Source organism: Verrucosispora sp. FIM060022 (assembly GCF_003977705.1).
GTDB lineage: Bacteria > Actinomycetota > Actinomycetes > Mycobacteriales > Micromonosporaceae > Micromonospora > Micromonospora gifhornensis.
This window is the reverse complement of sequence record NZ_RQIV01000005.1, coordinates 402,878-445,424: the sequence shown is the minus strand read 5'-3', so window position 1 is coordinate 445,424 and position 42,547 is coordinate 402,878. Positions and strand designations below refer to the sequence as shown.

Genomic DNA, 42,547 nt, shown 5'->3' with positions numbered 1-42,547 from the left:
CGCGATCAACTGCTCATCCGTGACCGCATCCGCCGGCCTGGCCGCCGGCTCCTGCCCCGAGGTGATCTCGGTCGTCATCTGGCGTCTCTCCCTTGATCGGTCGATCAGCCGTTATTTGTACAGTCCCCCTCTGGTCGCCGATACGTCACTTCTGCGGCTTATGCCCGGGCAGAAAGTGCAAGATCGGCGCGCCGTGGTGAGCGTGGGTGAGGTGCGCGGCGGGCTGGGAGAGAGGGTATGAGGGGGTGTGGGGGGTGGCAATGGATATTGGGGCGTCAGGGGGTTGGGGTTGGGGGGGTGGTGGTGGAGAGGCGGTCGAGGTGGGGGGCCAGCTCGTCGGTGAGGAGCAGGTCGGTGCGGATGTCGTCGTGCGGGTAGGCGGCGCGGCCGACCATGTGGGCGGCTACCGGGGCGGTGGCCAGTTGGAAGACCCCGATCAGCACCAGGGTGGTGATGTCCACGCCGGTGCGCAGCCGCAGGCCACAGCCGAGCAGCACCAGCAGCAACCCGAGGACCTGCGGCTTGGCCGCGGCGTGCATGCGGGCGAGCAGGTCGGGGAAGCGCACCAGGGCCATGCCGGCAGCGAGGCTCAGCAGGGCGCCGCTGATCAGGCAGACGGCGGCGACGATGTCGAGTACGGCGTCCAGGCTCATTTGTCGTTTCTCCGGGCGGCGAAGCGGGCGACGCTGACCGAGCCGACGAACCCGAGGACCGCGAGCACCACCAGCACCGGAAGCGCGGTGGCGTCCTTGCTGTAGGCGGCCTCGGTGGCGATGGCCGCGACGATGATGGCCAGCAGCACGTCGGTGGCCACCGCACGGTCCAGGATCGACGGACCACGGATGATCCGGGTGAGGGTGAGTGCGCCGGCCACGGCGAGCAGCGCGGTGACGGTCACGGCGACGATGGTCATGCCGCTGCCCCTTCCAGGTCTAGCGGTGGCGGTGGACGTTCACGGACGCGACGTTGTTCGTCCGGCGAGCCGATGGCGGCGACGATGCGCTCCTCCAACTTCAGCACCCCGCGCCGGAACTTCTCCACCTCGTCCAGGCTGTCGACGTTGATGACGTGGATGAACAGGGTGCCGGTGGTGCGGTCGGCCTCCAGGATCAGGCTGCCCGGCACCAGCGACAGCGCCTCCGCCGCGAGGGTGAGGTTGAGGTCGGTGTTCACCCGCAGGCGCACCGCGATGATGGCGCTGTGCGGCACGTGCCCGGGACGCAGCGCCATCCAGGCGATCTGCACGGAGGCGACGACGAGGTCGCTCAGGAAGCGCAGCAGGAACCGGGCCGTACCCACGGGGTGGATCCGCCCCGCGAAGGTCACCGGCGGCAACGGGAAGACCGCCAGCAGGACGGCGGCCACCACCAGCCCACTGATCAGGTTGGCCCACGACAGCGTGCCCCAGAGCAACATCCAGACGACCACCAGGAAGATCACCGCAGTGATCCGGTTACGACGCCGGGCAGCCGGGGTCAGTGGTGCGCTGTTCGGCGGCTCGGTCGGCTCCGCCGGGGTCATCGGGTCAGGCCTCACGGCGCACCTCCCGGGAAGACGGCGTCGACGTACGGCGTGCGTTGCAGCAGGTCGTTGGCGGCATCGCTGCTCAGGTCGAACAACGGGCCGGCCACCAGCGTCAGCACCAGGCCGAAGACCACCAGGGCCACCGTCGGCGCGATCATCAGACCGGGGAGCACGGCGCCGGTCTGCGCGGTGGCGAGGGACTGCTGCGGTTGCACCGCCCCCTCGGTGCGGGCCGCCTGCTCGGCGTCGTCGGCCGCCGGCATCTCCGGGTGCGGCGCCCGCCAGAAGGCCAGGTTCCACACCCGGGCCACCGCGTACAGGGTGAGCAGGCTGGTGACCAGGCCGCCGGCGACCAGGATCCAGGCCAGCGCACCACCGTCGTCTATGCCGGCCTGGACCAGGCCGAGCTTGCCGAGGAAGCCGGAGAACGGTGGGATGCCGGCGAGATTCAACGCCGGGACGAAGAACAGCACGGCGAGGATCGGCGACAGCCGGGCCAGGCCGCCGAGGCGGTCCATGGCGGTGGTGCCACCTCTTCGTTCGACAAGTCCGGCGGCGAGGAACAGGGTGGTCTGGATGGTGATGTGGTGCACCACGTAGAAGATCGCCGCGGACAGTCCGAGTGACGAGGTGAGCCCGACACCGAAGAGCATGTAACCGATGTGGCTGATCAGTGTGAAGGACAACAATCGCTTGATGTCGGACTGGGCGACCGCGCCGAGGATGCCGACCACCATGGTCAGCACCGCCGTCACCAGCATCAGGGTCGCGACCCGGCCGCCGGGGAACAGCAGCGTCTCGGTACGGATGATCGCGTACACACCGACTTTGGTCAGCAGGCCGGCGAAGACCGCGGTGACCGGGGCGGGTGCGGTGGGATAGCTGTCCGGCAACCAGGCCGACAGCGGGAACACCGCTGCCTTGATGCCGAAGGCGAGCAGCAGCATGCCCTGCAACAGCAGCCGGATGTCGTCGGGGAGGGCGTCGAGCCGGTCGGCGAGCTGGGCCAGGTTGAGCGTGCCGGTCGAGGCGTACACCAGACCGATGGCGACCAGGAAGATCACCGACGAGAGCAGGCTGACCACGACGTAGGTGGTGCCCGCCCGGATCCGGGTCTCGGTGCTGCCCAGGGTGAGCAGCACGTAGCTGGCCACCAGCAGGATCTCGAAGCCGACGTAGAGGTTGAACAGGTCGCCGGAGAGGAAGGCGTTGCACACGCCGGCGGTCAACACCAGGTAGGTGGGGTGGTAGACCGACAGCGGAGTCTCCTCGTCGCCGTCGGCCATACCCTGCCCGATGGAGTACACCAGCACGCACAGGGTCACTGCGGCGGAGACCACAAGCATCAACGCGGCGAGCTGGTCGGCCACCAGTACGATGCCCAGCGGGGCGACCCAGCCGCCGACCTCCACCACCAGCGGCCCGTGCAGGCTGGACTGGATCAGCAGCATCGCGGCCACCGCGACGGTGGCGGCGAGGACGGTGAGGCTCACCCATCGCTGGGCGCGGGGACGCCCGAGCAGCAGCAGGGTCAGGGCCGCGCCGAGCAGTGGCATCACCACCGGCAGCGGTACGAGGAACGTCATCCGGCCCGCCCTCCCTTCGCCGTGGTGGACAGCTGCCGCTCGTCCGTTGTCGGTAATTCCTCGTCGTCGTCGCCGTCGACGTCGTCGTCGGGTACCTCGTCGCGGTCCGCGAGGTCCATGATCCGGCGGTCCTCGACGTCGTCCTGCACCTCGTCGTGCCCGTTGAGGTGCCAACTGCGGTACGCCAGGGCGAGCAGGAAGGCGGTCATGCCCAGGGTGATCACGATGGCGGTGAGGATCATCGCCTGCGGCAGTGGATCGCTCATCTCCTCATGCGGGGCGCTGCCGACGATCGGCGGGGCACCGGCCCGCCCACCGGTGAGCAGCAGCAGGTTCGCGCCGTTGCCGAGCAGGATGACGCCCATCAGCACCCGGGTGAGGCTGCGTTCCAGCAGCAGCGTCACGCCGGCGGCGACGAGCACGCCGACCACGATGACGTAGGTGAGGTTGGGGCTCACACCAGCTCCTTTTCCCGTACCTCGTCGCCCTCGGTCTCGTGTTGGCGGTCCATCTCCGCGCCGAGGCTGCGCAGGATGTCCAGCACCAGGCCGACGACGATCAGGTAGACACCGACGTCGAAGAAGGCCGACGTGACGAAGTGGATGTGACCCAGCACCGGTAGGTGGAAGTCGAGCAGGGCGCTCTGCAGGAACTCCCCGCCGAGCAACATGGCGGCCACGCCGGTGCCGACGGCCACGAACAGCCCGGCACCGAGCACCACGCCGGCGTCGACGGGTGCGGCGCCGTTGAGCTCGGTACGACCACCGGCCAGGTACCGCACGGCCAGGGCCAGACCGGCGACCAGACCGGCGGCGAAGCCACCACCGGGGGCGTTGTGGCCACTGAACAGCAGGTAGATGGAGAACAGCACGATGGCGTGGAACAGCAGCCGGGTGATCACCTGGAGGATGACCGACTGCGACCGGGCGGTGGCGCCGGTGGTCAACCAGCGGGGCCGGTTGTACTCGGTCGGCCCGTCGCCGGGGATGTCGCCGCGGCGGCCGAGGTCGCGGGCATGGCGGAAGATCAGGCTGGCCACACCGGTCGCGGCCACCACCAGCACCGCGATCTCACCCATGGTGTCCCAGGCCCGGATGTCGACAAGGGTCACGTTGACCACGTTCTTGCCGCCGCCGTAGGAGACCGCCTCGTCGGGGAAGTCGACGGAGATCGGAACGGCCTGGCGGGCACCGGCCGCCACGTAGGCCATGCCAGCGGTGACGGCGCCGACGGCCACCCCGATCGCGACCCGGCCACGCCGGCTGGAACGGATCGGGCGTTCGGAGAACTTCGCCGGCAGCCGACGCAGCACCAGCACGAACATCACGATCGTGACGGTCTCCACCAGGAACTGGGTCAACGCCAGATCGGGTGCGCCGTGCAGGATGAACATCAGCGCGATGCCGTAGCCGGCCACGCCGACCAGGATCATCGCGGTGAGCCGACGCAGGGCGCGGGCGGCCATCACGGCGGCGATCACCACCATGGCGGCGGCGACTCCCTGCAACGGGGTGTCCCACAGATGGAAGCGCTGTGGCCAGGGGCTGCCGGCCAGCAGCGCACCACCCGGCAACACGACCATCACCACCAGGATGACGCCGAGGTAGAACGGCAGCGAACCACGCTGGGTCCGACCGGTCAGCTCGACCGCGAGCCGGTCGATGGCGTTGATGCACTTCTTGTACGCCACGGCACCGTCGAACGGCAGCCGCATGGTGGCCCGGACCCGCTCGCGGCGCATCAGGTCGAACAGGCCGGCACCACCCGCCACGGCCAGCACGGACAGGCCGAGCGCCGGGGTGAGGCCGTGCCACAACGCCAGGTGGTAGCCGGGTTCGGCGGAGCGGTACAGGTCGGCGTACGGGGCCAGCAGGCGGTCCACCGCCGGGGCGAGGACGCCGACGGCGACACCGGCGACGGCCAGTACGGCGGCCGGGGTGAGGATCGCCCAGGACACCGGCCGGACCGTGGTGGGCTCGACGCCGGGCTTGTCGGCGAAGGCGCCCCACAGGTAGCGCAGGGTGTACGCCACGGTCAGCGCTGAGCCGAAGATCACACCGGCGAGCACCGCCAGTTCTGCGGTACCGCCGTGCAACAGCGCCTCGACCGCAGCCTCTTTGGCGACGAACCCGGCCATCGGCGGCAGACCGGCCATCGAGGCCGCGGCGAGCCCCGCCACCACGGCCAGGGCGGGGGCGCGACGCCCGACGCCGCTGAGTTCCCGCAGGTCACGGGTGCCGGTGGCGTGGTCGATGATGCCGACGGTGAGGAACAGGGTGGCTTTGAACAGGGCGTGGGCCAGCACCATCGCCACGCCGGCCAGGGCGGCGTCCCGGGTGCCGGCACCGAGGATCACCATGAGCAGGCCGAGTTGGCTGACCGTGCCGTACGCCAGCAGCAGCTTGAGGTCGACCTGACGCAACGCCGACCAGCCGCCGAGGAACATGGTGATCAGGCCACCGACGAGCAGCACCGGCCGCCACGGGGTGACCTCCGCGACGGCGGGGCCCATCAGGGCGACCAGGAAGACGCCCGCTTTGACCATGGCCGCCGCGTGCAGGTACGCGCTGACCGGTGTCGGCGCGGCCATGGCGCCCGGCAACCAGAAGCTGAACGGGAAGATCGCCGACTTGCTCAACGCGCCCAGCAAGATCAGCACCAGGGCGACCGCCAGGTAGCCGCCGCCGGGCAGGTTCTCGGCGACGACGGACCAGCGGTAGCTGCCGGCGTGCTGGCCGAGCATGACGAACCCGGCGAGCATCGCCAGGCCGCCCAGCGTGGTCACCAGCAAGGCCTGCATGGCGGCGCGGCGACTGGCCCGCTTCGCCGGGTCGTAGCCGATCAGCAGGTAGGAGAAGACGGTGGTCAGCTCCCAGAACACGTACAGCAGCAGCAGGTCGTCGGAGACCACCAGGCCGAGCATCGCACCGGCGAAGGCCACGAACACCGCGACGAAGCGGCCCAGGCCGGGGTCGTCGGAGCGGAAGTAGCGGGCGCTGTAGGCCAGCACCAGGGCACCCACGCCACCGACCAGCACCACCATCAACCAGGACAGCGTGCCCATCCGCAACGCGATTTCCAGATCGAGTTGCGGCACCCAGGTCAGCGTCTCGACCACGGGCTCGCCGGAGCGGACCTCACCGGTGTGTGTCAGCGCCCACGCCAGCGTCGCTCCAGGGACCAACGCGACCACGTAGAGGGCGTGCCGTCCCCAGAGTCGCACCAGCGCCGGGGCGATCACGGCTGTCAGCGCATGGACCGCCACCAGAACCAGCACACACCCTCCTCGGGAGATCATCAGTCGGTGCAACGACCTTATCCGGTAAGGACCGCCATCTGCATCTGCCGTGAATTGGATCAAAGGTGTGTCCGGCGACAGAGCACTCAGAACGACGGCGGAGTTCACCGCCGTTTCACCGTTGGCAGTACGGCGCAAACCCGCTGACGGTCAGCGGGCCCCTTCGATCACGAACATCCCTTCAGTCCTTGGACACCCGGCGTCCCCTTCCGTCGTCGCGGTCGATCCGCAACTCGCGTTCCAACTCGACGATGAGGGTGCGCAGATCGTCGAGGCGTTGACTGATCGCGATGCGGTCCACCTCGTCGGGAACCCCGTCGCCGTCGGAGTCGTAGCCCGGAGCGAGCCCTTCGGTCATCTCCAACCGGCGGGCCTCCTCCATGGAGTTGACGAAGACGGCGATCAGGATGTTCAACAGCAGGTTGACCGTGATCACCACGAAGCTGGCGTAGTAGAGCACCGTCCACGGCGACACCTCCATCCCCTGCTCGATGAGGTCGGGCAGGGTCTCCAGGGACAGCAGCACGAACAGGGTCAACAGGGACCGTCCGATGTCCCCGTACTCCTCGGGGTAGACCTTGCCGAAGATCAGCCAACCGGCCATGCCGTAGACGTAGAGGGTCACCACGGCCAGGGCGAAGAAGCCGCCGATACCGGGCAGACTGCGCCACAGCGCCGCGACTATCGTGCGCAGGCCGGGCGAGAACCGCACCAGACGCACCATGCGCAGCACCCGTACGACGCGCAACAGCGCCGAGTCGCCGTGCAGCACCGGCACGAATATCGCCGCGATCACCAGGAAGTCGAAGACGTTCCAGCCCTGCCGGAAGAAGTCCTGCGGTCGGCGGCCGTAGGCCAGCAGCCGGATGGCGATCTCGATGACAAATATCACCCGGAAGACCCACTCGACGGCATGCAGCGCGGTGCCCGCCGCACCCAGGTCGGGGTAGGTCTCCAGGCCGAGCACCGCGCCGTTGGCCAGGATCACCGCGACGATGGCTAGCTCGAACGGACGGGAGTGGGAAATCCGGGCGCACGTGTCGGCCAGCCTGGTCCGCGACGGATCGACCGGCCCGCTTCGCTGGGCCGGCACCTGCGCATCCCTCACCGGGCCGCTGACCTCGGCACGCGCGCTGGGGCCGGCTGCGCCAGCCACCGTGCGTCACTCAGGTATCGACGTACGGCAGTCATGGCCGACAGCCTACGGGTCGGCGTCGGCCGACATCACCCGCCCAGCCGTCGGATCATGTTCATCACGGTTTCCACCTGGGCGCCGCCCTTGATGGGATAGTTCGTCGCCCCGAGGTAGCCCCACCAGTCCCAGCACCCGTTCGGGTTGGCGGCGGCGGTGACGGCCTGCGGGTAGAGCACGATCATCGCGTTGGTGTCGGCGTACTGGTTGAGGTTGGCCCGGTCCACGAAGGCGGTACCGACTCGGCTGTGGCCCTGGAGGCAGCCGTGCAGGGCGACGAGCAGGCGGCAGGTGGTGCCGGCCGCGCAGGACGTCGGGACGTAGGCGAACCCGTCGGCGTCCATGCTCGCGGCACCGGCCCGCCCGCCGGGGGCGAAGGTGTGCTGGCTGAACCGCACCAGCGTGCCGCCGAGCGGCCCGGTGTTCGGCGGCTGCACCGAGCCGAACAGCTTGCGCAGGAAGGCGTTCTGCGGGTCGGTGCCGCAGTCGTTGAGGTACGGCGCCGCCGTGCCCGAGCAGCCGACCGTCCCGTACGGAGTGGCCCAGCCGTGCCCGGCGGGCGAGGTGTTGTCGTACTGCACGCTGGCGCCGAAGTGCTGCTGGTAGCGGACCAGGTCGTCGGCGACCGACCGCTTGACCGTGGTGTCGGACCGACCGTGGAAGACGTAGACCGGTTCGCCGGACAACCCGCTGACCGGGTCGATCCAGCCGTAGCCGGCCCAGGTCCGGGTGTAGGTCTGCAGGGCGCTCAGGTACGTCGGGTAGAGGTTGTCGCCGCAGCCGTAGAGCGCCTGGGCGACGTTGTTCTGCGCGCAGTAGTACGGGCCGGCCGCGAACAGCGCCGCTCCCCTGATCCGCTGCGAGTAGGCCACCTGCAGTTGTGTCGCCAGATAGGCCCCGGAGGAGACGCCGGCGACGTACACGCCGGAGACGCGGTACGTCGACAGGCTCGCGGAGACGGGGGTCCTGGTGTGCACAGTGGGCGCGGCGGACGCGGGTGCCGTGGGGGCGATCAGCAGTACCGCGAGGGCTCCGGCAAGCAGTCGCAGGGCGGGTTTCAGCATGACGCTCTCCCTGGTACGAGGTGAGCGCCGGCGGTGATGTCGGCGTACGACGACGCTAGCGTGATCCAGGTCACCGGCGACATGAGCGCGGCACACACCCGACGGGTCCGCGTTGTGGTGTCGGTCGATGCCTCGGCTCCGGAATCGTTAGATTGGACCGCTATGGCGCTGATCCGTTGTGACTTCTTCGCCGAGACGCTCGGCCTCAGCACGTCGATGACCGTGATCCTGCCGCAGCGGACCGAGTCGCAGATCGGGCTGACCGGCGCGGACGTCCCCGGCGACCCGCCGGTGCTGTACCTGTTGCACGGGCTCAGCGACGACGACACCATCTGGCTGCGCCGTACCGCCATCGAACGGTACGTCGCACCGCTCGGTCTGGCGGTGGTGATGCCGCAGGTCGGGCGGAGCTTCTACGCCGACGAGGAGCACGGCAACCGGTACTGGACGTTCCTGCGTGAGGAACTGCCGCAGCTGTGCCACGGTTTCTTCCGCCTCTCCGCCCGCCGGGAGGACACCTTCGTGGCCGGGCTGTCGATGGGTGGCTACGGCGCGGTGAAATGGGCGCTTCGCGAACCGGACCGGTTCGCCGCCGTGGCGAGCCTCTCCGGCGCGCTCGACCTCGCCTTCCGCGCCGAGCACCCGACCCGCCCGATCGATCCGCGGGTGTGGCACACCGCCTTCGGTGACCGCCCGGTGCGCGGCACCGACGACGATCTGCTCACCCTGCTGGACTCGGCCGCTGCCGCACCCCCGCTCTACGTCGCCTGCGGCACCGAGGATTTCCTGTACGAGGACAACGTGCGGTTCGTCGAGCGGGCCCGGTCGGTAGGACTGCCGCTGACCGTGGACTTCTCCCCCGGCGAGCACGACTGGGCGTACTGGGATGCGAAGATCGCCGACGTGCTCGCCTGGCTGCCCCTGGCCGACCGGGGCGGTCAGCCGACCGAGGAACGGGCGACCGGCCGGTCGAAGTAGGTGTCCGGCCAGGGTTCGTCGCGGTAGCGGAAGTGCCACCATTCCCGGTCGTAGCCGACGAATCCGCCGTCGGTCATCAACCGGTGCAGCAGCCGCCGGTTCTCCCGGGCGGTCGGGCTGACCCGGGTGGAGTCGGTGTGCGCGAGCGGGTCGAAGCAGTCGAAGCCGGTGCCCATGTCGACGCTGTTGTCACCGAAGCGCTGCGGCTGGGCGGCGGTGCAGGCGACCAGGGGTTGGCCGGGCAGGTATCCGGCCTGCTGGCGGGCGGGCAGGTCGACCAGGGTGAGGTCGACGGTGCTGCCTCGGCTGTGCGCGGTGGGTGCGCCGAGGTAGCCCTGGTCGAACAGGTCCGACTTGGCCACCCGGGGATAGAACTCGGCCTTCATCTGCTCCTCGTCGGGGCGGCGGGCCCAGGCCACGAACTCGTCGGCGGCCGACTGCGGGCGGTAGCAGTCGTACACCTTGAGGGTGTGGCCGGTGGCCAGGGCGGCGTCCTGCACCCGGCGCAGCGCCTCGGCGGCCTGGGTGGTGAGCAGGCAGAGCGGTTCGGGGTAGCCGGTGACGGGCCGGCCGACGAAGTTGTGCGGGCCGGCGTACCGGATGTCGGTCAGGATGCGTGGGTCCACGTCGGAGAGGACGACGAAGCCCGGCAGCGACGGTGGCGGGGCCGTGGACGGTGGCGGGTTGGGCTGGGGTCGGCCGCACCCGGCCACCGTGACCAGGCCCACCGTCAGCCCCACCAGCCCCTTCGACCAGCCCGCCATCTTCTGGTCAGCCGCGCGAGGTCGGGGCGCGGCCCGCGGCACGCAGCCGGCGACGGTGGCCGATCAGCGCGCCCACTCCGACGGTCAGGCCGACCGCGAGGATCGCGTACGAGGCCGACCGGAGCGGATCGGCCAACGGGTGCCGGTCGGTCGCCTCACCGCCGGAGGCCCCACCGGGTAGCGCCTGGGGTGGCATCGTGCTCGGCGGCGCGGAGGCGGTGGTGGCGCCGGGGCGTACCAGCACACCGACCGAGGCGTCGCGGGGCAGGGCGAAGCCCCAGTCGAGCAGCGCCGCGCCCTGTTGCCAGCCGCGCTGGTCGATCACGTCGGCACCGAGCAGGGTGACCACGAGCCGCCGCCCGTTGCGCTCGGCGGCCCCGACGTAGGTGTGCCGGGCCAGGTCGGTGTAGCCGGTCTTGCCGCCCAGTGCCCCCGGGTAGCGGTAGAGCAGCTGGTTGTCGTTGTCGATGGTGAAGCCCTTGGCGCGCTGCTTCGGCTGGGCGGGGATGTCCGCCTCCCGAGTCGCCACGTACCGCCGGAAGTGCTCGTCGTCGAAGCAGGCCCGGGCGATCAGGGCCAGGTCGTACGCGCTGGTGAACTGCCCCGGACCGTCCAACCCGGACGGCGTGGCCGCGTGGGTCTGGTACGCCCCGAGCTGCCGGGCCTGCTCGTTCATCGCGCGCAGCCCACCGGCCATCCCGTCCGCACCGCCACCGAGGCGGGCCAGCGCGTTCGCCACCTCGTTGCCGGAGCGCAGCAGCAGTCCCAACCAGAGCGTCTCGATCCGGTACCGGCCGCCGGCCACCAGCCCCACCGCCGAACTGCCCGGCTCGATGTCGAGGTCACCAGCGGTGATGGTGACGACCTCGGCGGGGTCCAGCCGGGGCAGCATGGTCGCGGCCAGCAGCAACTTCTGCACGCTGGCCGGGGTGGCGTACTCGTGCGGCCCACAACCGCCCAGCACCTCCCCGGTGTCCAGATCGGCCACCACCCACGAGGTCGCGGTCACCTTCGGCGGCGTCGGCACCTGCGGTGGCACGACCAGCCCCGGGGTGGCCAGCCGGGCACCGCCGACCGCCCGCGCGACCGGGTCCGCAGGCGGGGTCGCCGACGGGGTCGGGCCGGGCGCGGGTGGCGCCGGGCGGGGGCACGGCACGGGCGCCGCCGCGCTGGCACCGGCGGCGGGCACCAGCGGTGATGTCAGAAGCGCCGCGATCACCGCCACGGCCAGGCCCGAGACTCTCACAGCCACCGACACTATCGGGTGAATTCCGGCTAGTCCGGCGAATCGACCAGCACGGACGTCCCCGTACCGTCGACCGACCACCCGCCGGCCGCGAACTACCGGCGTCGACGCTGCCCGGAACGGCCGCGCCGCGCGACGACGATGGCCAGCGTGATCGCGACCGCGCCCACCGCCAGCGCCACGTACATGCCCGCACCGGGGGTGTCACCGACCGTGGCCGAGGTGGTCACGTTCACCGGCGGTACGGCGTCCGCCTGCGGAGTCGGTGACGGTGCGGCGTCGAACTCCCCCGGCTCGACCAGGCGGCCCACCGAGACGTCGCGGGGCAGGCCGAATCCCCAGTCGAGCAGCGCGGCCCCCTGCTCCCAGCCGCGCAGCGGCTGTGGTTCGGCACCGAGCAGCGTGACGACCAGACGTCGTCCGTTGCGCTCGGCGACGCCGACGTAGGTGTGGCGGGCGTAATCGGTGAAGCCGGTCTTGCCGCCGAGCGCACCCGGATACCGGTAGATCAGCTGGTTGTTGTTCTGGATCTCGAAGCCCTTGGCGCCCAGCGCCTTCTGCGCCGGGATGCGGGTCCGTTCGGTGCGCACGTACGTGCGGAAGGTGGGGTCGGCGAAGCAGGCCCGAGCGATCAGGGCCAGGTCGTACGCGCTGGTGAACTGCCCCGGAGCGTCCAGTCCGGACGGCGTGACCGCGTGGGTCTGGAGCGCGCCGAGCCGGCGCGCCTGCTCGTTCATGGCCCGCACGCCCCCGGCGACGCCGTCGGGTCCGCCACCGAGGCGGGCCAGCGCGTTGGCCGCCTCGTTGCCGGATTGCAGCAGCAGCCCCAGCCAGAGCGTCTTCACCCGGTACCGACCCCCGGGGAGCAGCCCGACCGCCGAACTACCCGGCGCGATGTCCAGGTCCTCCCGGGTCACCGTGACGACCTCGGCGGGGTCCAGCCGGGGCAGCATGGTCGCGGCCAGCAGCAACTTCTGCACGCTGGCCGGGGTGGCGTACTCGTGCGGCCCACAACCGCCCAGCACCTCCCCGGTGTCCAGATCGGCCACCACCCACGAGGTCGCGGTCACCTTCGGCGGCGTCGGCACCTGCGGTGGCACGACCAGCCCCGGGGTGGCCAGGGCGTCCCCGCCGACGACGCGGTGCTCCGCCACCGGCGGCGGCGGGGTCGGGCGGGGTGACCGGAGCACCTTCGGCGCCTTCGCCTTCGGGCAGGGCGTCGCGACAGGAGCAGCACCCTGGGTGTTCACCGACGCACCCGCAGTCACCGGAACGATGCCCGTCGCGAGTACGGCGACAACGGTGGCCAGCGCCCGGAAATCCATGAACACGCACCCTAACGGCAAGATCCCGACCCTCGCATCCCCGCCCGCGCGCCCCCGAGTCCGCCGGTGCACGGCGAACAGGTTGAACCGTTCATTCGCGCCCCCCGTATCCACGAGCGAACCAGACCCCACGCTCGGACCTGCGGCGGGAGCGCTCCCGCACCGGATCCGGCCACACCCGGAAGGCGTGGCAGGCAGGCGCATCCACCGCCGCGGCCGGCCGCCCTCCGGGCACCCATCGCGCAGCAGCCGGCCGTGTCCGACCCCGTCGACCCGTCCGGCCGGTCAATCATGAGGAGAGATGCATGGTCAGGCGTACGCTAGGACAGCGCAAGCACGCGGCCTGGAAGCTCGGCGGCGTCGGCGTGGTCGCGGTCGCGCTGCTCGGAGCCGGCCTCACGCTGGCCTCAGCCGACGACAGCGCCAGCACCGCGGCGCAGACGGCGAACTGCCCGACGGTACGGGACAAGCTCGGCAACGTGCCCGCCGCCGCCCTCGCCGGTGTCGAGCAGGAACTGGCCAACCTCGACAAGCAGATCGAGGAGGCCAACGCCCGCCTCGCCCAGCAGGCCGCCAACCCCCAGGGCGGCGCGAACTTCATCAACAACGCCATTCTCGGCCCGCTGGCCAGCAAGCGCGTCGCCGCCCTCGACCGCATCGGCATCAACATCAACCGGGTCGGGGGACAACGCCCCGACCTGGCCAGCTTCGCCACCTGCGGCCTCAACCCGCCGGGCACCCGCAGCGCCCTCAACGGCAACGCCGGCAACGCGGGCGGCAACGCCAACGCCGGCGGCAACAACAATGCGGGCGGTGGCAACAACGCAGGTGGTGGCAACAACGCCGGTGGTGGTGTTGCGCAGAGGGTGAGTTGCCCGAGCGTCGCCGACCGGCTGCCGGCCGTACCGGCGCGGGCCGCCGCCGAGGTGCAACGCGAGCTGGCCAACCTGGACAAGCAGATCGCCGAGGCCGACGCCCGGCTGGCGCAGCTGGCGATCCGACCCGAGGGCGGCCCCAACTTCGTCCGCAACGCGGTGATCGGCCCGCTGGAGGACCGGCGCGTCGCCGCCATCAACCGGATCGCCACCGCGATCGGCCGGGTCGACGGCAACCGTCCGGGCAACCTGGTCAACCTGGCCCGCCCCTGCTCGGCGCGCTGACCCCGCAGCAGTGACCGGCCCGGGCCGGATGGACGGTTCTCCGCCCGTCCGTCCCGGGCCGTTTCGACGCCCCCGGGTGCCGTCAGGGCAGCCGGCGTAGCCAGCGGCGCTGCCAGGGGGTTTCCACCGCGCCGGGGCGGTAGGCGGCCCGGACCCAGTCCACGGCCTGCTCGGCGGGAAGCCCGTCGAGGATCGCCAACGCCGCCAGGGCGGTGCCGGTACGCCCGGTGCCGCCCCGGCAGGCGACCTCCACCCGCTGTCCTGCGTACCCGCGGCGCAGCGCCTCCCGCAACGCGTCCAGGGCGTCGGCCCGGTCCGTCGGCACCCAGAAGTCGGGCCACCGCACCCGCCGATGCTCCCAGGCCGGTGTCGGTCCGGGCGCGAGCAGCAGCCCGAAGTCGGCCGGCGAGGCGGGATCGGCGACCCGCCGTCCGCGTACCCGCACGCCGCCCGGTAACTCGACCACCCCGACGTCGTCCTCCCAATCACCCATGACCGCATCCTGCACCACCGACCCACCGCCGACCATCAACCGGGCGGCAGGCCGTGGCAGCAGAGCTGTTCGGCGGTCGGCGTGTCGGGCAGTTCGACTGCCACGATCCGGGACGGGTGGGATCAGTGCGGGCGGTGGTGCTGGTCGGGGTGGTGCCCCTCGGCCCAGGCGCTGCGGTAGATGGTGCCGCGGCCGTGCGGGTCGGGGATGCCGGCCGGTTCGGCGTCGGTCAGCCCGGCCCCGGTGTCGTTGGACCGCAGGCCGCCGGCGCGCCGGGACCGACGCAGCCGGGTCACCACGAACCAGACGAGCCCGAGTACGCAGGCGACGATGACCAGGTTCTGCAGGATGCCGGCGTACGACTCGACCAGGTGCCAGTTGTCCCCGAGCAGGTATCCGGCCAGCACGAATGTGGTGTTCCAGATCAGGCTGCCCAGCGTGGTGTAGACCGCGAAGGTGAGCAACGGCATCCGCTCCACGCCGGCCGGGATGGAGATCATGCTCCGGAAGATCGGGATCATCCGGCCGAAGAAGACAGCCTTCACCCCGTGCCGGAGGAACCATTCCTCGGTCCGGTCGATGTCGCTGAGCTTCACCAACGGCAGCTTGGCGGCGATCGCGCGGACCCGTTCCCGTCCCAGGGTGGCGCCGATCCAGTAGAGCGCCAGGGCACCCAGCAGCGAACCGAGGGTGGTCCAGAAGATCGCGCCGATGACGCTCATCCGGCCCTGGGCCGCGACGAACCCGGCCAGCGGCAGGATCACCTCGCTGGGAATCGGTGGGAACAGGTTCTCCAACGCGACGGCGAGGCCCGCGCCCGGTCCACCGAGCCGCTCCACCAGGTCGGTGACGAGGCCGACCAGCCCGTCCTCGGGTGGCGCGGACTGACTGAGCAGGTCGGCAGCGGAGACGGTACGCGGAAAGTGAATCACCCTTACCACCCTACGAACTACACTCCGATAGCGCTGCGTCGGTATCGACTCCTGGCGACCGGAACTCCTAGGCTGGGTCACAGTGGAGACTGCATTCGACCGGGTCCCGTTGCGGATCGCGGTGGCCCAGCCGATGTGCCGCGCGTACGACGTCGGCGCGAACGTGGCAGCGCACGCGGCGCTGGTCGCTGCGGCGGCGGCCCGGGTGGTGGTCTTCCCGGAGCTGTCCCTGACCGGCTACGAGTTGGACGCCGCACCTGTCGACCCGGCTGATTCTCGGCTGGCCCCGCTGGTCGACGCCTGCGCGGCGGCGGGATCGCTGGCCCTGGTCGGCGCGCCGGTGGCCGGCGACCACATCGCCACCCTGGCGGTCGACGGCACCGGTGTGCGGGTGGCTTACCGCAAGATGTGGCTCGGCGGAAACGAGCCGCGCCACTTCACGCCCGGCCCGGAGCCGGTCGTGCTCGCCGTGAACGGTTGGCGGCTCGGGTTGGCGATCTGCAAGGACACCGGGGTGGCGGAACACGCGGCCCGCACCTGCGCCCTGGGCGTCGACGTCTACCTCGCCTCGGTGGTGGAGTCCGCGGCCGACGTGGCGGTGCCCGACGAGCGGGCCCTGCGGATCGCGACCACGCACCGCGTGCACGTCGCGGTGGCCAGCTTCGCCGGCCCGACCGGTGGCGGTTTCCACGAGACGGCGGGCCGCTCGGCGATCTGGGCACCGGACGGCTCGGTGCTGGCCCGCGCCGGCAGCGACCCCGGCGAGTACGCACCGGCCACGCTGACCTGAGGTCAGTCCTCCTTCGGCAGGGCGGCCTCGACCCGGTCGAGCAGCTCGTCCATCCGCTCGGCGAAATCGGCGGGAACCCGCCCCTGCTCGGTTTCCTTCTCGATGCGCTCGCGCAGGTCCTCGATCCGCTTCTGCCGATCCTTGGCGCGGCCCGCAGCGAGCTTGGCGAGGTCCTTGCGCAGCCGGTCGGCCACCTTGCCGTCGAGGCCGTCGGTCAGCTGCGCCTCGGTGAGCAGCGCGATGAACTCGGTGGCGAACTCCCGCAGGTTCACCGGTGCGGACGGCGTCGGCGAAGGGCTGGGTCGCTTCGCCGTCGGTGTGGCCGATGTGGGCGGGGCGGCCGGAGTGCTGGCGGGCGCGGCGGTGGACTGCCCGTCGTCGCCACCGGGGGCCAGCAGCACACCGAACCCCACGAGCAGCACCAGGACGGCGGCGACCAGTACACCGACCGGGGGGCGCCGGCGTCCGGGTCGGCCCGGGGCAGGGCGGGACGCCGCCGGGGGCAGCAACCCGGGCGGTCCCTCGGGACCGTACGGGCGGTGGGGCGAGCGGACGGTCCGGTGCACGTCGCCGGCCACGGCGGCGGACCAGTCGCCGGTGCGGTCGACAAGGGTCGGCGGATGCCCCGGGGCCGCTGCGGTGACGGTGGTGACCGGCTCGGCAGGCCCGGTCGGGGGCGTGACGATCGGCAGCACCGCGGTGGACGGACCGGCCGGGCCGGTGGCGGCACGGAACCGGGCGGCGAGCTGACCGGCGGTGGGACGCCGCACCGGGTCCGGGTCCAGGCAGGCCAGCACCAGAGCGGCGATGTCGGTGGGCAGCCCACTCACCCGCGGCGGCGGCACCGGCCGGCGGTCGGCGTGCACCACCAGAGCGTCCTCCCAGCTGCCCACGGGCAGCGGCACGTCGCCGGTGAGGGCGCGGTAGAGCAGCACGCCGAGCGCGTACACGTCGCTTGCCGGATTCGGCGCGGCGGCCTGCAACCGCTCGGGAGCGGTGTACGCGGGCGTACCCATCATGGGTTCGACGGCGGCCTGTCCGGCGCCGGCGGCCAGCGGCCCGGCGAGCGCGGCGATGCCGAAGTCCAGCACCTTGGCGCCGGTCTCGGTGAGCATGACGTTGCCGGGCTTGATGTCGCGGTGCACCACGCCGATCCGGTGGGCGGCGGCCAGCGCGGCGGCGACCTGGGCGGCCATCCGCAGCGCCGACGGCCAGGGCAGCGGTCCGTCCGCGAGCCGGTCGGCGAGGTTGCGCCCGTCCACCAGTTCCATCACCAGGTACGGCACGATCGCCCCGTCGAGGCCGGCCTCGCCGTAGTCGTACACCTGGGTGACGTTCGGATGGGTGAGCCGGGCCGCGGCACGGGCCTCGCGGCGGATGGCGGCCCGCAGATCGGGGTCGGCGGCGAAGCCGGCGGCGAGCACCTTCACCGCGACGGACCGCCCGAGCACCTCGTCGTCGGCACGCCACACCTCGGACATGCCGCCGAGGCCGATGCGCTCACGCACCACGTAGCGGTCGTGCAGGCGCAGGTGCGGGATGAACGGCGACATCAGCGCCCAGTCTGCCTGGTCGATCGGCCCGCGCACCACCCGATGGTGCAGGTGATGCGCGACGTGCCCCGGTGCGTGGCGATGGTGCTGCCCGCCGTCACCGGGTGCAGTGCGGCGTGACGGTCCGCGGGGCGGGCTGGATCTGGTCGGCCAGTCGCCGCAGGGTCACGGCGGCGAGATGGCGGGCACCGCTCAGCCGCGGGGTACGCGGCGGCTCCGGACGGACGGGAGCGTCCGGCCGAGCGGAATTGACGTGTCGGGTGACCGCGTCGATGGCGAAGACGAAGCCGGTCGGCTGTTCCATGGTCAACTCCTCGGGGCAGGTCCGGCACTGGTCCGGACGACGAGCGTGGTGGGCAGCAGGATCTGATGTGCGTCGGTGTCCACGGGCGGGTCGAGCAACAGTTCCGCCGCGCGACGCCCCTTCTCCACACCGGGTTGGCGGACGGTGGTCAGGCCGACGGGCGCCGCCTCGGCGATGTCGTCGAAGCCGGTGACCGCGAGGTGTCGGCCGGCCTCGCGCAACGTGTCGAGCGCGCCGAGGGCGAGCACGTCGGCGCAGGCCAGCACGGCGGTGATCGGCTCAGGGAGGGCGTCCGGCGCGCCCACGGCGGCGGCACCGGCGGAACGGCTGTTGTCGGCCGCCGACAGGATCGTCAGCTGCGACCAGTCGACCCCGACCGCCGCGAAGGCGTCGGCGAACCCGGCGAGCCGTTCCCGGGTGGTGGGGTGCGGCACGTCGGCCAGGTCGCCGACCCGCACCGGCCCGGGTGCGGCGTCGGGCAGCACACTGTCGGCGAGCAGGGCGACCCGCCGGTGGCCGAGCCCGGTCAGGTGCTCGGCCACCGAGCGGGCGGCGGCCCGCTCGTCGATGCCGACCCACCGGTCCTCGGCGCGCGGGCGGGCCGAGGTGGTGACGAAGGGCAGTCCACGGCCACGGATCGCGTCGACGATCTCGCCCTCCTCGTCGCCGCCGCAGTAGACGCAGAACCCGTCGACGGCGGCGTTCTCCACGGCCTTGCGGGCACCGGCCGCGTCGGCGGGCAGCGGCACCAGCAGCAGGCTGCTGCCGTGCCGCTCGGCCGCCTGCGCCACGCCGGTGAGGAACTGTGTGGCGAAGGGGTCGGTGAAGGCGTAGGACAGGCGGGAGGTGAACAGCACCCCGATGGCGCCGACGTAGCCACGTCGCAGGGACCGGGCGGTCGGGTCCGGGCCGGGATAACCCATCTCCCGTGCCGCGTCGAGGATGCGTCGGCGCAGCTCGGTGGACAGCTGGTCCGGGCGACTGTAGGCGTTGGAGACGGTGCTGCGGGAGACACCGACCGCCTCGGCCACCGCACGCAGGGTGGGTTTCACCGGCCCCTCCGCTCTCTGGATCGATTCAGACTGGATCGATCCAGAGATTAGCCGCACCGACCGAGGAGTGTCAATCGAATGACCGAAAGTGACGGTGGACGGTCAGTGGCGGATCAGGCGGCGTCGAACTCCGCGATCATGCGCTTCAGGATCTCCGGCGTACGCTCCGGCGGTTCGGCCTCGACGCAGAGGCGCTCCATGGCCACCGCGTAGAAGTCGAGGTCTTCCCGCTTGTCCAGGTAGAGCGCGCTGGTCAACTGTTCGATGTAGACGATGTCGGGCAGATCCTGGTCACCGAAGCGCAGGATCGTGAAGGCACCGCCGGCGGCGGCATGCCCACCGGCGGCGAACGGAATGACCTGCAACCGCACGTTCGGCGTACGGGTGGCCTCGAGCAACGCCTGCAACTGCCCACGCATCACCGTCGGCCCGCCGATCGGCCGACGCAGCGCCGCCTCGTCGACCACCGCCCACAGGCGGGGCGGACGCGGTCGGCGCAACAACTCCTGACGATGCATCCGCAGGTCCACCCGGCGCTCGATCTCGTCCGGGCTGGCCCGACCATGACCGAGCAGCACCACGGCTCGGGCGTACTCGCGGGTCTGCAACAACCCCGGCACGAACTGGACCTCGTAGCTGCGGATCAGCGCCGCCGCGGCCTCCAGGCCGAGGTACGACTGGAACCACGACGGCAGGACGTCGCCGTACCGGTGCCACCACCCTGGATTGTTGGCGTCGCGGGCCAGCTTGAGCAGGGCGGCGCGCTCCTGCTCGGCGGTGACGCCGTAGAGGGTGAGCAGGTCGGCGACGTCGCGCTCCTTGAAGCCGACGCGACCGAGCTCCATCCGGCTGATCTTCGACTCGGACGAGCGGATCTCCCACCCGGCGCTCTCCCGGGTCACCCCGCGCGACTCCCGCAGCCGCCGCAGCTGTGCGCCCAGCAGCATCCGTAGCACGGTCGGGCCTGCCGCCGGGCCCTCCTCGGCGGAAACCATGGTCACCTGCCGTCCTCCGCATGCCATCGTCGGTCGCGCCGGTGGACCGGCCCGACCGACGTGTAAGCATGCCATGAACCTTCAGTGAGGTGAACATCCCCCGCGTGGGGCAAATCCCGCCGATGGGATGAGCGAGTCAGTCGATCAAGTGGTCGAAGTCGCCGTCGCGGGCGCCGAGCACGAACGCCGCGATCTCGTCCACGGTGTAGATCAGCGCCGGCCCCTCGGGGTGTCGGGAGTTGCGCATCGCGATGCCCGCTCCGCCGGGCAACTCCGCCAGCTCGACGCAGTTTCCACTGGGATTGCTGCGGCGGCTCTTCAGCCAGGCGAGGGGAGGCAACTGGTTGGCGGGTACACCGTTGGGCGGCTGCTGCATGGGGGCGTCTGTTCTCTCCGATAGGCGCCGGCGCCGTGGGAGGAGCGGTAGCGGCACGAGGGTGTGGGTTTCTCGTTCACTTGCACGTGCATCTGCTATTGCATCTGCAATGGACAGCGAGCATGATAGCGCATGAGTATGGTGCCCATCCGCTCACAATCAGTTACGCAAACCTGGTTGTTACCAGGGGAAACGAGGCATCTGGCGGCACTCGCCAGCCAGGGGATGGGCGCGCGTTGCGGCGAGGGGAGGACGGGGTGCCGGATCCGCTGACCGTCGCGTCCGGCGTCTGTGCGGTGGGAGCCCTGCTCTCCTCCTGGCAGCTGAGCCGCCGAGCCGTACGCGCCGAGGCCGAGATCGACCGCCTCCAGGCCGAACTCACCGCCGAGCGACACGCCGCCAGTCATGACCCGTTGACCGGTCTGCCCAACCGGCGCGCCTTCTACCGGCTCGCCGCGGCGCTGCTCACCGACAACGCCGGCCGACCGCTCGTCGCCGTGGTGCTCGACCTGGACAACTTCAAGCAGATCAACGACCGGTACGGCCACTCCGCCGGTGACAAGGTCCTGATCAGTGTCGCCGAGCGGCTGGCCACCTTCGCCGGCGACAACCTGGTGGCCCGGCTCGGCGGTGACGAGTTCGCGGGGCTGCTGTCCAGCCCGACGGTCGACCACCGCTGGCTCGACCACGCCACCGGCCGGCTCTACGAGATGCTCGCCGCACCGATCCCGCTGGGCGCGGCCACCGTGCGGGTGACCGCCTCGGTCGGTCTGGCCCCGGTGCACGGCACCCAGCTCACCGAGGCGCTCGACCGCGCCGACGCGGCGATGTACGAGGCCAAGGCGATCGGCGCAGCCCGCGCCCACCGGGCCTTGCACGACGCCCCGCATCTCGCCGAGTGCTGACCGCGCCGATCCGACGCCACCCCGGGTCCGCCGCCACGGCGATGCGCCGGGCTCAGCCCGGCAAGGCGGGCCCAGCTCCAGCCGCAGACCGGTGTGTCAGGCTCAGTGCCAGCCGCAGACCGGCGTGTCAGGCTCAGTGCCAGCCGCAGACCGGCGTGTCAGGCTCAGTGCCAGCCGCAGACCGGCGTGTCAGGCTCAGTGCCAGCCGCAGACCGGCGTGTCAGGCTCAGTGCCAGCCGTAGCCGGCGCGGAGGGCTGCGCTGACCCGGTCGAAGCGGGGCCGGTCCAGCACCGCGCCTTCGCGCCGGATGCCGTCCTCCCGCATGGTGAGCACCCGGTCGAGCCGCACCCAGCTGGGTCGCTTGTCCCGGTCCCACTCCCCCGGCCCGAGGGCCAGCCAGTGCCGTTCGCCGTCGCGATCCCGGCTGGAGAGCATCAGCCCGAACAGCGTCCGGCTGTGTCGACCCACCACCAGCACCGGCCGGTCCTTACCCTGGCGGGGATCGTCCTCGTAGGACACCCAGGTCCAGACGATCTCCCCCGGGTCGGCCTGGCCGTCGGGCTCCGGAGCGTACGACAGTTGCCGGCGTTGCAGCGCACTGACCTGGCGGGGCCGCGCGACCTTGGCCGGGGTCGGCCCGGGACGCCGCGGGGCCGGAATCACCGCGCTGACGCGGGCCGCCATACTCCTCAACAGACCTGCCACGGCGGCAGCCTATCGGCTGGCGCCGACCGCCCCTACGCCAGGGAGGCGTCTGCTCGACAGCCGGACGGCCAGGACGGGTCAGCTCGACAGCCGAAGCGCAGGAGCGGCGCAGAACCGCAGCTGACCGGCGGCCGGAGCCGCTCAGGGCCAGGTCTCGTCGGGCCCGCTGATCGGGTCGATGCTGCCGTCGGCGGCCGTGGGCAGCCCGGCCACCAGGGCGCGGAACTCGTTGACGGTCACTGCCTCGCGCAGCGTCGCGAAGACCGCCGCCGCGCCGAGGCCTGCGGTCTGCTCGTCGACTCCGGCCCGCTCGCCGACCTGGCGCAGGAAGTCCCCCGGCCCGGTCGTGAACGGGTCACCGGCGGTGTCGCTCAGCTCGTCCGGCAGGTATCCGGTGGGATCGGTGGTCGGTTCACCCGTCATCCGTTCCGCCAGGGTCCGCAGTACCGCACGCGCCACACCGGCGGACAGGTCCGGTGAGAGCCCGGACCGACGCGACACCGCGTCGACGAATAGGGGAAACCGCACGGCACCCTCCCGTCGTCAAGCCCGCGCTGGTTACCCCCGCCCCGGCCGGATAAACGGTGGCCGGGCCGTCGTTCACCTCGACCCGGAGCCCTCGTCGGTCAACCGGGGCAGTCGGGCCTCGCGCCAGTCGGCGGCACGATCACGGTCCACGCTGTAGCACAGCTCCCGGGGAGCCTCCGGCCGACCGGGTGACCTGTCGAACGGAAGCCCCCGCCCCGCGTAGTCGTGGTGTGCCTTCAACAGCCGGGTCAGCCCCGCCATCGCACCGATGATCTTCTGCCGGGGTCGGCCGGTGCGCTGGCTCAACTCCTCGACGGTGAACCCTCGTCCCGGCTCGGCCGACAGCGCGTCGAGCAGCGCCGCGACCGTACGGTGGGTGGCGCTGGTGCCCCGGCTGAGCCGCCGCAGTTCGTCGACCGTCCAGCCCTGGGTCGGCGCGTCGGGCCGGGGTGTGGACCGGTGTCGCGGCAGCGGGGCGCTCCGCTGCCGGGCGTCGAGGTCGGCCAGCAGGCGGGCGACGTGCGGCAGGTGCGCCACCGGTACCGCCACCAGGACCATGCCCGGCGGGGCGGCCGACGTCGGCGGGGCGGGCAGTTTCCGGTTCGCCTCGGTCACGACGTCGACGGCGTGGTCGCGGTGGGCACGAAGCGGTAACCGAGGCCGCGTACGGTCACGATCATCGGCGCCTGGTCACCGTCGAGGGCGAGCCGCCGACGGAGCCGCTTGATGTGCACGGTCAGGGTGTTGGAGGTGTCGTCGGCGATCCCGCCCCACCCGGCGGCGAGCAACTGCTCACGGGTGACCGTCCGCTCGGCGTTGCTCATGAAGAAGTACAGCAGCCGGAACTCCTTCATCGGTAGGGCCACCACCCGACCGTGGTGGCTCACCTCGAACGTCGCCGGATCCACCCGCAGCCCGCCGATTTCGATCGGCGGGTCGAGGGCACCGGAGGTCTCCGGACGGATCGCCCGCAGGATCGGCAGCACCTCCGCTGCCCGGTAGGGGCGGCGGACCCCGGCGGTCGCGCCCGCCTTCAACGCCGCGGCGGCCACCCCACCGTCGTCGTCGCCGACGCCGACCACCGTCGGGATGCCGGCCCGGCGGGCGAGCAGCCGCACCACCTCGGTGCTGCTCATGGTCGTCAGTCCCGAGGCGACGACGGCGGCGTCCGGTTGCAGGGCACCGGCGTCCAGCAGTGCCTCGGCGGCGTGCGGATAGTGGTGTGCGCGTACCCGATGATCGGCCAACTCGGCGACCAGCGCGCCACCGACGCTCTCGTCGTCGTCGATCACGAGCAGCACGAAACGCCCGTTCGAGCCCACCGTCATCGTCGCTTTCGTCACTCAGCCGAAGCGACCGGTGATGTAGTCCTCCGTACGCTTGTCGGCGGGGTTGGTGAACAGCTTGCCGGTCTGGCTGAACTCGACCAGCCGACCGTGGCGCACCTGCTTGTCGTCCACCTCGGCGGTGAAGAAGGCGGTGTAGTGGCTGACCCGGGCGGCCTGCTGCATGTTGTGCGTGACGATGACGATCGTGTAGTCGCTGGTCAGCTCGAACATCAGGTCCTCGATCTTCGCCGTGGCGATCGGGTCGAGCGCCGAGCAGGGCTCGTCCATGAGGATGACCTCGGGCTTGACGGCGATCGTCCGGGCGATGCACAGCCGCTGCTGCTGGCCGCCGGAGAGCGCCAGGGCGCTCTTGCGGAGCTTGTCCTTGACCTCGTCCCACAGGGCGGCCTTGGTGAGCGCCTCCTCGACGTGGTCGTCGAGGCGGCCCTTGATGCCGTTGATCCGCAGGCCGTACGCGACGTTGTCGAAGATGGACTTCGGGAACGGGTTCGGCTTCTGGAACACCATGCCGATGCGCCGGCGAACCTGGATCGGGTCGACGTCGCGGGCGTACAGGTCCTGGCCGTGGAAGGACACCTCGCCGCTGACCCGGGCGCCGGGGATCGGGTCGTTCATCCGGTTGAGCGCCCGCAGCACTGTGGACTTGCCGCAACCCGACGGCCCGATCATCGCGGTGACCTGGTTCTGCTGGATCGGCATGGTGGTGCCGCGCACCGCCTCGTAGCTGCCGTAGTAGACGCTGACGTCACGCAGCTGCATCACCGGCGCGTCGGTGGGTTCGACACCGGAGGCGGTGCTGCCGGGGGCGTGCACCGCGACGGAGGGGCGGGTGGTGAGGTTGTTGCTGGCCATGTCAGCGCTCCTTGATGGCGAACCGGCTGGAGATGAAGCGGGCGATGACCGTGAAACTGAGCACGATCACGATGAGCGTCAGTGCCGCACCCCAGGCCCGGTCCTGAGCCGCCGGGAAAGAGGTGCTGGCGTTGCGGAAGATCTGTGCCGGCAGGGCGGTGTTGGAACCGTCGAAGAGGTTCCAGTTCGGCGTGAAGACGATGCCGGTGACGATGATGATCGGCGCGGTCTCGCCGGCCGCGCGGGCCACGGCCAGCAGTGAGCCGCTGGTGATGCCGGAGATCGCCGCCGGCAGCACCACGGTCAGGGTGGTCTTCCACTTGCGCGCGCCCAGCGCCATGCTCGCCTGGCGCAACTCCTCCGGCACCAGCCGGAGCATCTCCTCGCTGCTGCGGATGACCACCGGCAGCATCAGGCAGGCCAGCGCCAGCGCACCGGCGAAGCCGGTCTGCTGACCGACGAGCAGCACCCAACTGATGTAGACGAACAGACCCATCACGATCGACGGCACGCCGGTCATCACGTCGGCCATCAGCCGGATCACCCGGGCCAGCGGCTTCTGTTTGCCGTACTCGTTGAGGTAGATCGCGCCGAAGACGCCCAGCGGGATGGCCATCAGCGCGGCGGCGCCGGTGATGACAAGCGTGCCGATGATCGCCGGCGCCATGCCGCCGCCCTCGCGGCGGTACGAGTTCGGGATGTCCTCGGTCAGGAAGGACAGGCTCATCACCCCGGCGCCCTTGCCGATGACCGTGTAGGTCACCAGGGCCAGCGGGATGACGGCGAGCAGCACGGCCCCCCAGATGGCGGCCGTGGCGAGGTGGTTGGTGAACCGGCGACGGCCCGACAGGGCGGCCCGGGTCAGGTCGGGTCGGCCGGCGGCCGGGCGGGTGGCGGGTGGTGCGGTGACGCTCACGCGACGCTTCCCTTCATCCGGGCCTCGGCCCGACGGACGACCGTCTGGGCGAGCACGTTGATCAGCACCGTCATCGCGAAGAGCACGACGCCGAGGCCGATCAGGGCCGCGGTGAAGGTGCCGGTGGACTCGCCGAACTGCTGCACGATCACGGCGGCCATCGAGTTGCCGGGAGCGAACAGGTTGGCGGTGATGTTGGTGGCGCCGCCGATCACCAGGGCCACCGCGATCGTCTCGCCCATCGCCCGGCCGAGGCCGAGCATCACCGCGCCGACGACGCCACCGAAGCTGTGCGGGAACACCGCGCCCCGGATCATCTCCCAGCGGGTGGCGCCGAGCGCGAGGGCGGCGTCCTTGTCCGCGCGCGGCACGGTGCTGAACACCTCGCGGGTGATCGAGGTGATGATCGGCGTGACCATGATCGCCAGGATGAGACCGGCGGTCATGAAGTTCCGGCCGCTGCTGACCGGGCCGAAGATGCTGCCCAGCACCGGAACGCCGCCGAAGACGTCGTGCAGCCACTGGTAGACCGGCACCATGGCGGGCGCGACGACCAGGATGCCCCAGAGACCGAACACCACCGACGGTACGGCGGCCAGCAGGTCGATCACGGTCACCGCCGGCCCGCGCAGCCGGCGCGGCGCCAACTCGGTGAGGAACAAGGCGATGCCGACCGAAACCGGCACCGCGAACAGCAGGGCGATCAGTGAGGAGATCGCCGTGCCGAACGCGAACGACAGCGCGCCGAAGATCGCGTCACCGGCGGCCGGGTTCGGGTCCCAGGTCCGTTCGGTGAGGAACCGCAGGCCCATCGCGTCGAACGCCGGCCAGGCCTCGCGGACGGTGGTGATCAGGATCAGCCCGAGAATCGCCAGCACCAGCAGGCCGGTGCCGAGCGTCCACCAGGAGAAGACGCGGTCGCCGAGGGCGCTGCTGCCGCGTTGGGACAGCGTCGACCGGGCGGTGGGGGTCTTGTTCGTCAAGGTCATCTTCACTCCAGCTCAGGTACCCGGCTAGGGACGGGATCGCTTCGATCCCGTCCCTAACTGGCGATCTTGATCCTGATCAGCCCTGGATCTTGTCGACCTGGGCCAGCGCCTTCTCCTTGAGGGAGGCGGGCAGCGGCGCGAAGTCGATCTCCTTGGCCAGGTCCTGGCCGTCGTTGAGCAGGTACTTGAGGAAGCCCTTGACCAACTCGGCCTTGGCGGCGTCGCCGTACGAGGTCTTCACGATGATGAAGGTCGGAGCGGTGATCGGGTACGAGGTGGCACCGGCGGCGTTGAGCGGGTTGTAGCTCAGGTCCGCGGCGATCTCGGCGCCCTCCAGGCCGGCGGTGGTGCCCTCGATCGTCGGCTCGACGAACTGGCCGTCCTTGTTCTTGATGGCGGCGAACTTCAGGCCGGTGGCCTTGGCGTCGCTGAGGTCCACGTAGCCGACCGCGCCGTTGGTCTGCTGCACGATCTGGGCGACACCGGTGTTCTTCTCGCCACCCTGGGTGCTGGCCGGCCAGTTCACGGTGTCACCGCTGCCGAGCTTCCAGGTGCCCGCCGCAGCGGCGTCGAGGTACTTGGTGAAGTTGCTGGTGGTGCCCGAGCCGTCCGAGCGGTGCGCGACCACGATCGGGGTGCTGGGCAGCGTCACGCCGGGGTTGTCCGCCTTGATCGCGGCGTCGTCCCAGGTCTTGATGTCGGTCTGGAAGATCTTGGCGAGCGTCTCCGGGCTGAGCTGGAGCTTGTCCACGCCCTGCAGGTTGTAGGAGACCGTGATCGGTGCCGCCACCGTCGGAACGTAGAGGAACGAGCCGGCAGCCACACCGTCGGTGTCCTTGACCAGGCTGTCGGTGCCGGCGAAGTCGACCAGACCCTCACCGAACTGCTTCTTGCCGGTGCCCGAACCGGTCGCGTTGTAGGTGACCGTCACCTTGCCGGCCTCACCCTTGAAGGCCTCGATGACCTCTTGGTAGTACGCGTCGGGGAAGCTCGCGCCGGACGCCTTCAACTCACCGGACAGGTTCGCGTAGGCGCTGTCGCCGCCGCTGTTGCTGCCGGGCTCCGTGCTGTTGTCGTTGCTTGCGCAGCCGGTAAGCGCGAGCGCGGCAAGCGCGACGCCGGCGAGGACGCGCCGCGAAAGCACGTTGCGGTTCACCAGGTAAGCCTCTCTATCGGGGTGCATCAGCCCGTCCGGGCCGTACGCGAATCAAGCTGTCAGGCCCAGGTAGCCGGACTCCCGGCACCAGGTGAACGAAAAATGAACTTGGCGGCACCGGTGATGGCCGACCGGGAACGGGATGTGACGTTCTGGCGCACCGACGCGTCGAATGCCCGGTATGGGCACCCGATCTCAGAGCCGGACGGTCCCGGTCACCAGGTAGACGACCTGCCGGGCGACGTTCACCGCCTGGTCGGCGTAGCGCTCGTAGTAGCGACCGACAAGCGCCAGGTCGATCGCCGACTCCACGCCGTACGACCAGCCGGAGACCAGCATCGACAGCAGGCGTTCCTGCGCGGCGTCGACCTCGTCGTCGTCGAGGCCCAGCTGCATCGCGTCCAGCGGGTCCCGGGTGGCCAGCACCATCGTCGCCTTGTCGGCGATGCGGGCCGCCGCGTCGGCCATCTCGGTCAGCACCGGCACCGCCGGCTCCGGCACCACACCCACCGGGTGACGCATCAGGACCACCTTGGCGATGTGTACGGCGAGGTCACCCATCCGGTCCAGGGCGCCGGCGATCCGCAGCGCGCACACCACCAGACGTAGATCGGAGGCCACGGGCTGGTGCCGGACCAGCACCTCGGGGATCATCGCCTCGGCCTCGGCGCGGCGGCGGGCCAGGATCGCGTCGTCGGCGATCACCGTCTCGGCCGCGTGCCGGTCGACGTCGAGCAGGGCGACGCTGGCGCCCCGGATCGCCGTACCGGCCTCGCGGCTCATCGTCGCCAGGATTCCGGTGAGCCGGTCAAGTTGCTCGTCGTAGCTGTCGCGGCCCATCGCCCCTCCGTCCTACCGGGGCCACGGCCCGTCCTGCCGCGGTACCCGTCCAACGTCAGGCTGACCACTGTGGCACGGCGCTGCCGCGCTCGCCGGGGCCCTGGCCAGCAACCTACCTGCCGGACCCGCTCCGCGCCCGCTCCGCAATCCTGCGGCAGGGCTTCGTTAAGAGGGGGCCCCTGCTATACACCAGGCGTTAACAAGGTGCCCTTCCTTACATCTCGGCGAGGAGGTCGAGCAGGAGGGCCGCGGTCCAGCTGAAGGCCGGGGAGCCGAGGCCCGCGCCGGTGTCCGGATGGAAGTACTCGTGGCATCCCGCCGTGGCCGCCAGCTCGATCATCGACGCGCCCAGGCCGGCTGCCAGCCGAGGGTGCCCGTGCGCCAGCAGCCCGTACCGGACCAGCCAGTTGATGTTCATCCAGCTGGGGCCGCGCCAGTAGCGCAGCGGCTCGAAGTCGACGGCGGTGCGGTCGTGGCTGGGCAGCGGGCGGGTCATCCGGTCGGCGAGCCCGAACCGGGGTGAGCCGGCCTCGACGAGAATCGCCTCGACCTGCGCGGTGGGCAGGTCGGGCAGGATCAGCGGGGTCAGCCCGAGCACCGTCCGGGCCGGGGTGAGCCGGCCGGTCCGCAGGTCGCGGGCGTGGAAGGTGCCGGTCGTCGGGTCGTACAGCCGGTCCACCAGCGCCGTGGTGATCGCCGCCGCGCGCTGTCGGTGCGGGCCGGGGTCCGCGCCGATCTCCCGCGCGATGTGCGCCAGCGCCGACTCGGCCGCGCCCATCGCCGCGTTGAACAGCGGACACTCCACCAGGAACGGGTGCCGGTCGGCCAGCTGTTCGTCCCGGTAGCCGGCCGCCCGGTAGGCGGTGACGATCGCGACGTAGCGCGCGTAGTCCAGGTCCGTGGGGCGGTGCGCGGCGGCGGCGTGCACGATGTCGCGCCGACGGTACGCCCGCAGCACCGCCTCCTCGGTCGGCACGGCGGCCAGCGGCTCGTCCCAGGCCGGGCTGTTGTCCAGCCCCGACTCCCACGGATGCACGATGCTGGCCAGCCCGGCACCGCCGACGTCCCGGTGTTCGCTCAGGTAGTGCTGCTGGGCCAGCAGGCGCGGATAGAGCCGGCCCAGCGCGGCACGGGCCGGCTCGGACGGCACCCGGCGGTAGGCGTGCCATGCGGCCAGGGCGTGCACCGGCGGCTGGACCAGCCCGGAGGTGGCCGTACGCGGTGTGCCGGCCACCGAGGTGGTGGCCCAGAAGGCCGGTCCCGGGAAGTAGGCGTCGTCAGCGACCACCGGGTTGAAGACGATGTGCGGCACCCGCCCGTCGCGCCACTGGGCGTCGAACAGGCTGGCCAGCTCCACCCAGGCACGCTCGGGGCGCAGGTGCGCCCAGCCGATGGCGCTGAACGCCGAATCCCAGCTCCACTGGTGCGGGTAGAGGGTGCGGGAGGGCACCGTGTGATCGTGCTCCCAGTTGCCGTCGAGGGTGGCCCGGGCCACCGCGACGAGGGCGGCCCGATCCCCTGCTGCGGTGTCGGCAGGCGGGGTGTCCCCCGGCCCGATCGCCGGCACAACCTGTTCCACCATGTGTCACTTCCCGGTAGCGCTGGGTTCCAGCATAGGCTCCGGCCGATCCGAGGTTCGCTGACCCGGCCGTCGACTCCCGGGGACAGCAATCACGGGATAGTCTAGGAACCGGCGCATATCGGTCGAAGATATTCGATGAATCAGACCCGATCCCTGCGTACGGGGGCGGCCGCAGGTCCAGTGGCATGACGAGGCGAAGGAGCCCCGGATGAAGCAGTCGCGGCAGGGTCCCACGGGCACCCAGGGCGCGGACTACACCGAACGGTTGCAGCAGCTCAGCGGTGCCCGCTGGAAGCGGCTCCTGGACGTGCAGGCACCCTACCGGTGGAACCTGCGCCGGCTGCGCCTGGGCCGGACCCTCGACGTCGGCTCGGGGCTCGGCCGCAACCTGATCAACCTCGGCGAGGGTGCGGTCGGGGTGGACCACAACCCGACGTCGGTGGCGCACAGCCGCGCGCTCGGCCTTCAGGCGTACACCACGGAGGAGTTCTTCGCCTCCGAGCACGCCCGGCCGGGTGCCTTCGACTCGCTGCTCGCCGCGCACCTGCTGGAGCACATGCCGGCCGAGCAGGCCCGCGAGGTGGTCGCCTCGTACCTGCCGTTCGTCCGCCCCGGCGGCCGGGCGGTCTTCATCACCCCGCAGGAGCGCGGCTACCACAGCGACTCGTCGCACGTCCGGTTCGTCGGCTTCGCCGAGGCGGCCGAGGACTGCGGCGCTCTCGGCCTGAGCGTGCAGCGGCAGTACTCCTTCCCGTTCCCCCGCGCCGCCGGTCGGGTGTTCACCTACAACGAGTTCGTGACGGTGGCCCGACTGCCCTGAGCACCGCTGGCTACGGTGGTCCGATGAGCGAGCGCAGCGCCGCCCCGGGCAGCCCGACCCGCTGGGCCACCGACACCGGACCGGAACACTCGCAGTGGTACGTCGACCGGTTCCGGCAACTGGCTGCCGAGGGTGCCGACCTGGCCGGTGAGGCACGGCTGGTCGACGCGCTGGTGCCGCCCCGCTCGCGGATCCTCGACGCCGGCTGCGGCACCGGCCGGGTCGGCGCCGAACTGGCCGCTCGCGGCCACACGGTGGTCGGTGTGGACGCCGACCCGGTGCTGGTCGAGGCCGCCCGCGCCGACCATCCGGGGCCGCGCTGGCTGGTCGCCGACCTGACGACGTTGGATCTCGCCACGGCCGGGGAACCGGAGCCGTTCGACGCGGCGGTGCTGGCCGGCAACGTGATGACCTTCGTGGCCGCCGGCACCGAGGTGGCGGTGCTGCGTCAGGTGGCCGCGCACGTACGCCCCGACGGGGTGATCGCGATCGGCTTCGGCACCGACCGGGGCTATCCGCTTGCCGACTTCGACGCCCATGTGGCCGCCGCCGGGCTGCGGCGCGACCACCGCTTCGCCACCTGGGACCTGCGTCCGTGGCACGACGACGCGGACTTCGCCGTCACCGTGCTGCGCCGCCCCGCCTGACCACGTCACGCCTCTCGGGCCGCGCCGCCCTCCATACCGGCTGCGCCTTCCATACCGGCTGCGCCCTTCGGACCGGCTGCGGCCCGGCCGTGGGAGGTGCGGCCCGGCGGTAGCGGGCGGATCGGGGTGATCGTCGGGAGGTAGGCGATCGCGTCGAAGCTCTCGGTCAGCGACGGCAGTTCGTAGTAGTGCTCCTCGTCGCGGTCCGCCTCGTAGAGGCCGGAGATCAGGCGGGTCCGCCAGGGCCGGTCGAGCCGGTGCGCGAGGTCGGCGGGAGGTTGGCCGTGCATGTCGACGACCAGGTCGCGGGCGGTGCGGGCGAGGTCGACGAACGGTACGCCGGGGTGGGTGCCGAGCCGCCGTTGGACGTGCTCGCCGTTGTCGTGGGCGGTCCGGACGATGTCGCAGGGCGGGCACGCGGCGATCGAGCACCTGCGCGGGGCGCTCGCCGAACTCGGCGTGGTGGCGACCCGGCCGCGGGCTCGGTGCCGCAGTGGTGCCGAGGGCCGTGGTCGGGTCGGCTGGGCGTCAGCCGGTCAGTCCGCCGAGTTCAGTCGGGCCAGGTGCGTCTCGTCGAGGGTGAGGGCGACCCCGTCCAGGGCGGCGTCGAGCTGGTGGAGCTTGCTGCCACCGAGAATGGGCCGGATGCCCTGGCTGACCAGCCAGGCGAGCACCACCTGGCCGCGCGTCGCGCCGGTGTCGCGGGCCACCGCGTCCAGCGCCGCCAGCCGGCGGGTGTTGCCCGGATGGTCGTAGACCTGCGGGATTGACTTGGTCGGATTGTCGTACGCCCCGCTCAGCAGCGGCGTGTAGGCCCAGAGGTCCATCCGGTGCGCGCGGGCGAAGTCGAGTTGCTCGTCGCTGAGCACCCCGTGCGGGTGGATCACGCCGTCCGGTCGGGTGCCGGGGCGTACCCGCAGATAGGTGGCGTTCAACTGGAACGCGTCGATCGGCATGGTGCCCCGGGCGGTCGCGTACGCGCGGGCCCGTTCGATCCGCCAGGCCGGGTGGTTGGAGGCACCGACCCGGCGTACGGTGCCGGCGGTGACCTGCTCGGCGATCGCGTCCACGCTCTCCTCGATGGGCGTGGCCCGATCCTCCTGGTGCAGCCAGAGCAGGTCGACGTGCTCGACTCCCAGCCGGTCCAGGCTGCCGGCGAAGGCGTCGCTGATCGCCCGACGGCTCAGCCCCGCCCGGTGCGCGGGCCAGGAGCCCTTCCACAGCGGCTCCGCACCGACCTTGGTGGCGATGCGCACCCGCGCGCGGACGCCAGGGCGGGCGGCGAGCCAGCGGCCGAGGATCCGCTCGCTGTCCCCGCCCCGCCCGTCCGGGCTGTGCCAGAACGCGTAGCAGTCGGCGGTGTCGATCCATTCGCCACCGCGTTCCACGAACCGGTCGAGCAACTCGAACGAGGTCTTCTCGTCGACGAGAGTGCCGAAGGTCATCGCGCCGAGCACGAGAGCGGAGACGGCCGGGCGTCGAGCCTCATCGAAGTGATCCGAAGTCATGCGACCACGATTCAACCTGGAGCGCGCTCCAGGTCAAGCGGTACGGTCCGGAGGGTGAGGACGTACACACCCGCTGAGGCGGCGCGGCGCAGCGGTTTCTCCATCGACACCCTGCGCTACTACGAGCGGGAGGGCATCCTCGCACCGGTGGCGCGTACGCCCGGTGGGCGTCGGGTCTACCGCGACAGCGATCTGGCCACTCTGGATTTCCTGCGCTGCCTGCGCGACGCGGGCATGCCGATCGAACGGCTGCGCCGCTACGGCGAGCTGTGCCGCGACCCCGACACCGTCGCCGAACGCGTCGAGCTGCTGCGCGAACACGCCGCCGCCGTCCAGCAGCAGATGGACCAGCTTCGCAGCTGGCAGGCCCGGGTCGAGGAAAAACTCGCCTGGTACGAGAAGCAACTCGAACAGCTCTGAACACCGCCGCCGTCGTCGGTGGAAGATCGTGCCGCTTGTGTGAATTAGGCCATTTTATGCTTGTTTGTACGCTTGGCTTGGTAGTTGGCTGGTCGGCATGGCACGCATCGCATACAACGCAGCCGACGCGGCGGCGTTCAAGGCCAACCGACACGTCACCGAGGACAGCCTCGCCGCCTGGCAGGCGGCCGTGATCCGGCACCTCGACCCGCAACCGGGGATGCGGGTGCTCGACCTGGGCTCCGGTACCGGGAGTTGGGCGCGGGCCTTCACCACCTGGCTGCCCGACGCCGAGATCGTCGCCGTCGAACCATCAGCGGCCATGCGGGACCACAGCGTCTTCGCGCCGGTCCTGGCCGGCGACGCCGCGCACATCCCACTGCCCGACGGCAGCGTCGACGCGGTATGGCTCTCCACCGTCATCCACCACATTCCCGACCTGCCCGCCGCCGCACACGAACTGCGGCGAGTGCTGCGCCCCGGCACCCCGGTGCTCATCCGGTCGGGGTTCGCCGGCCGACCCGAGAGGATCAGCCTGTTCCGCTACTTCCCGGAAGCCATCGCGGTGCTCGACACCTTTCCGAGCATCGCCGACGTCGAAGCCGCCTTCGGCGCGGCGGACTTCACCCTGGTCGCCGTCGAGCAGATCCCCGAGCTCACCGCCACGTCGCTCGGCGAGGTGGCCGTCAGCCTGCGTCGGGAAGCGCACACCCTGCTGCAACTGATCGACGACGACGCGTACGCCGCAGGGCTGCGGCGACTGCACCAGGCCGCCCAGGTGGACAGTGGACCGGTGATCGACGCGCTCGACCTGCTCGTCCTGCGCTGACCGCGTTTCGGGCCACCATGCAATCGTCGACTCCACTACGGTCATCGGTGGACAGCAGCAGGTCGTCGCCGGAAGGACCGTGATGCCGGGTCGGTTCGTGTACTGGATGAACGTCTCCGTGGATCTGCGGATCGAGTACGCCCCGGGCGAGGCGGGCGGCGGCAAGTGGATGCGCATCACCGAGCCACTGCACCGCGTCTTCAACGAGCGGGCCCGGGCCATGTCGCTCGCGGTCGAGGGCCGCACGATCTACGAGACGATGGAGTCGTTCTGGCCGGCCGCCCGCCACGACGACTCGCTGCCCGACTTCCTGCGCGAGTACGGCGAGATCTGGACGTCGATGCCCAAGGTGCTGGTGTCGCGCACCCGCACGCACGCCGACCACAACACCCGGATCATCGGCGGCGACGACGCGATCGAGCAACTGGCGAAGCTACGCGCCGAGACCGACGGTGTCATCGGCGTCGGCGGCGCCACCGTGGCCACCCAACTGCTGCGGGCCCGACTGCTCGACGAGGTGCTGCTGTTCACCCATCCGGTCGTGCTCGGCAGCGGCCGGCCCCTGTTCGACGCGCACGACGAGCCACTGGAACTGGACCTGCTCGAACAGGCATCCTTCGACGAGGGTGTGACGATGCACCGGTACGCCGTGCGGGGCACCCGCCCCGCGTCGTGAGCGCCACTCTGGCGGACACCGTGATCCGTCCTGCCCGCGACAGCGACGCCGACGCGGTCGCCGAGGTGTTCCTGGCGTCCCGAGCAGCCGCCATGCCCTACCTTCCCCGCCTGTACGACGACGAGCAGACCAGAGCATGGATCACCCAGGTGATGCTGCCGACCAGCACCACCTGGGTCGCCGAGTCCACCACGACCGGCGAGATTCTCGGCTTCGCCGCCCTCGACGGCAACCTGCTGGCACACCTCTACCTGCGCCCCGACGCCCGCCGGCAGGGCATCGGCACCGCCCTACTCACCCACGCACAGCAGGCCAGCCCGACCGGGCTAAGTCTCCGCGTCTTCGCCCGCAACACCGCGGCGCGGGCGTTCTACGAGCATCACGGTTTCCGCCCGATCGACAGCAACGACGGCAGCCGCAACGAGGAGAACGAGCCCGACATCACGTACCACTGGCCCGGCCCACGCTGACCCACGACCGGTCAGCCCACCTCGGGCAGGTCGGCGGCGGCACCACGGAGGGCGGCGATGCTGGCGAGCACTGCGGGGTGGTCGGCGGCGCCCTGCCGGTAGGCGATCCGGGTGCGGCGGCGGATGGGCAGGGGGACCAGGCGGGTGCCGGCGGGTGGTCCCTCCACGGCCAACTGGGGCACCAGGCCGACGCCCTGACCGGCGGCGACCAGGGCGAGCACGGCGGTGAAGTCGTCGGCGTGGTGGCGGACGTTCGGGCGGAATCCCGCGAGGTCACAGGCGTGCAGGGTGACCGCGTGGCAGAGCGTTCCCGGGCTGCCGATGATCCAGTCGGCGTCGCGTACCGTGCGCATCGGGTCGTCGGGCACCGGGTGGGTGGCGGGCAGCGCGAGGAAGACCGTCTCGTCGAGCAGCGGCGTCGAGTCCAGCGCCGGGTCGGTCTGCACGGGCACGATGTCGTAGTCGTGCACGAGGGCGACGTCGAGGCGACGCTCGCGCAGCGCGGCCGGCACCGCGACCGGATCCAACTCGGTGACCAGCAGATCCAGCCCTGGATGCTCGCGGGCCAACTCGACCAGGGCGGGTAGCAGCAGGGGACGCACCGCGCTGGGGTACGCCCCGATGCGTACCGTGCCGAGCAGTCCACCGCGAGCGGCGGCGAGGGTGGCCTCGGCGGCTTCCAGCCCGGCGAGGATCACCTCGGTGTGTCGTACCAGTGCCGTCGCGGTTGCGGTGAGGCGTACCCCTCGACCGACGCGTTCCAGGAGCACGACGCCGGTCTCCCGTTGCAGCGCGGCCAACTGCTGGGAGACGGCGGACGGTGAGTAGGTGTGCGCCTCGGCGACGGCGGCGATGGTGCCGAGGCGGGCCAGGTCGCGCAGCAGCCGCAGCCGACGGACGTCAAGCATCAGCTCAGCTTACGGATTCGTGGAGGAATCGGAACTGGTGCTTCACGCTGTGCGGTCGCAGGCTGGTGGCATGACACCCACCGGACTGTACGTACCGCTGATCACACCTTTCGACGCGCGCGACGAGGTCGACCAGGAGGCGCTGACCCGTCTCGCCAACCGGGTGCTCGCCGACGGCGCCGACGGTCTGGTGGCCCTCGGCACCACCGGCGAACCGCACGCGCTGAGCGCCACCGAGCAACGCGCGGTGCTCGACACCCTCGGCGCGGCCTGTCGGCGACACCGCGCCGGGTTCATGGTCGGCGCGCACACCGCCGAGGACCTGCGCGCCCTTGCCGGGCGCCCCGGCGTCACCGCGGCGCTCTGTCTGGTGCCGCCGTTCCTGCGCCCCGGCGAGGAGGCGGTGCTCGCGCACTTCGCCCGGCTGGCGGAGGTCTCCCCCGTGCCGCTGGTCGCCTACCACGTGCCGTACCGCACCGGGCAGGCGCTGTCCGCCGGGGCGCTGCGTCGCCTCGCCGACCTGCCTCAGGTGGTGGGCGTCAAGCACGCGGTCGGCGGCATCGACGCCGACACCATCGCCCTGCTCGCCGACCCGCCACCGGACTTCGCCGTGCTCGGCGGCGAGGACGCGTACCTCTCGCCACTGCTCGCGCTCGGCGCACACGGCGGCATCGTCGCCTCCGCGCACCTGGCCACCGCCGACTACGCCGCCCTGGTCGCGGCCTGGCGCGACGGGGACACCGCCCGCGCCAGGCCGCTCGGGCACCGGCTCGCCACCCTCTCGACTGCGCTGTTCGCCGAACCCAACCCGTCGGTGATCAAGGCGGTGTTGCACGCCCAGGGACGCATCCCGACCTCGACCCCGCGCCCACCACTGCTGCCCGCCACCGCCCAGGCCACGGCAGCGGCGCTGGCGTGCGCGGAGCAGGTGGCCGGGCCACCGGCCCTGGTCCGCTGACCGCCGCTCTCGGTGCCGACGAGGGGCATCAGACCGGGTCAAGGCGGCGCTTGAGCAGGCAGAACTCGTTTCCTTCCGGATCGGCGAGGACGTGCCAGGATGCCTCCACAGGCTGACCTATGTCGACGAGTTCGGCCCCGAGGCCCAAGAGGCGTTCGAGCTCGGCGTCCTGATCGCGGTCGGTGGCGTTGACGTCGATGTGCAGCCGGGCATGCCCGTTCGTCGGCTCGTCGGTGCGGATGAGGAAGATCGTCGGCTGCGGACCGCCGAACCCTTCGCGCGGCCCTATCTCGATGCAGCCCTCCCCCTCGCGATCAAGCACTACGAAGTCCAAGACCTCGCACCAGAACCGCGCCAGCACCTCGGGCTCGCGGCACTTGAGCACAAGCTCACTGATACGGCATGCCATCGACGGACACCTACTCTCGGCGGGGGATCGGCCGCACACGCATCTCATGGGCGGCTGGAACTCTAGGAGGTGACGGCCCGTCGGGCCGTCTGCGGGTCCAGGCTCGCTCCGGCCGGGACGAGGCTGACCAGGCCCGCCGGCAGCCGGACGGGTCGGGTCTGCCCGTAGCCGAGCATGGCGGCAACCTCGGCGTCGGCGAGCACGTAGCGCCGGCCCAGGTCGGTGACCACGCAGAGCGCGCCGCCGACGGCGCCCGGGGTCGCCGTCGCCTCGACCAGGGCGCCGCTGCCGGGTTCGACCAGCACGTGGTCGGCCACCGTCCGGCCGGCCGCCGCCGCGACGGTGGGCGTGGCGGCGGACAGATCGGGCAGGGTCGCGTCCAGACGCAGGTCGACGCCGATCGGGTCGCCGCCGACGAGGGCGCAGAGCACCGGTGAGCCGGGGGTGGCCAGTCGGGGCGGCGTGCTCGGTGGCGCGTCGGGGCCCTCGGGCGCGAGATCGGGCAGCTTCGGCAGGGCGGCGAAGCGTCCGAGGCTGATCTGCTCCGGTTCGCGCTGGCCGGTCCGGGCGAGTTGCAGGCCGGCCTGCAACTCGGTGACGCCGGCGAGACCGTCGCGCAGCACCACCGCGTACTGCCGGCCGCCGCCGGAGTTGCTGACCAGCAGGACGTCGCCGATCCGGGCGTCGACCACCCGCTCGGAGGGCTCGCCCAGGTCGGGCAGTCGCAGTGGGGCAAGGTCGAGTCCGGCGGGCACGGTGTTGAGCACGGCCGCGGCGACCGGGACGGCCCGGGCGCGGGTTGTGGCCAGCGCGGCCAGCACCCGGTCGGCGTCGCGGATCAGGTGTCGACGCTGCTGCCGTACCAGGTGCAGCCGCCCGCCCGGATCCCGCAGGATCAACGCCTCGTCGCGCAACGGCCGACCGCCGGGGTCGCCGGTGCCGATCAGCAGCACCGACCGGGGATCGCGCCGGCCCGCCTGCGGGCCGGTCGAGCAGACCGTCCAGGGCGCGGCGGAGAGCCGGTTGGCCGCCGGCAACGAGTCGGGTGCGTCGGCGATGCCCAGGGGCAGACCACGGGGTACGCCGTCGATGGAGCGCCGCGACACGAGCACGGTCTTCGGCTGTTCGGTGCCGATGACCAGCAGCGCCGAGGTGTAGTTGGGCACCGGGTGCAACCGGTTGTCCCGGTAGACGAACCGGGCCCCCGACTCCTTCTCCACGATCACGGCACCGGTGTCGCGCCACTTCACCGCACCACCGGTGAACAGGCCGTAGAGGGCGAAGCCGCCCAGCCCGATGACCGCCACCAGAACGCTGGCCAGGCCCGCCCCGGCGAGCCGGCGAAACGGGGACTGCGCGGGGTCGGTCTCGCGCATCACCAGCGCGGCGACCACCCGCTGGAGGGTGAACTGGTAGGAGTGCAGCTGATCCTGCCGCGACGGCATCGCTTCCCTTCCGGCGAGCTGATCGGCGCACAGAATATGCGGTGCGTCGATGTCTCGCCGACCGTCCGCCACGACGACCACGCCGCACCGGCGAACGCCAACCGGCATGAACCGGGCGTTACCGGGTAGCTGACCGAGCGGGCCGTCCGGATCGACCAGGCGGCGGGTTCGGGAGGTGGGAGATGCGCGCGCTGCTCTGGGTCGTCGGAGTCGTCGGAGGAATTATCGTCCTGCTCGGCCTGCTCCTCGAAGCGGTCCGCTGGCTGGTGATCATCGGGCTGATCGCGCTCGCCGGGGTGATCATCCTGGCCTTCGTCCGGGGACGTCAGTCGGCCCACAACTATCCGAACCGCCACTGAGCTCAGGTCGACCCGATCGGGCATCCCGCGTCAGCCGGGGCCTGGCCCTGCGGTGGCTACGGCGCCCAGGCGGTGCAGACCGCCCGCGCACCGCGCCACCGCGGGCCGCATGCGGATCAGGTGCCGGCGGGAACGAGGGCCGGGGTCGGGTTCTCCTCGATGACGGCGGTCCGGCGACGGTTCGGCAGGGAGAGCCGGAAGATCTTCTTCCAGGCCGAGAAGACCTGCCGGGGCAGCGAGCCGGTGACGTACTTGAGTCCGTACTTGTCGAACAGGGCCCGCACCTCGGGGGCGATCTCCTGGTAGCGGTTGCTCGGCAGGTCGGGAAAGAGGTGGTGCTCGATCTGGTACGACAGGTTGCCGGTCATGATGTGCATCAGCCGGCTGCCGCTGATGTTGGCCGAGCCGAGCATCTGCCGCAGGTACCACTCGCCGCGGGTCTCGCCCTCGATCGAGGTCTTCTCGAAGGTCTCCACGCCCTCCGGGAAGTGCCCGCACATGATCACCGCGTGGCTCCACAGGTTGCGGATCAGGTTGGCGGTGAAGTTGGCGGCCATGGTGTGGAAGAACGACGGACCGGACAGCACCGGGAACAGCACGTAGTCCTTGAGGACCTGGCGGCGCAGCTTGCGGCCGGTGGCCTTCAGGTTGGCGCGGAACTGCGGGTCGTTCTTGAGGCTGCCGTCCTTGAGCTTCTCGCGCAGCTCCAGGTCGTACGCGGCGATGCCGTACTCGAAGAAGCAGGCGTTGACGAAGTTGTAGAACGGCTGACCCAGGTGCGCCGGGTGCCAGGGCTGGTCCTCGTCGACGCGCATGATGCCGTAGCCGAGGTCGTTGTCCTTGCCGACGACGTTCGTGTAGCGGTGGTGCAGTTCGTTGTGCGACTGCTTCCACTGCTCGGCGGGGCTGACGTGGTCCCACTCCCAGGTCGTCGAGTGGATCTTCGGGTCGCGCATCCAGTCCCACTGGCCGTGCAGGATGTTGTGCCCGATCTCCATGTTCTCCAGGATCTTCGCCAGCGACAGCCCGACGGTGCCGACGATCCAGGCCGGCGGGAACAGCGAGAACAGCAGCACGACCCGGCTGCCGACCTCCAGCTTGCGCTGGGTCGAGATGACCTTGCGGATGTAGGCGGCGTCCCGCTCACCCCGGTCGGCGATCACCCGTTCCCGGATGGCGTCGAGTTCCTTGCCGAGGGTTTCGATGTCCTCGGCGCTGAGGTGCGCGATCGGGTTGACGGCTTTCTTCTGGATGACGGTCACGTCGACGTTCTCCGATCAAATTTCGAGTTCACAGGCGCCGGCCGCGGCCGACACGCAGGTCTGCACGCGTACGCCGTCGCCCGGCAGGGCGGTGGTGAGCTGCCCGTTACGCAGGTCACGGACCGCGCCTTGGCGCATCGGCAGCACACAGCCGAAACAGATACCCATCCGGCAGCCCGAGGGCATCAACACTCCGGCGTTTTCTCCGGCGTCGAGAAGAGGGGTGCCGCCGTCGGCCTCGATGGTGACCGACGAGCGGGTGAAGGTGACCGTGCCGCCGTCACCGGCGGTGATGATGGTCGGTCGGAACCGTTCGGTGTGCAGCCGGTCGGTGACGCCCCGCGCGGCCCAGTGCTGCTCGACAGCGTCCAGCAGACCGATCGGGCCGCACGCCCAGGTCTCGCGTTCGCAGTGGTCGGGCACCAGGGTGTCGAGCTCGGCCACGTCCAGCAGGCCGTCGACGGCGGTGTGCCGCTCCACCAGCCGGATGACACCGCGCGCGGCCAGGTCACGCAGTTCCGCGCCGAACACCACGTCGGCCGAGGTCGGCGCGGAATGGATCAGCACCACGTCGCTGCCGGCCAGGGCACCGCTGCGCAGCATTCCGGCGACCGGGGTGATGCCGCTGCCGGCGGTGAGGAACAGCACCCGCGACGGCGCCGACCGGGGCAGGACGAAGTCACCGATCGCCTGGTCGAGCTGCACGATGGTGCCCGGGCGTACCCGGCGCACCAGGTAGTTGCTGACCACCCCGTCGGGGATCGCCTTGACCGTCACCGTGATCGGGTCGGTCCGTCCACCCGGCGCGGACGTCACCGAGTAGGCCCGCCACAGGCGTACGCCGTCGACGTCGACACCGAGTCGGATGTACTGTCCGGGCACGTGGCCACGCCAGCTGCGGCCGGGCTGGATCACCACGGTCGCCGCGTCCGGGGTCTCCGGGCGTACGGCGACGATGCGGCCGCGCAGGTCGGCGCCGGCCCGCAGCGGCGCGACCATGTCGAGGTAGTCCGCGGGCAGTACCGGCGTGGTCACCGTCTCGGCGAGCCGCCAGAGGCGGCGCCGGAGGGACCCTTTCGCGCCCGGTGGCGGAACGGTGGCGGTCATATAACGATGGTCGCGGCCCGCTGGCATAAAATCTTGGCCAGCGAAGGTAAAGTGATCCATCCCTTTTGTGCGGGGAGAACAACGTGGCGGACATTTCCGGCACCACTCATCGGGCATCCCGCCTCGAACTGGAGCAGCGGGTGGCCCGCGAGCTACGTGACCGGCTACCGCTGGTCGCCGCGCAGACGGTCAGCGCTATCACGGCCGAGGTGCCCAGCTACTCCGGCACCCTGACCGGGCAGATGCGGGACAAGATCGAAAACGCGGTGCAGAT

49 protein-coding genes (1 of these 49 only partly in view) are annotated in these 42,547 nt (G+C 71.3%); 14 read left to right on the top strand and 35 right to left on the bottom strand.

Going from position 1 to position 42,547, the window contains the following annotated elements; genetic code table 11:
• Positions 1 to 241, top strand: a 241-nt coding sequence (locus EG812_RS29665) for a hypothetical protein (protein ID WP_233579518.1), incomplete at its 5' end; no start/stop codon positions are given.
• 34 nt (positions 242 to 275) lie between these two features.
• On the opposite strand, the gene mnhG is transcribed toward EG812_RS29665, so the two are convergent.
• From mnhG to EG812_RS17190, 8 genes are all read right to left on the bottom strand, one after another.
• Positions 276 to 653 (bottom strand): monovalent cation/H(+) antiporter subunit G, encoded by a 378-nt coding sequence (gene mnhG / locus EG812_RS17225; protein WP_013733755.1) that lies wholly within the window; start codon positions 651 to 653, stop codon positions 276 to 278.
• On the bottom strand, positions 650 to 913 hold the full coding sequence (locus tag EG812_RS17220; protein WP_013733754.1) for a monovalent cation/H+ antiporter complex subunit F: 264 nt from the start codon (positions 911 to 913) through the stop codon (positions 650 to 652). The genes mnhG and EG812_RS17220 overlap by 4 nt, the downstream gene beginning before the upstream one ends.
• Positions 910 to 1,536: a Na+/H+ antiporter subunit E gene (locus EG812_RS17215; protein ID WP_233579517.1), complete on the bottom strand. Its 627-nt coding sequence runs from the start codon at positions 1,534 to 1,536 to the stop codon at positions 910 to 912. Before EG812_RS17215 ends, EG812_RS17220 begins: the two co-directional genes overlap by 4 nt.
• Positions 1,533 to 3,110: a Na+/H+ antiporter subunit D gene (locus EG812_RS17210; protein WP_013733752.1), complete on the bottom strand. Its 1,578-nt coding sequence runs from the start codon at positions 3,108 to 3,110 to the stop codon at positions 1,533 to 1,535. Before EG812_RS17210 ends, EG812_RS17215 begins: the two co-directional genes overlap by 4 nt.
• Positions 3,107 to 3,568 carry a Na(+)/H(+) antiporter subunit C gene (locus EG812_RS17205; protein ID WP_126712128.1) on the bottom strand — a complete coding sequence of 154 codons (462 nt, stop codon included), beginning with the start codon at positions 3,566 to 3,568 and terminating at the stop codon, positions 3,107 to 3,109. Before EG812_RS17205 ends, EG812_RS17210 begins: the two co-directional genes overlap by 4 nt.
• A complete protein-coding gene (locus EG812_RS17200) occupies positions 3,565 to 6,387 on the bottom strand; it encodes a Na+/H+ antiporter subunit A (RefSeq protein ID WP_126712127.1) in 2,823 nt (940 codons plus the stop codon). The genes EG812_RS17205 and EG812_RS17200 overlap by 4 nt, the downstream gene beginning before the upstream one ends.
• Positions 6,388 to 6,589: 202 nt before the next feature.
• Positions 6,590 to 7,501: an ion transporter gene (locus tag EG812_RS17195; RefSeq protein WP_126712126.1), complete on the bottom strand. Its 912-nt coding sequence runs from the start codon at positions 7,499 to 7,501 to the stop codon at positions 6,590 to 6,592.
• A 131-nt stretch (positions 7,502 to 7,632) separates the two neighbouring features.
• Positions 7,633 to 8,664 (bottom strand): extracellular catalytic domain type 2 short-chain-length polyhydroxyalkanoate depolymerase, encoded by a 1,032-nt coding sequence (locus EG812_RS17190; RefSeq protein WP_126712125.1) that lies wholly within the window; start codon positions 8,662 to 8,664, stop codon positions 7,633 to 7,635.
• Between the two features lie 162 nt (positions 8,665 to 8,826).
• On the opposite strand from EG812_RS17190, the gene EG812_RS17185 reads away from it, so the two are divergent.
• Entirely contained in the window at positions 8,827 to 9,642 is an 816-nt protein-coding gene (locus EG812_RS17185) for an alpha/beta hydrolase (RefSeq protein WP_013733747.1), read from the top strand.
• Here the strand turns inward: EG812_RS17185 and EG812_RS17180 are convergent.
• The 3 genes from EG812_RS17180 to EG812_RS17170 all read right to left on the bottom strand — a co-directional run bounded on the left by EG812_RS17180 (position 9,603) and on the right by EG812_RS17170 (position 12,977).
• A complete protein-coding gene (locus tag EG812_RS17180; RefSeq protein WP_502697197.1) occupies positions 9,603 to 10,382 on the bottom strand; it encodes a M15 family metallopeptidase in 780 nt (259 codons plus the stop codon). The genes EG812_RS17185 and EG812_RS17180 overlap by 40 nt on opposite strands.
• A gap of 31 nt (positions 10,383 to 10,413) precedes the next feature.
• Positions 10,414 to 11,652 (bottom strand): D-alanyl-D-alanine carboxypeptidase family protein, encoded by a 1,239-nt coding sequence (locus EG812_RS17175; protein ID WP_233579516.1) that lies wholly within the window; start codon positions 11,650 to 11,652, stop codon positions 10,414 to 10,416.
• Between the two features lie 95 nt (positions 11,653 to 11,747).
• Positions 11,748 to 12,977: a D-alanyl-D-alanine carboxypeptidase family protein gene (locus tag EG812_RS17170; protein ID WP_126712123.1), complete on the bottom strand. Its 1,230-nt coding sequence runs from the start codon at positions 12,975 to 12,977 to the stop codon at positions 11,748 to 11,750.
• 305 nt (positions 12,978 to 13,282) lie between these two features.
• Between EG812_RS17170 and EG812_RS17165 the strand changes: the two genes are divergently transcribed.
• Entirely contained in the window at positions 13,283 to 14,137 is an 855-nt protein-coding gene (locus EG812_RS17165; RefSeq protein WP_126712122.1) for a hypothetical protein, read from the top strand.
• 82 nt (positions 14,138 to 14,219) lie between these two features.
• Here the strand turns inward: EG812_RS17165 and EG812_RS17160 are convergent, their stop codons facing one another.
• Positions 14,220 to 14,630 (bottom strand): protein-tyrosine phosphatase family protein, encoded by a 411-nt coding sequence (locus EG812_RS17160; protein WP_013733743.1) that lies wholly within the window; start codon positions 14,628 to 14,630, stop codon positions 14,220 to 14,222.
• 122 nt (positions 14,631 to 14,752) lie between these two features.
• Entirely contained in the window at positions 14,753 to 15,562 is an 810-nt protein-coding gene (locus EG812_RS17155; protein WP_013733742.1) for a DedA family protein, read from the bottom strand.
• 82 nt (positions 15,563 to 15,644) lie between these two features.
• Between EG812_RS17155 and EG812_RS17150 the strand changes: the two genes are divergently transcribed.
• Positions 15,645 to 16,352, top strand: coding sequence for a carbon-nitrogen hydrolase family protein (locus EG812_RS17150; protein WP_126712121.1), 708 nt, complete (start codon positions 15,645 to 15,647; stop codon positions 16,350 to 16,352).
• Between the two features lie 2 nt (positions 16,353 to 16,354).
• Here the strand turns inward: EG812_RS17150 and EG812_RS17145 are convergent, their stop codons facing one another.
• The 5 genes from EG812_RS17145 to EG812_RS17125 all read right to left on the bottom strand — a co-directional run bounded on the left by EG812_RS17145 (position 16,355) and on the right by EG812_RS17125 (position 20,632).
• Positions 16,355 to 17,941, bottom strand: a complete 1,587-nt coding sequence (locus tag EG812_RS17145) for a serine/threonine-protein kinase (RefSeq protein WP_233579515.1) — start codon at positions 17,939 to 17,941, stop codon at positions 16,355 to 16,357.
• A gap of 61 nt (positions 17,942 to 18,002) precedes the next feature.
• Positions 18,003 to 18,209 (bottom strand): hypothetical protein, encoded by a 207-nt coding sequence (locus EG812_RS17140; RefSeq protein ID WP_013733739.1) that lies wholly within the window; start codon positions 18,207 to 18,209, stop codon positions 18,003 to 18,005.
• Positions 18,210 to 18,211: 2 nt separating this feature from the next.
• Positions 18,212 to 19,261 (bottom strand): LacI family DNA-binding transcriptional regulator, encoded by a 1,050-nt coding sequence (locus EG812_RS17135; RefSeq protein ID WP_126712118.1) that lies wholly within the window; start codon positions 19,259 to 19,261, stop codon positions 18,212 to 18,214.
• A gap of 113 nt (positions 19,262 to 19,374) precedes the next feature.
• Entirely contained in the window at positions 19,375 to 20,256 is an 882-nt protein-coding gene (locus tag EG812_RS17130) for a Sco1979 family transcriptional regulator (protein ID WP_043724361.1), read from the bottom strand.
• A 136-nt stretch (positions 20,257 to 20,392) separates the two neighbouring features.
• Positions 20,393 to 20,632, bottom strand: a complete 240-nt coding sequence (locus tag EG812_RS17125) for a DUF397 domain-containing protein (protein ID WP_013733736.1) — start codon at positions 20,630 to 20,632, stop codon at positions 20,393 to 20,395.
• 257 nt (positions 20,633 to 20,889) lie between these two features.
• Between EG812_RS17125 and EG812_RS17120 the strand changes: the two genes are divergently transcribed.
• Positions 20,890 to 21,537 carry a GGDEF domain-containing protein gene (locus tag EG812_RS17120; protein WP_126712117.1) on the top strand — a complete coding sequence of 216 codons (648 nt, stop codon included), beginning with the start codon at positions 20,890 to 20,892 and terminating at the stop codon, positions 21,535 to 21,537.
• A 226-nt stretch (positions 21,538 to 21,763) separates the two neighbouring features.
• On the opposite strand, the gene EG812_RS17115 is transcribed toward EG812_RS17120, so the two are convergent.
• From EG812_RS17115 to EG812_RS17070, 10 genes are all read right to left on the bottom strand, one after another.
• Complete coding sequence (locus EG812_RS17115) at positions 21,764 to 22,243, bottom strand: type II toxin-antitoxin system PemK/MazF family toxin (RefSeq protein ID WP_043720777.1); 480 nt, start codon at positions 22,241 to 22,243, stop codon at positions 21,764 to 21,766.
• Between the two features lie 141 nt (positions 22,244 to 22,384).
• Complete coding sequence (locus tag EG812_RS17110; protein ID WP_013733733.1) at positions 22,385 to 22,771, bottom strand: DUF2267 domain-containing protein; 387 nt, start codon at positions 22,769 to 22,771, stop codon at positions 22,385 to 22,387.
• A 72-nt stretch (positions 22,772 to 22,843) separates the two neighbouring features.
• Complete coding sequence (locus EG812_RS17105; RefSeq protein ID WP_126712116.1) at positions 22,844 to 23,386, bottom strand: hypothetical protein; 543 nt, start codon at positions 23,384 to 23,386, stop codon at positions 22,844 to 22,846.
• Entirely contained in the window at positions 23,383 to 24,099 is a 717-nt protein-coding gene (locus tag EG812_RS17100; RefSeq protein ID WP_126712165.1) for a winged helix-turn-helix transcriptional regulator, read from the bottom strand. The genes EG812_RS17105 and EG812_RS17100 overlap by 4 nt, the downstream gene beginning before the upstream one ends.
• A 15-nt stretch (positions 24,100 to 24,114) precedes the next feature.
• Positions 24,115 to 24,879 (bottom strand): phosphate ABC transporter ATP-binding protein PstB, encoded by a 765-nt coding sequence (gene pstB, locus EG812_RS17095; RefSeq protein ID WP_412101336.1) that lies wholly within the window; start codon positions 24,877 to 24,879, stop codon positions 24,115 to 24,117.
• 94 nt (positions 24,880 to 24,973) lie between these two features.
• Positions 24,974 to 25,888: a phosphate ABC transporter permease PstA gene (gene pstA, locus EG812_RS17090; protein ID WP_013733729.1), complete on the bottom strand. Its 915-nt coding sequence runs from the start codon at positions 25,886 to 25,888 to the stop codon at positions 24,974 to 24,976.
• Entirely contained in the window at positions 25,885 to 26,877 is a 993-nt protein-coding gene (gene pstC, locus EG812_RS17085) for a phosphate ABC transporter permease subunit PstC (RefSeq protein ID WP_233579514.1), read from the bottom strand. The genes pstA and pstC overlap by 4 nt, the downstream gene beginning before the upstream one ends.
• 76 nt (positions 26,878 to 26,953) lie before the next feature.
• Positions 26,954 to 28,033: a phosphate ABC transporter substrate-binding protein PstS gene (gene pstS, locus EG812_RS17080; RefSeq protein ID WP_126712114.1), complete on the bottom strand. Its 1,080-nt coding sequence runs from the start codon at positions 28,031 to 28,033 to the stop codon at positions 26,954 to 26,956.
• A 195-nt stretch (positions 28,034 to 28,228) separates the two neighbouring features.
• Positions 28,229 to 28,873: a phosphate signaling complex protein PhoU gene (phoU, locus tag EG812_RS17075; RefSeq protein WP_013733726.1), complete on the bottom strand. Its 645-nt coding sequence runs from the start codon at positions 28,871 to 28,873 to the stop codon at positions 28,229 to 28,231.
• A gap of 214 nt (positions 28,874 to 29,087) precedes the next feature.
• Positions 29,088 to 30,455, bottom strand: a complete 1,368-nt coding sequence (locus tag EG812_RS17070) for an MGH1-like glycoside hydrolase domain-containing protein (protein WP_199743890.1) — start codon at positions 30,453 to 30,455, stop codon at positions 29,088 to 29,090.
• 208 nt (positions 30,456 to 30,663) lie between these two features.
• On the opposite strand from EG812_RS17070, the gene EG812_RS17065 reads away from it, so the two are divergent.
• Positions 30,664 to 31,275: a class I SAM-dependent methyltransferase gene (locus EG812_RS17065; protein WP_013733724.1), complete on the top strand. Its 612-nt coding sequence runs from the start codon at positions 30,664 to 30,666 to the stop codon at positions 31,273 to 31,275.
• A gap of 23 nt (positions 31,276 to 31,298) precedes the next feature.
• Positions 31,299 to 31,922: a class I SAM-dependent methyltransferase gene (locus EG812_RS17060; protein WP_126712113.1), complete on the top strand. Its 624-nt coding sequence runs from the start codon at positions 31,299 to 31,301 to the stop codon at positions 31,920 to 31,922.
• Positions 31,923 to 31,927: 5 nt separating this feature from the next.
• Here EG812_RS17060 and EG812_RS17055 read toward each other — a convergent pair whose 3' ends face one another.
• Positions 31,928 to 32,212, bottom strand: coding sequence for a hypothetical protein (locus EG812_RS17055; RefSeq protein WP_126712112.1), 285 nt, complete (start codon positions 32,210 to 32,212; stop codon positions 31,928 to 31,930).
• 246 nt (positions 32,213 to 32,458) lie between these two features.
• Positions 32,459 to 33,430, bottom strand: a complete 972-nt coding sequence (locus EG812_RS17050) for an aldo/keto reductase (protein ID WP_126712111.1) — start codon at positions 33,428 to 33,430, stop codon at positions 32,459 to 32,461.
• Between the two features lie 54 nt (positions 33,431 to 33,484).
• Between EG812_RS17050 and EG812_RS17045 the strand changes: the two genes are divergently transcribed.
• The 4 genes from EG812_RS17045 (at position 33,485) to EG812_RS17030 (ending at position 35,825) form a co-directional block, all read left to right on the top strand.
• On the top strand, positions 33,485 to 33,850 hold the full coding sequence (locus tag EG812_RS17045; protein WP_126712110.1) for a MerR family transcriptional regulator: 366 nt from the start codon (positions 33,485 to 33,487) through the stop codon (positions 33,848 to 33,850).
• Between the two features lie 97 nt (positions 33,851 to 33,947).
• Positions 33,948 to 34,679 (top strand): class I SAM-dependent methyltransferase, encoded by a 732-nt coding sequence (locus EG812_RS17040; protein ID WP_126712109.1) that lies wholly within the window; start codon positions 33,948 to 33,950, stop codon positions 34,677 to 34,679.
• Positions 34,680 to 34,761: 82 nt separating this feature from the next.
• On the top strand, positions 34,762 to 35,355 hold the full coding sequence (locus EG812_RS17035) for a dihydrofolate reductase family protein (protein ID WP_013733718.1): 594 nt from the start codon (positions 34,762 to 34,764) through the stop codon (positions 35,353 to 35,355).
• Positions 35,352 to 35,825 carry a GNAT family N-acetyltransferase gene (locus EG812_RS17030; RefSeq protein WP_233579513.1) on the top strand — a complete coding sequence of 158 codons (474 nt, stop codon included), beginning with the start codon at positions 35,352 to 35,354 and terminating at the stop codon, positions 35,823 to 35,825. Before EG812_RS17035 ends, EG812_RS17030 begins: the two co-directional genes overlap by 4 nt.
• Positions 35,826 to 35,836: 11 nt before the next feature.
• Here EG812_RS17030 and EG812_RS17025 read toward each other — a convergent pair whose 3' ends face one another.
• The gene (locus tag EG812_RS17025; protein WP_126712108.1) at positions 35,837 to 36,733 is read right to left on the bottom strand and encodes a LysR family transcriptional regulator; all 897 of its coding nucleotides are present in this window, start codon (positions 36,731 to 36,733) and stop codon (positions 35,837 to 35,839) included.
• 70 nt (positions 36,734 to 36,803) lie between these two features.
• On the opposite strand from EG812_RS17025, the gene EG812_RS17020 reads away from it, so the two are divergent.
• Positions 36,804 to 37,691 (top strand): dihydrodipicolinate synthase family protein, encoded by an 888-nt coding sequence (locus EG812_RS17020; protein WP_126712107.1) that lies wholly within the window; start codon positions 36,804 to 36,806, stop codon positions 37,689 to 37,691.
• A gap of 28 nt (positions 37,692 to 37,719) precedes the next feature.
• Here the strand turns inward: EG812_RS17020 and EG812_RS17015 are convergent, their stop codons facing one another.
• Positions 37,720 to 38,100 carry a VOC family protein gene (locus tag EG812_RS17015; RefSeq protein WP_126712106.1) on the bottom strand — a complete coding sequence of 127 codons (381 nt, stop codon included), beginning with the start codon at positions 38,098 to 38,100 and terminating at the stop codon, positions 37,720 to 37,722.
• Positions 38,101 to 38,162: 62 nt separating this feature from the next.
• Complete coding sequence (gene eccB, locus EG812_RS17010) at positions 38,163 to 39,545, bottom strand: type VII secretion protein EccB (protein WP_126712105.1); 1,383 nt, start codon at positions 39,543 to 39,545, stop codon at positions 38,163 to 38,165.
• 182 nt (positions 39,546 to 39,727) lie between these two features.
• Between eccB and EG812_RS29310 the strand changes: the two genes are divergently transcribed.
• Positions 39,728 to 39,904, top strand: a complete 177-nt coding sequence (locus EG812_RS29310) for a hypothetical protein (RefSeq protein WP_013733712.1) — start codon at positions 39,728 to 39,730, stop codon at positions 39,902 to 39,904.
• A 116-nt stretch (positions 39,905 to 40,020) separates the two neighbouring features.
• On the opposite strand, the gene EG812_RS17005 is transcribed toward EG812_RS29310, so the two are convergent.
• Complete coding sequence (locus EG812_RS17005; protein ID WP_126712104.1) at positions 40,021 to 41,166, bottom strand: fatty acid desaturase family protein; 1,146 nt, start codon at positions 41,164 to 41,166, stop codon at positions 40,021 to 40,023.
• A gap of 15 nt (positions 41,167 to 41,181) precedes the next feature.
• Positions 41,182 to 42,273, bottom strand: a complete 1,092-nt coding sequence (locus tag EG812_RS17000) for a ferredoxin reductase (protein WP_126712103.1) — start codon at positions 42,271 to 42,273, stop codon at positions 41,182 to 41,184.
• Positions 42,274 to 42,356: 83 nt separating this feature from the next.
• Here EG812_RS17000 and EG812_RS16995 point away from each other — a divergent pair, with 83 nt between their 5' ends.
• Positions 42,357 to 42,547: the 5' end (the start) of a PucR family transcriptional regulator gene (locus tag EG812_RS16995; protein ID WP_013733709.1), read on the top strand. The gene runs 1,039 nt beyond the window's last position; 191 of the gene's 1,230 nt are visible here — the first part of the coding sequence; the start codon lies at positions 42,357 to 42,359; its stop codon lies off the right edge, out of view.

Excerpts from the sequence above, each read along its gene's own strand:
- mnhG (WP_013733755.1), bottom strand. The coding sequence starts at position 653 with ATGAGCCTGGACGCCGTACTCGACATCGTCGCCGCCGTCTGCCTGATC.
- EG812_RS17220 (WP_013733754.1), bottom strand. The coding sequence starts at position 913 with ATGACCATCGTCGCCGTGACCGTCACCGCGCTGCTCGCCGTGGCCGGC.
- EG812_RS17210 (WP_013733752.1), bottom strand. The coding sequence starts at position 3,110 with ATGACGTTCCTCGTACCGCTGCCGGTGGTGATGCCACTGCTCGGCGCG.
- EG812_RS17190 (WP_126712125.1), bottom strand. The coding sequence starts at position 8,664 with ATGCTGAAACCCGCCCTGCGACTGCTTGCCGGAGCCCTCGCGGTACTG.
- EG812_RS17185 (WP_013733747.1), top strand. The coding sequence starts at position 8,827 with ATGGCGCTGATCCGTTGTGACTTCTTCGCCGAGACGCTCGGCCTCAGC.
- EG812_RS17170 (WP_126712123.1), bottom strand. The coding sequence starts at position 12,977 with ATGGATTTCCGGGCGCTGGCCACCGTTGTCGCCGTACTCGCGACGGGC.
- EG812_RS17165 (WP_126712122.1), top strand. The coding sequence starts at position 13,283 with ATGGTCAGGCGTACGCTAGGACAGCGCAAGCACGCGGCCTGGAAGCTC.
- EG812_RS17160 (WP_013733743.1), bottom strand. The coding sequence starts at position 14,630 with ATGGGTGATTGGGAGGACGACGTCGGGGTGGTCGAGTTACCGGGCGGC.
- EG812_RS17140 (WP_013733739.1), bottom strand. The coding sequence starts at position 18,209 with ATGGAACAGCCGACCGGCTTCGTCTTCGCCATCGACGCGGTCACCCGA.
- EG812_RS17130 (WP_043724361.1), bottom strand. The coding sequence starts at position 20,256 with ATGGTTTCCGCCGAGGAGGGCCCGGCGGCAGGCCCGACCGTGCTACGG.
- EG812_RS17125 (WP_013733736.1), bottom strand. The coding sequence starts at position 20,632 with ATGCAGCAGCCGCCCAACGGTGTACCCGCCAACCAGTTGCCTCCCCTC.
- EG812_RS17100 (WP_126712165.1), bottom strand. The coding sequence starts at position 24,099 with ATGACGGTGGGCTCGAACGGGCGTTTCGTGCTGCTCGTGATCGACGAC.
- pstB (WP_412101336.1), bottom strand. The coding sequence starts at position 24,879 with ATGCAGCTGCGTGACGTCAGCGTCTACTACGGCAGCTACGAGGCGGTG.
- pstC (WP_233579514.1), bottom strand. The coding sequence starts at position 26,877 with ATGACCTTGACGAACAAGACCCCCACCGCCCGGTCGACGCTGTCCCAA.
- phoU (WP_013733726.1), bottom strand. The coding sequence starts at position 28,873 with ATGGGCCGCGACAGCTACGACGAGCAACTTGACCGGCTCACCGGAATC.
- EG812_RS17070 (WP_199743890.1), bottom strand. The coding sequence starts at position 30,455 with ATGGTGGAACAGGTTGTGCCGGCGATCGGGCCGGGGGACACCCCGCCT.
- EG812_RS17065 (WP_013733724.1), top strand. The coding sequence starts at position 30,664 with ATGAAGCAGTCGCGGCAGGGTCCCACGGGCACCCAGGGCGCGGACTAC.
- EG812_RS17060 (WP_126712113.1), top strand. The coding sequence starts at position 31,299 with ATGAGCGAGCGCAGCGCCGCCCCGGGCAGCCCGACCCGCTGGGCCACC.
- EG812_RS17055 (WP_126712112.1), bottom strand. The coding sequence starts at position 32,212 with ATGCACGGCCAACCTCCCGCCGACCTCGCGCACCGGCTCGACCGGCCC.
- EG812_RS17050 (WP_126712111.1), bottom strand. The coding sequence starts at position 33,430 with ATGACTTCGGATCACTTCGATGAGGCTCGACGCCCGGCCGTCTCCGCT.
- EG812_RS17040 (WP_126712109.1), top strand. The coding sequence starts at position 33,948 with ATGGCACGCATCGCATACAACGCAGCCGACGCGGCGGCGTTCAAGGCC.
- EG812_RS17035 (WP_013733718.1), top strand. The coding sequence starts at position 34,762 with ATGCCGGGTCGGTTCGTGTACTGGATGAACGTCTCCGTGGATCTGCGG.
- EG812_RS17025 (WP_126712108.1), bottom strand. The coding sequence starts at position 36,733 with ATGCTTGACGTCCGTCGGCTGCGGCTGCTGCGCGACCTGGCCCGCCTC.
- EG812_RS17020 (WP_126712107.1), top strand. The coding sequence starts at position 36,804 with ATGACACCCACCGGACTGTACGTACCGCTGATCACACCTTTCGACGCG.
- EG812_RS17015 (WP_126712106.1), bottom strand. The coding sequence starts at position 38,100 with ATGGCATGCCGTATCAGTGAGCTTGTGCTCAAGTGCCGCGAGCCCGAG.
- eccB (WP_126712105.1), bottom strand. The coding sequence starts at position 39,545 with ATGCCGTCGCGGCAGGATCAGCTGCACTCCTACCAGTTCACCCTCCAG.
- EG812_RS29310 (WP_013733712.1), top strand. The coding sequence starts at position 39,728 with ATGCGCGCGCTGCTCTGGGTCGTCGGAGTCGTCGGAGGAATTATCGTC.
- EG812_RS17000 (WP_126712103.1), bottom strand. The coding sequence starts at position 42,273 with ATGACCGCCACCGTTCCGCCACCGGGCGCGAAAGGGTCCCTCCGGCGC.